The sequence below is a fragment of the Stutzerimonas sp. LR2 genome, assembly GCF_055755175.1.
The window spans coordinates 1,292,201-1,348,040 of sequence record NZ_JBVTRR010000001.1 but is presented as its reverse complement, the minus strand read 5'-3'; the positions used below and the strand labels follow the sequence as shown (position 1 = coordinate 1,348,040).

Sequence of the window (55,840 nt, the reverse complement as noted above, 5' to 3'; positions counted from 1 at the left end):
GAAGCGCGAACCGTCCTCGCTGAGCAACCTGGCCTGCCACTGGCCACCCTCACCGGTGGTCTGCACCGGCGTCCAGCAGCCCATGCCGATGACGCGCTTGAGCGCCGTTTCCGACTCGGGATGGATGATCAACCCCTCGCCTGGCACGGTGCGCACCAGATGATGGAACTGCCGCTCGATGGCGGCGAGATCCGGGAAGATATCCGCATGATCGAACTCCAGATTATTCAGGATCGCGGTGCGCGGGCGGTAGTGGACGAATTTGCTGCGCTTGTCGAAGAAGGCGCTGTCGTACTCGTCGGCCTCCACCACGAAGAACGGCGTACCGCCGAGCCGTGCGGAGATGCCGAAGTTCTGCGGCACGCCACCGATCAGAAAGCCCGGGCTCATGCCGGCATGTTCCAGCACCCAGGCCAGCATGCTGCTGGTGGTGGTCTTGCCATGGGTGCCGGCCGCCGCCAGTACCCAGCGACCCTGCAGCACGTGATCGGCCAGCCATTGCGGGCCGGAGACATAGGGCAGCCCCTTGTTCAGCACGTATTCCACTGCCGGGTTGCCACGCGACATGGCGTTGCCCACCACCACCAGATCGGGTGCCGGTTCCAGATGCGCCGGCTCGTAGCCCTGCATCAGCTCGATACCCTGAGCCTCGAGCTGCGTGCTCATCGGCGGATAGACGTTGGCATCGGAGCCGGTGACGCGATGGCCGAGTTCCTTGGCCAGCACCGCGAGCGAACCCATGAAGGTGCCGCAGATGCCGAGAATATGGATATGCATGGATGACCTCTGAAAGACGCCGCGCCAGACGGCATGGCCGCGCATTCGACGCTGGAAAACTGCGGCGCAGATTAGCACAGGGTCCGCTGCGGGGACGGTCGCACCGCACGTCGCCTCGCCTGCCGACGAACGGAGCCTGTTCTACGCTGAAAGACAGCAGTCATCACAATTACAAGACCGGAGACTCATCATGCGTTACGCCCATCCCGGCAGCGAAGGCGCTGTCGTTTCCTTCAAATCCCGCTACGGCAACTACATCAACGGCCAGTTCGTCGAGCCGGCCGGCGGTCAGTATTTCACCAACCTTTCCCCGGTCAACGGTCAGCCCATCGCCGAGTTTCCGCGCTCCGACGCCGCCGACATCGAGAAGGCCCTGGACGCCGCCCATGCCGCCGCCGATGCCTGGGGCAAGACCAGCGTGCAGGCGCGCTCGCTGATCCTGTTGCAGATCGCCGACCGCATCGAGCAGAACCTGGAGATGCTCGCCATCACCGAGACCTGGGACAATGGCAAGGCGGTGCGCGAGACGCTCAACGCCGATATCCCGCTGGCCGCCGACCACTTCCGCTACTTCGCCGGTTGCATCCGCGCCCAGGAAGGCACCAGCGCCGAGATCGACGAACACACCGCGGCCTACCATTTCCACGAGCCGCTGGGCGTGGTGGGGCAGATCATCCCGTGGAACTTCCCGATTCTGATGGCCGCCTGGAAGCTCGCCCCGGCGTTGGCCGCCGGCAACTGCGTGGTGCTCAAACCGGCCGAGCAGACCCCACTGGGCATCAACGTGCTGCTCGAATGCATCGGCGACCTGCTGCCGCCGGGGGTGCTCAACGTGGTGCACGGCTACGGCCGGGAAGCCGGCGAAGCACTGGCCTCGAGCAAGCGCATCGCCAAGATCGCCTTCACCGGCTCCACCCCGGTGGGCTCGCACATCATGAAGCGCGCCGCCGAGCACATCATCCCGAGCACCGTGGAGCTGGGCGGCAAGAGCCCGAACATCTACTTCGAGGACATCATGCAGGCCGAACCGGCCTTCATCGAGAAGGCCGCCGAAGGGCTGGTGCTGGGCTTCTTCAACCAGGGCGAGGTGTGCACCTGCCCGTCCCGCGCACTGGTGCAGGAGTCGATCTACGCGCCGTTCATGGAAGCGGTGATGAAGAAGGTCGCGCAGATCAAGCGCGGCGACCCGCTGGACACCGACACCATGGTTGGCGCCCAGGCCAGCCAGCAGCAGTTCGACAAGATCATGTCCTACCTGAAGATCGCCCAGGAAGAAGGCGCCGAAGTGCTCACCGGCGGGGCGGCTGAGAAACTCGAAGGCTCGCTCGCCACCGGCTATTACATCCAGCCGACCCTGCTCAAGGGCACCAACAAGATGCGCGTGTTCCAGGAGGAGATCTTCGGCCCGGTGATCGGCGTCACCACCTTCAAGGACGAGGCCGAGGCGCTGGCCATCGCCAACGACACCGAGTACGGCCTCGGCGCCGGCGTCTGGACCCGCGACATCAACCGCGCCTACCGCATGGGCCGGGCGATCAAGGCCGGCCGTGTCTGGACCAACTGCTACCACCTCTACCCGGCGCACGCGGCGTTCGGTGGTTACAAGAAGTCGGGCGTCGGTCGCGAGACGCACAAGATGATCCTCGACAGCTATCAGCAGACCAAGAACCTGCTGGTGAGCTACGACATCAATCCGCTGGGCTTCTTCTGATGGGCTGAGCGCGGTGGGCTTCGGCTCACCGCGCGTTCGAACAAGACGCCTGCCGGGCTCCGCCGTGGTGCTGTGGAGCCCGCAAAAGGTGCGTTCCTGCCGACATCCACCGACAAAACACCGGGAATCCCGTATTCCGGTGCCGGGGCATGACGCTTGCTAGGGAGAGAGGTGCCAACCCGTCCAAGAGGATTCCCCCATGGCTCTCGAACACAGCAGTTCAACGCCACCGCACCACGCAATCGATTTCGAAACCGTTGGCAGTAGCTATTTCCAGGAACGCGAACTGAAGAAAGGCGCCGCCGGCTGGGTGCTGCTGGTCGGCCTTGGCGTCGCCTACGTGATTTCCGGCGACTACGCCGGCTGGAACTTCGGCCTCGCCCAGGGCGGCTGGGGCGGGCTGTTCATCGCCACGCTGCTGATGGCGACCATGTACCTGTGCATGTGCTTCTCGCTGGCCGAGCTGTCGTCGATGGTCCCGACCGCGGGCGGCGGCTATGGTTTTGCCCGCACCGCCTTCGGCCCATTGGGCGGCTTTCTCACCGGCACGGCGATCCTCATCGAATACGCCATCGCGCCGGCGGCGATCGCCGTGTTCATCGGCGCCTATTGCGAGTCACTGTTCGGCATCGGCGGCTGGATGATCTATCTGGCCTTCTACATCGTCTTCATCGGCATCCATATCTTCGGCGTCGGCGAGGCGCTGAAGCTGATGTTCATCATCACCGCGGTCGCCGCCCTTGCCCTGGCGGTGTTCATCGTCGCCATGGTGCCGCACTTCTCGGTGGACAAGCTGCTCGATATCGCGCCGACCACCGCTGCCGGTGCCAGCAACTTCCTGCCCTACGGCTATGTCGGCATCTGGGCGGCGATTCCCTACGCGATCTGGTTCTTCCTCGCCGTCGAAGGCGTGCCGCTGGCTGCCGAGGAAACCAAGAACCCGCAGCGCGACATGCCCCGCGGGCTGATCGGCGCCATGCTGATCCTGGTCGCCTTCGCCGGCCTGATCTTGCTGGTCGGCCCTGGCGGCGCCGGTTCCAGCACCCTGGTGGCATCCGGCAACCCGCTGGTGGAAGCGCTGACCACGGCCTACGGTTCGTCCACCTGGATGAGCGGCTTCGTCAACCTGGTCGGCCTGGCCGGGCTGATCGCTAGCTTCTTCTCGATCATCTTCGCCTACTCGCGGCAGATCTTTGCCCTGTCGCGGGCCGGCTACCTGCCGCGCAACCTCTCGCTGACCAACAAGAACAAGGCGCCGGTGCTGGCCCTGGTGATCCCCGGTGTGATCGGCTTCCTGCTCTCGCTGACCGGCCAGGGCGACCTGCTGATCCTCGTCGCGGTGTTCGGCGCGACCATCTCCTACGTGTTGATGATGGCTTCGCACATCGTGCTGCGCCTGCGCCGGCCGGATCTGCATCGCCCGTACAGGACACCCGGCGGCATCGCCACCTCGGGCGTGGCGCTGGTACTGGCCTGCATCGCGGTCATCGCGGGCTTCCTGGTCGATCCGCGGGTGGTGATCGGCGCCGCGATCATCTACGGGATCTTCATCGCCTATTTCGCGATCTACAGTCGACACCATCTGGTGGCCGGCACGCCGGAAGAGGAATTCGCGGCGATAGAGCAGGCCGAGGCGACACTCAAGTAGGGAGAGCAGCCATGACGTACTCGCACAGCGTGGGCGGCACCACCTGGCGCTTCGACGATCTGCGCGAGGTGATGGCCAAGGCCAGCCCGGCGCGCTCCGGCGACCTGCTCGCCGGGGTCGCGGCGGGCAGCGACGCCGAGCGAGTGGCGGCGCAGATGTGCCTGGCCGATGTGCCGCTCAGGCGTTTTCTCGAAGAAGCACTGATCCCCTACGAACGCGATGAGGTCACCCGGCTGATCATCGACAGCCATGACGCCGCCGCCTTCGCGCCGATCAGCCACCTGACCGTTGGCGATTTCCGCAACTGGCTGCTCGGCGAGGAGGCGGACGAGTCGTCGCTGAAAGCCCTCGCACCGGGGCTGACGCCGGAGATGGTCGCCGCGGTGTCGAAGATCATGCGCGTGCAGGACCTGATCCTCGTCGCGCAGAAGGTCCGCGTCGTCACCCGCTTTCGCAACAGCATCGGCCTGGCCGGACGCATGTCCACCCGGCTGCAGCCGAACCATCCCACCGACGACGGCGCCGGCATCGCCGCGAGCATTCTCGACGGCCTGCTCTACGGCAACGGCGACGCGGTGATCGGCATCAACCCGGCCACCGACAGCACCGCCGGCATCTGCGAGCTGCTGAAGATGCTCGACGCGGTGATAAGCCGCTACGAGATCCCGACCCAGGGTTGCATCCTCACCCATGTCACCACCTCCATCGAGGCGATCAACCGCGGCGCGCCGCTGGACCTGGTGTTCCAGTCCATCGCCGGCACCGAGGCGGCCAACGCCAGCTTCGGCATCAACCTGGCAACGCTGCAGGAAGGCTACGAGGCCGGCCTGTCGCAGAAGCGCGGCACCCTGGGCGACAACCTCATGTATTTCGAGACCGGCCAGGGCAGCGCGCTGTCGGCCAACGCCCATCACGGCGTCGATCAGCAGACCTGCGAAGCCCGCGCCTACGCCGTCGCGCGCCGCTACAAGCCGCTGCTGGTGAACACCGTGGTCGGCTTCATCGGCCCGGAATACCTCTACAACGGCAAGCAGATCATCCGCGCCGGGCTGGAGGACCACTTCTGCGGCAAGCTGCTCGGCGTGCCCATGGGTTGCGACATCTGCTACACCAACCACGCCGAAGCCGACCAGGACGACATGGACATGCTGTTGACCCTGCTCGGCACGGCGGGCATCAACTTCATCATGGGCATCCCGGGCTCGGACGACGTGATGCTCAACTACCAGACCACCTCCTTCCACGACGCCCTCTACGTGCGTCAGGTGCTCGGCCTGCGGCCCGCCCCGGAATTCGAGGAATGGCTGGCGAAGATGCAGATCCTCCGGCAGGACGGCAATCGCCTGCAGCTCGGCCGTGACTTGCCCGAAGCCTTCCGCCGGGCGCTGGAGCAGCAGGCATGAGATGCCAGGGCAAATCCGGCAGCGGCCTCGACCGCACAGTGGCCGCGCACGGCTTCGCCGACGAGGCCGCCGCCATGAGCGTCCGACGCCTGGGCCTGCGTATCGACTATCGGGAGCCGCAATGAACCACATCCCCAATCCCTGGCAGCACCTGCGCCAGCTGACCCCGGCGCGCATCGCCCTCGGCCGTGCCGGCACCAGTCTGCCGACGGTGGCGCAACTGGATTTCCAATTCGCCCACGCGCAGGCCCGTGATGCCGTGCACCTGCCGCTGGACTGCGCCGCGCTGACCGCCGAACTGGACAAGCACGGCCTCGCCTGCCTGCCGCTACACAGCGCCGCCAGCGACCGCCAGACCTATCTGCAACGCCCTGACCTCGGCCGACGCCTCGACGAAACCAGCGCCGCCACGCTCGACGCCGAGGCCGGCGACGGCTGCGACCTGGCGCTGGTGATCGCCGATGGCCTCTCGGCCCTGGCCGTGCAGCGTCATGCGGCACCCATGGCACTGAAGATCGCCGAACAATGCCAGGCCGAAGGCTGGTCCCTCGGTCCCGTCGCGCTGGTGGAACAGGGCCGCGTGGCGGTGGCCGACGAGATCGGTCAGCGCCTCAAGGCGCGCATGGTGGTGATCCTGCTCGGGGAGCGACCGGGCCTCAGCTCGCCGGACAGCCTGGGCCTTTACTTCACCTGGGCACCGCAGGTCGGCCGGCACGATGCGCAGCGCAACTGCATCTCCAACATCCGCCCCGAGGGGCTGAGCTACAACCTGGCCGCGCACCGCCTGCTCTATCTGATGCGCGAAGCCAGCCGCCGACAGCTCTCCGGCGTCCAGCTCAAGGACGAAGCCGACGTGCCGGCGCTGGACGGTCAGCCGCGCGCCGGCAACTTCCTGCTCGGCTAGCCGGTATCAGGCCGGCTGCCAGGGCTCCAGCGCCTGGCTGTAGACCACCGCGCCGTCGATGTCGCGCAGGCTCACGCTCAGCGCACCGCTCTGCGCGTCGATCTCCACCTCACCGAAGAACTGGAAGCCTGCCCGCGGCGAGCTGTTCGCCGTCGGCGGCGCCTTCTGGAACACCACTTCCGGGCCGAAGGTGCCGTCCAGCGGATTAGGCCCGAAGCTGCCTGCGTTCAAAGGGCCTGCGACGAACTCCCAGAACGGCTCGAACTGCTGGAAAGCGGCGCGGTTGGGGTGGTAGTGGTGCGCGGCGCAATAGTGCACATCGGCGGTCAGCCAGACGGTGTTGCGCACCCGCGCACGCTGGATGAAGGCGAGAAGCTCGGCGATTTCCAGCTCGCGACCGAGCGCCTGACCGTCGTCACCGTTGGCGATCGCCTCCCAGCGACGCATGCCCTGGGCATCCACGCCGTCCGGCACATGCAGGCCGATGGGCATGTCGGCGGCGATCACTTTCCAGGTCGCCCGCGAGGCGCGCAGCTCGCGTTTGAGCCAGCGCAACTGCTCACGGCCGAGGAAAGCCGTCTGCGCGCCCTGCTCGCTCTGCAGATTATCGGTGTTCGGCCCGCGGTAGCTGCGCATGTCCAGCACGAATACATCCAGCAACGGCCCGTAGCTGACCTTGCGATAGATGCGCCCGAGCTTGTCGCCGCGGGCCACGCGCATCGGCGCGTATTCCAGGTAGGCCTGACGCGCACGGCGGACCAGGGTGTCGATGTCGCGAACCTGCCGGTAGCGGTCGTCGAGCTCCTTGCTCGGCGACCAGTTGTTGGTCACCTCGTGATCGTCCCACTGCCAGATCTGCGGTACCTCGGCATTGAAGGCCCGCAGGTTCTCGTCCAGCAGGTTGTAGCGGTAGTTGCCGCGAAACTCGTGCAGCGTCTCGGCAACCTTGCTCTTCTCTTCGGTGACCAGGTTGCGCCAGATGCTGCCGTCCTCGGCGGTCACTTCGGCGGGAATCGGCCCGTCGGCATAGATCACGTCGCCGCTGTGCAGGAAAAAGTCCGGCCGCCGCCGACGCATGCTTTCGTAGATGCGCATGCCGCCGAAGTCCGGGTTGATACCGTAGCCCTGGCCGCAGGTGTCGCCGCCCCAGACGAAGCGGATATCGCGCGGGCGCTTCGCGGCGCTGCGCAGGTGGCCGAACCAGGGCTCACTGAGCACGCCGCTGCGGGCATCCTCGAAACGTGCCCGGTAGAAGATCGACTGATCCGCCGGCAGCCCACGCAGGTCGACGCGGGCGGTGAAGTCCCGACCAGCATCGGTTACGGAGGACACCATGCGCCGCGGGTTGCCGAAGCGGCTGCGCGTATCCCACTCGACGATCAACCGGCCAGGGCGGTCGCAGCGGCTCCAGATCAGCGCGCGATCGTCCGTCACGTCGCCGGACTGCACGCCGTCAAGCATCTGCGGGCGCGCCCGCGGCGCGGCGATGATGGCGGGCGCGGCGCCCAGGACCGGCAGGGCGAGGCCGGCGCCGATACCCTGCAGCAGTTGGCGGCGCTTTTGATCCGGTGCGGTCATTTCGGAAGTCTCCTGGCGAGTGGGGGTCATTCCGATGTACCCGTCCCGCTTGACAGTCCCGTGACGCGCCGACCGACGGCACGCTCAGCCGGCCGCCAGCAACAGCACCGCGTCGATCTCGAACAGCATGCCGTCCAGTGCCAGACGCGGCACGGGAATCAGCGTACAGGCCGGCTTCGGACCCGGCCCCAGCGCCCGCGCGAGTTCGTCGCCGAACACCTGCAGCCGCGCTTCGCTGTGATCGACGATCAGTACACCGAGCCTGGCAATCTGCTGCGGTGTACCGCCCACGGCCTCGATGGCGATACACAGGTTGCGCAGCGCCTGGCGCACCTGCTGGCGGAAGTCCTCGGACAGCTGTCCGTCGGCGGTTTCACCGCCCTGCCCGGCGATAAAGGCCAGTCGCGCGCCGGGCGGCAACAGCGCCACATGGGAATAGCCGTTCGGGGCGGGGTCGTACAAGCCCGGCGGGTTGATCAGGGAAAGTCCCCCTGGGCGGTTCTGTTCACGCATGGCAGGCTCCTCGTCTACAGGGTTCGGCGGGCGAGGCCAGCAGTAGCGCTACTCGCCCGGAGTACTCACCGTAGCAGCCGCCCGGCGATCCCACCGGTGTTTCGCAGAGGCGGTCGCGGGCTTTCATGGCAGCCGAGGTCCGGCTTGCCGCTGGTGAGCGCCGCGCTTATGGTGAGCGCCCCGCCCCGCTGGAAACATCAGCCATGTGGTCCTTTCGCGCCTGGCAGCGCAAACGCATCCTCGCTCGCAACCCGGTCGATGCCGATCTGTGGCAGCGGGTGCTCGACAGCCTGCCGATTCTCGACGGTCTCGGCGACGACGAACTCGCCCGCCTGCGTGAGCGCGCCGTGCTGTTCCTGCACGACAAGCGCCTCACCGCGCTGCCCGGCGTCGAGCTGCAGGCCGAGGACCGTCTGCGCCTGGCGCTGCAGGCGCAACTGCCCCTGCTGCACCTGGCGGACCTCGGCTGGTACCACGGCTTCCACGAGATCGTGATCTACCCCGATGATTTCCTCAGCCCGCAGAAGCACCGCGATGCCGCCGGCGTCGAGCATGAATGGGACGCCGAACACAGCGGCGAAGCCTGGCTGCAGGGTCCGGTGATCCTGGCCTGGCCCGGGGTGCAGGAAAGCGGCGACTGGGAGCCCTACAACCTGGTGATCCACGAACTGGCGCACAAGCTGGACATGCTCAACGGCGATGCCAACGGCCTGCCGCCGCTGCATCGGCAGATGCGCATCGATGCCTGGGCCAGCGCCATGCAGGGCGCCTACGACCGACTCAACGCCGCGCTGGACGCCGACCCGGAAGCCGAGACGCCGATCGACCCCTATGCCGCGGAAAATCCGGCGGAATTCTTCGCCGTCACCAGCGAGTACTTCTTCAGCGCCCCGGACGTGCTGCAGCAGAGCTTTCCCGACGTCTACGCGCAGCTGGCGGCGTTCTACCGGCAGGACCCGCTCGCTCGACTGCAACGACTGCAGGCCGAACATCCCGCCTATCGGGAACCTGCGTAGGCCTGGCGCGTCGAAGCCGGCGTGCATTGCGCGCGACATTGCGCCTATAATCGCGCCCACTTTTTTCCGCCCCCAGGCCGCGCTGGCCGATCAGGAGCCCATCGTTCATGAGCTACAGCAAAGTCCCGGCTGGCAAAGACCTGCCGAACGACATCTACGTCGCCATCGAGATCCCGGCCAACCATGCGCCGATCAAGTACGAGATCGATCACGACACCGACTGCCTGTTCGTCGACCGCTTCATGGCCACCCCGATGTTCTACCCGGCCAACTACGGTTTCATCCCGCATACCCTGGCCGATGACGGCGACCCCCTCGACGTGCTGGTCGTGACCCCCTACCCGGTTGCCCCGGGCTCGGTCATCCGCTGCCGTCCGGTCGGCGTGCTGAACATGACCGACGAAGCCGGCGGTGACGCCAAGCTGATCGCCGTCCCGCACGACAAGCTGACCCAGCTGTACAAGGACGTGAAGGAATACACCGACCTGCCGCCGCTGCTGATCGAGCAGATCAAGCACTTCTTCGAGAACTACAAGGATCTCGAGAAGGGCAAGTGGGTCAAGGTCGAAGGCTGGGAAGGCGCCGACGCCGCCCGTGCCGCCATCATCAAAGCTGCCGAGGCTTACCAGAAGTAAGTCGAGGCACTGAAGAAAAGCCGGCCACAAGCCGGCTTTTTAATGCCCGCAAATCGGCCTTGTGCCACCAGCCCCGCTTCGACTATCACTAGCCCCGCACCTGGTTGCGCCCGCCACGCTTGGCTTCGTAGAGCGCCTGGTCCGCTCGCGCCATCAGCTGATCCACCTCACCCGGTAGGCCCTCCATCTGCGCCAGACCGATGCTGACCGTCACCATGATGTCACCGGCCGCCGTGGGCATCGGCGTCTGGGCCACGGCAGTGCGGATCTTCTCGGCCACGCAGCGTGCCCCTTCGGTATCGGTATGCGGCAACACGATGGCGAACTCCTCGCCGCCGAGCCGACCGAACAGGTCGTGAGCGCGCAGCATTCCGGCACAGGTCTCGCTGAACTGCTTGAGCACGGCATCGCCGATCGGATGGCCGTGCACGTCGTTGACGCGCTTGAAGTGATCAATATCGAGCATCAGCAGGCTCAGGTTCTCGTTGTGGCGGCGCGCCCGCGCGAGTTCAGCCTCCAGGCCCGCGAGAAAGGCCCGGCGACTGCTGACGCCGGTCAGTACATCGGTGTTGGCCAGCTGTGCCAGCTGGCCGTGGGCGAGGCGCAAGCGAGCGATGCTCTGGAAGTAGCGACTGCTCAGCAGAAAGATCAGCAGCGCCACCACCGACAATGCCAGGGAGATGACACCTGCCGAAACGGTCAGCAATGTCTTGCGCTCCTGGAATGCCGCCATGAAGTCCGTTGGCGACAACAGCACGACCACCACCACGCCCTGGTCAATCAGGCGCCGATAGGCGCCGAGGCGATACTCCCCGTCGATGACGCTGACGCCTTCGTAGAAGCCTCGCTGGGGGGCCTCCGGATCGAAGTAGGGCTTGTCCTCCGGCACCTTGAAGCGCCCGTAGCGCCCCGGAATCTGCGTTCCGGAGGCGATGGCTCGCACGCTGCGATCGGTGCCCAGCAAAACGATGCTGCCATTGGGGCCGACGTCGATCTGCTGGTAGTAGTCGGCGAAGAAGCTGGTGGGCACGGAAAGCACCAGCACCCCGGCAAACTCGCCGTTCTGGTGGATGGGGCGGGTGAACTGGATGGTCCACTGTTTCGAAACCCGACCAAGCACCGGCTTGCTGATGAACAGCCGATCCTCCTGCGGGTTGTCGCGATGCACGCGAAAGTGCTCGCGATCGCTCAGGTCCACATGCTTTCCGGACGGCCCGAGGTTGGAAAAGACCAGCCGGCCGTCCCGGTCGATCACCGCCAGCTGTGCAATGAAGCCGCCATAGGCCTTGAGCTCCTCGTCCACGTGGCGGCCGAAGTCCATGTGCTCCAGGACGTCTTCACGCATGTCCAGCAACACGATGTCCATCAGCCGGATGGTGCTGAGCACGTGGGCCTCGAAAGCGGTGGCGAGGTTCATCGCGTTGTTGCGCGCCGCCTGCACCGTCAGCGTACGTTCATGCTTGATCTCGTCCAGCACGAACGCCCACATCGGTCCCAGCGTCAGCACGAGCACCAGGGCTGCCAGAAGTCCTGCCTTGCGTTTCAAGCTTCACCCCGTCGCGTCCTACGCGAAGTTCTTGTTCTCGAAGCTAACAGACGAACGGTAGCGCCGGCCAGACACGTGACCGGACAACGCACCGGCATGACGCGCGCTCGCCCGCGCCTTGTACGCAAGGGCAACACAGCCATCAAGCTGGATCAGGCCATCGCCACTGGCTGGCGCACCGGAAGAAGTTCGTGGACGACCAGCACCTGCCGGGTCAGCGTACTCATCAGCAAGGCCGAGCTCTGGTACGCGCGCCGCTGACCATCACGGCCGTGCTCGTAGCTGAAGACAAACGGATCGCCAGTGCCGGCGAGCAGCGCCTCGATGCCGTCTGCCAGCCTGGCACCGGCATCGAACCCGTCGCCAGTGGCCGCACGGCAACGCGCCAGGTAATCCAGCGACTTGCATCCGGACAAGGCAGCCGGAGCGTTGCCGCCGGCCATCCAGACCTGATTAGCGGTGATCAGCCTGCCGTTGCCGTCGACCACCCCGATGGCCAGCGGCAAGGCATCGATGATCCCGCGGGTGAACGCCTCGGCGTCTTCCAGACGTGCCTCGCGCCGCTGCTGCTCGGTCACATCCTGCAGGCAGCCGACCAGCAAACCGGCTGGATGGGCCTTGGTCCGAATCACCGTGCCGGCAAAATGAAAGTGGCGCCAATCCTCGGCGTCGGTGTCGCTCAGGCGAACCCACGCATCGAACCCGGTCCGCCCCTCGGCCAGATCGAGCATGGCGGCAACGAACCCCAGCCGGTCCTGCGGGTGCAGACGCTCCAGCAACGCCTGGCCGGCAGCAGCGCCCGGCGGCATGCGCAGCAGTTGCAGGGCCTGGTCGGAGAGCTCCAGGCGTTGGTTCGCCAGGTCGAATTGCCAGTCGCCGAACAACCCGACCTGCTGGGTCAGGCGCAGGCGCGCCTGCACCGCCTGGGCGGTCTGGGCGCTCGCCACGTCGCGACTGATGTCGCTGAAGAACAGGTACAGGCCGTCGGCATGCGGATAGGCGTGAATGCGATACCAGCCCTGATACTGCGGCGAAAAGGTCTCGATCCGTCGAGCGATGCCCAGGTCCATCACCTCCTGCAACGCGACACCAAGCTCGGCGCCACGTGCCTGCGGCAGCAGGTCCCACATCACCGCGCCCAGCAATTCACTGCGCGGACGCTGCAGAAGGGCGACCGCCCGACCATTGAGGTCGACCAGCCGCCAGTCGCGATCGAGCCGGCAGAAGCCGTCATCCAGGTGCTCCAGCAAGGTGGTGAGTTCGTCGTTGGCGGCCTGCAGCTCGCAAGCCCGCCGTCGCACGTCGCTGACATCCCAGGACAGCACCAGCAAGGATGAGGCCCCTTCGATACCGGGCAACGGCATGATCAGCACGTCCCACCATTTCGCAACGCCGGCCAGCGTCGGACAGAACCCGGAGAAACGCGCAGGCTCGCCGGCACAGGCGCGCGCGAAGGCATCCCGCGCCGCGGCGGCGGCTTCGCCGGACCAGACGCCGAGCCAGTCCGAGCCGTGCAACGCATCGAAATCGCATACGTCCATCAGTTGCCGGCCCCGTTCGCTCATCGCCAACAGTCGCCCGTGGACATCGACCTCTTTCAGGCAGGCGCCATCGGACTGGGCCCATAGCGAACAGAGCTGGCGCAGCAAGGCGACCTCCCCGCGCGCCCGCATCAGCCGCTTCCGCTGCTTCAGCAAGCACGCGCAGAGGTAGACCGGCAAGGCGCCAGCCACGGCGATACCCGGCAGCACCAGCACGGGCCCGGCCGGCAGGCCGAGCACTTTCCACAGCAGGCCTGCCAGCAGGCTCAACGCAGCCGCGACCAGAGCCAGCAGCCATGGCGCCTGCCAGAGCGGGCGTTGCGCGATTGCGGTGGGGCCGGCGTGCCGTGCCAGATAGGCGTCGACGAACACGTCGGCGGAGTGGGGATGCATGGTGGATCTCGCTTGCCGGGGCCAGGCCACACTGTGGCGCCGGAGCGGCCGGCGCGCTATCAGGCAAACCCCTAGTCGTCGGGGCTGATCAGCCCCTGCCGCACCGCGTAGAGCACCAGCGACGGTACGTCGTGCAGGTTCAGCCGCGCCATGATCTGCGCGCGGTGGGTGTCCACGGTTTTCACGCTGAGCCCGAGACCACCGGCGATATCGCGGGTCGATACGCCACGTGCGATCAGGCGCAGGATCTCGATCTGTCGCGGCGTCAGCGCCGGGGTCACGCCTGTGTCGCGGCTGCGCCCCTCGACGATCGCCGAGCTGATCACCGTTTGCGCGATCCCCGGACTCAGGTAGGACTCGTTGCGCGACAGCGCCTGCAGGGCCATGTCCAGTTCCTGCGCGGCGGCGTCCTTGAGCAGATAGCCGCGGGCACCCAGGCGCAACGCTGCCAGCACGTAGTCGGCGGTGGCATGCATGGACAGGATCAACACCTGCACATGCGGATACTGGCCGTGCCATTGGCGCAGCGCATCCAGCCCGCCCATGTGCTTCATGCTGAGGTCCAGCAACAGAATGTCCGGACGCGCCTGGCGCAGGATCGCCTCCACGTCCTGGCCGTCGCCACCCTCGGCGACCACCTCGTAGCCGGGCTGATCCTCGACCAGCGCTCGCAGACCGGCCCGCACCAGGGCGTGATCGTCTACCAGGGCAACACGCTTGTTCAAAAGCTCATCCTCATCAGTCGTTCGGCGCCGGCAGAAGCGCGGTGATGCGCGTCCCCATACCCGGCAGGCTGGAAATACGCAGGTCGCCACCGAATGAGGCGACTCGCTCGTGCATACTGGTCAGCCCCAGGCTCTGGGCGCCCTGCAGCGCGTCTGGCACGTCGAAGCCACAGCCATCGTCGAGGATTTCCAGACGCAATTCGTGTTCGTCGCACACCATGAGGATGCGCACCGTGTGCGCCCGTGCATGCCGCGCGACGTTGTTCACCGCCTCCTGCACCAGCCGGAATGCCGCCACCGCCCGGCCGGGCGGGATTTCCGTGGTCGAGCCGCGGACCTCCAGCTCCCAGCTCGTGCCGCTGGCTTCGAGAAAATGCTGCAGGTGCCAGCGCACGGCTGCTTCCAGCCCGAGCGTTTCCAGCTGCAGCGGGTGCAGCGACAGCGACAGGCTGCGCACCTTGGCCAGCGCCGCATCCACGCCGGCCACCAGCGGCTGCGACAGGCGTTCGAACTCGCTGTCGCCAGCCTGACGGCGGATCAGCCGCTGCAGATGCAGTTTCAAGCCGGTCAGGTGCTGGCCGACGTCGTCGTGCAGGTCACGCGCCACCTCGCGCCGCTCGATTTCCTGCACCTCGATCAGCCGCTGCGAAAGATGCTGCAGCCGCTGATTGGCGTCCTCCAGATCGCGCCGCAGCTGCTCGGCCTGGCTGACATCGCGGATCAGCAGTTGCACCTCGGCGTCGCCGTCGGCGGGCAGCAGCGTTTCGGTCACCTCCGCCTCGAACGGCCGGCCGTCGCGGCATACCAGCAGCAAGCGCTGCGGCTGGCCGCCCGCAACCCCGCGCTGCAAGGCCTCCAGCCGGGCAGCTTCGCGGGCGCGCTGATGTTCGGCGACGAAGTCGAGGAACGGCTGGGCGTTCAGAGGCTGCAGCGGATCGCCGGCCAGCAGACGGCGCGCAGCCGCATTGGCGTAGTGGATGCGACCCTGGCGCAACATCAGCACGCCGTCGGGCAGGCCGTCGACCATGCGTTCGTAGCGGCGCTTCTCATCGGCCAGGTTGCTGTCTGCGGCCTTGAGTTCGGTGACGTCCATCAGCGCGCCAAACAGCACCCGCTGGCGGCCGCCGAGAAGCTGTATGCGCTCGAACATCCAGCGCTGCTCGCCATCGGCGCCCAGTACACGGAACTCATGAGCCAGACTGCCGTGCCGCTCGGCCCGCTCATGGGCATCGGCGACCGCTGAGCGATCATCCGGATGCAGGCGATCGAGAAAGGCCGTCCAGCTCAGCGCACGAGCGTTGGCGACGCCGAGCACGTCAGCCATCTCCGGCGCCCAGTCGATCTGCTCGCTACCCGGCAGCCGCTGCCAATGCCCCATCCGGGCGACCTGCCGCGCCAGCTCCAGTTTCCCCAGACGACCGGCCAGCTGCGTTTCGGTCTGGAAATGCGCGCTGACATCCTGCGCCATCAACAGCGCGAAGGGCGACTCGTCGACGTCCAGCGCGCTGCAGAGCACTTCGACATTCAGTTCCCGGCCGTCGCGCGCCACATGCTGGCGCAGCCCGGCCAACTGCTGCGGCGTCGCCGGCTGAGCAAGCGCCTCCAGCCGTTCACGCTCGTGGGCCGCATACAGATCGAGGATTTCCAGCTGAGCGAATTCCTCGGTGCTGTAGCCATAGGCCGTCACCGCCTGGCGATTGCCGCGGACGATGCTCAGGGTGCGCTTGTCGAACAGCCACATCGGCGCGGGATGCCGATCGAAGAGCATGCGGTAGCTGTTCTCGGCGCGGCCCACCAGCTTCTGCGAGCGCATCACCCCGTCGGCCAGCCGTCGTGTGTACCACCAGATTCCCAAGGCGGTGAACAGCACGAACAGTGCGATGCGCAGCGTATAGCTCGACTCGGGCAAGCCCAGCGCGGTGATGATCAGGTTCGTCACGAAGATCCATACCACAGCCACCAGGGCATAGGCCAGGACGATCTTCCACGGCGCCACCCTCAGCGCACGGCGTGAGGCATGAAGACTCGCAGCGACATCGGCAGCATTGGGGATCATTGCGATGCTGTCACTCCTCGAAGGCGCCCTCCGGCATGAGGCGGTGGGGACGCGCATTGCGCCAGTCTCACTGTAGACAACCCGCTGCGCCGCTTGATCGCCAACCGGCGTAGCCGAGCGCTCAGGGCCGATGCCCGGCAGATTCTCGGAAAACTTTAGCGCCCATGTGCCCTAGGCCACCCTAGGGGTTTGCCCGATACCCGCCCCGCTCCCGGCTGCCTATCGTTCGCCGCACATGAACCGGGAGGCAGGGTGAGATGATCGCCTACAGCGCACTTTGGATTGCAATCGCCGCAGGACTCGCAGGCCTGGGCCTTGGCTGGCCGTGGATGACCGTCGCCGGGCTGCTCGGCAGTGCCGGCGCCGCGCTGCTGCTGCGCCCGGCCGCACCGACGCCGCAGGCAAGCCCCGAGCCGGCAAGCACACCGGTGGCGCCGGCCAGCTCGGCAGTCGAAGCGCTGCTGCTGGCCGTGGTTCCCACCTGGCGCAGCAACGTGGATCAGGTGCGCCAGGTGCAGCAAGGCAGTATCGGCGAACTGTTCAGCCGCTTCTCCGGCATGACGCAACGCCTGCAGCAGACCCTGAACACCTCCGAAGCGGTGGTCGGCGGCAATGGCATGGCCAGCAGCCTGCGCCAGGCGCGCGATCAGCTGAACATGGTGACGGGTGCCTTTCATGCGGCCAGCGAGCGCAAGGCCGAACTGCTGGGCACCATCGGCGAGTTGAATCAGCACGCCAGCGAACTGCAGAACATGTCGCGGCTGGTTCAGGACATCGCCCGCCAGACCAACCTGCTGGCGCTCAATGCCGCCATCGAGGCCGCCCGTGCCGGCGACTACGGCCGCGGCTTCTCGGTGGTCGCCGATGAAGTGCGCAAGCTGTCCACGCTGTCGGCCGAAACCGGCCAGGACATGGACCAGAAGGTCGGCGAAATCAACCAGGCGATCAGCGCCACGGTCAGCGCCGCCGAAGAATTGAGCAATACCGAACAGAGCAACCTGCACTACCTCGATGAAGTGACCGGAGAGGTCATGCAGGGCCTGAGTGCCAGCCTGGAAGAGCTCTCCGACACCTCGCTGCTGCTGCAGCAGGACACCCGCCACACCCAGGCGGACATCGAAGAGATCGTCGTCAACCTGCAGTTCCAGGATCGCACCGACCAGATGCTCGACCACCTGCAGCAGGACATGCAGCGCCTGCACGAGGCCGTCGAGCATCAGGACAGCGCCGTGCTCGACCCGCAACGCTGGCTGCGCGAGCTGCGCCAGCGCTTCACCACCGACGAAGAGCGCCACGGCGTCAAACGCAGCAGCGCCTCGACCGACGACGTGACCTTTTTCTGACCCCGCCAAGGAGACATTTTCATGGGCAAGACCATTCTCATCGTCGACGACTCGCAGTCCATGCGCCAGCTGGTGAAGATGACCCTCACCGGCGCCGGCCATCAGGTGATCGAGGCGGTCGACGGCCGCGATGCACTGACCAAGCTCACCGGGCAGAAGATCAACCTGATCATCAGCGACGTGAACATGCCCAACCTCGACGGCATCGGCCTGGTCAAGGCGGTCAAGGCCAACCCGGCCTACCGTTTCACGCCGATCTGCATGCTCACCACCGAAAGCGAGCAAGGCAAGAAGGCCGAAGGCCAGGCCGCGGGAGCCAAGGCCTGGATCGTCAAACCGTTCCAGCCGCAGCAGCTGCTGTCGGCCGTCGAAAAACTGGCCGGCTGAAATGTTCACATTCGAGCAGCAGGCCAGCGAGGCCGGCACGTGCCTGGTCCTGAGCGGCAGCCTGACCATCTATGAAGTGCGCGACGCACGCGACGCGCTGCTGGGCGCGTTCGGCGCGCAGCCCAGCGGCCACTGGCAGCTGGACCTCAGCGCACTCGACGAACTGGATACCGCCGGCGCTCAGCTGCTGCTCGCCGCGCAGCGCCAGCTGCGTCTGAGCGACGCCACCCTGGAAGTCTGCAACCCAAGCGCCAGCGCGCTCGAACTGCTTCAGCTGCTGCATCTGCAGGCGCTGTTCTCCAGCCACGGGCCGGCAGCCAGCGGAGACCGCCATGCTCAATGACCAACAGTGGAGCCAACTGCTGCTGAGCTTCGTCGAAGAAGCCCATGACCTGGCCAAGCAGGCCGAGGAATACCTGCTGCAGCTCGAGCAGACGCCGACCGACGAGGACGCCATCAACGGCCTGTTCCGCGCCATGCACACCCTGAAGGGGTCGGCCGGCCTGTTCTCGCTGACGCCCCTGGTGAACTTCACTCATCACCTGGAAAGCCTGCTGATGAAGGTCCGCGAGGGCCAGCAGGCGCTCACGCCGGTGCTGCTCGACCTGCTGCTGCGCGGCCTCGACGAGATCAATGCGATGGTCGAGCTGATCGACGCCGAGAGCGGCGAGCTGACCGTGGACGAAGCGCGCCATGCCGGACTGATCGCGGCCCTGACCGGCCATGACGCCAGCCCGCTCATTCCGCTGACCGTGATCGAGCCCGACGCCTGCAAGGCTTTCGGGCGCCTCGACAAATGCGCCAGCTGCGACCAGGAGGCGGCCTGGCACATCTCCCTGCGCCTGCAGCCGGAGATCCTCGGCAATGGTTTCGACCCGGCCTCCTTTCTTCGCTACCTCGGCCGGCTGGGCGACATCCTGCAGCTCGAGGTGATCGACGACGCGCTGCCGGCGCTGGCCGATATGGACCCCGAAAGCTGCTACCTGGGCATGGAGATCGACCTGTGCACGACGGCCGGCAAGGCCGAGATCGAGGAAGTCTTCGAGTTCATCCGCGACTTCTGCACACTGCGCATCCTGCCGCCGAACGCCGCGCTGGAAGATTACCTGCAGCTGATCCACGACCTGCCGGAAACCGACCAGAAGATCGGCCGCATCCTCGTCGCCAGTGGTCTGCTCACCGAGCTGGAACTGGACCAGGCACTGCGCCTGCAGGCGGCCGAAGCGCAGCAGCCCCGTCCGCTGGGCAGCGTGCTGGTGGAGCAAGGCATGGTGCCGGCCCAGGGCGTCAACGCAGCGCTGGCCAAACAACAGACGGTGCGCGAGAAACGCAACCAGGAGAGCAGCCAGATCCGCGTCGCGGCGCACAAGCTCGACGAGCTGATCAACCTCGTCGGCGAACTGGTGATCAGCGCCGCCGGTGCCCAACTGCGGGCCCAGCTGAAGGGCGACGCCGCCTGCATCGAAAGCACGCAGACGGTCAATCTGCATGTCGAACAGATCCGCGAGGCGGCGCTGAAGCTGCGCATGATCGAGATCGGCGACACCTTCAACCGCTTCCACCGCGTGGTGCGCGACGTCAGCCAGCAGCTGGGCAAGGACATCCGCCTGGAAATCCAGGGCGCCGACACCGAACTGGACAAGGCGGTGATCGATCGACTGGCCGATCCGCTGACCCATCTGGTGCGTAACGCCATCGACCACGGCATCGAGCCGGCCGATCAGCGCCTCGCCGCCGGCAAACCGGCCGAAGGGCATCTGCGCCTGGACGCCTACCACGAGTCGGGGATGATCGTCATCGAAGTCGCCGACGACGGTCGCGGCCTGAACACCCAGCGCATCCGCGAGAAGGCCGTTGCCCGCGGCCTGATCGATGCCCAGGCAAACCTCAGCGATCACGATGTGCAGATGCTGATCTTCGCCGCCGGCTTCTCCACCGCCGACAACGTTTCCGACCTTTCCGGGCGTGGCGTGGGCATGGATGTGGTGCGCAGTGCCATCGATGCGCTGCGCGGCACCATCGAGATCGACTCGCGCCCCGGCGAAGGCTGCACCTTCCGCATCCGCCTGCCGCTGACCCTGGCCATCATCGATGGCTTCCTGATCAGCCTTGGCGACGACTACTTCGTCATTCCGCTGGACATGGTCACCGAATGCCTGGAGCTGGAAGCCGATCAGCTCGATGGCGCCGCCTACGGCTACCTCGACCTGCGCGGCCGACCGCTGCCGTGCCTGTCGCTGGCCGCGCATTTCAAACTGCGCGAGGCGCCCAGCAAGCGCCGCAACATCATTGTCGTCAGTCACGGCCGGCAACAGGCCGGGCTGATCGTCGATCACCTGCACGGTGAACTGCAAACCGTCATCAAGCCCCTCGGCCAGCTGTTCCAGCATCTGCAGGGTATTGGCGGCTCAACCATTCTCGGGAACGGGCAAGTTGCCCTGATCCTGGATATTCCCAGTCTGTTCCGTCATCTGCACACCCACGTCGAAGCGAGCCCTGCTGATCTGCGTACCAGCCAGCCCCGCCAGATCGCCGCAGGTCAGCAAGGAGAAAACCCATGCAACTCTTCCGCAACATGAAAATCGGCGCGCGCCTGACTCTGGGCTTCCTGGTCGTGGTGGCGCTCACCGTCACCGTGGGCCTGTTGGGCATTCGCAACCTTGCCCACGTCAACGACCTGTCAGACCAGATGTATTCGCGTGACATGATCGCGCTGAACAACATCCAGTCGGCCAACGTACAGCTCGTCTACGTCGGTCGCGGTCTGCGTTCGAGCCTTCTGGCAACGAGCCTGGAAGAGCGTGACGCGGCCATCAAGCAGACCCGTGAAGCGGTCAGGAAGATGTATGAGTACATCGAGCTGACCCGCTCCAGCTTCGTGACGCCGGAAGGCAAGGCGCAATTCGAGTCGCTTAGCGAACCGATGCAGGCGTATGTGCAGATGGTCGAGCAGGTGCTCAAGCTGCGTGAAGCGTCCAGCGAGGTGCGGCCGGCCGACGAACTGACCGTCATGCTTCCACGCCTGCGCGAAACCGGCGGCAAGGCAGACGACCTGCTTACCGCGCTGGTCGAGCGCAAGGTCGCCAATGCCAAGCAGGCCAACGAGGAGATCACCAGCATCTACCTCGGCTCGCGGACACAAATGATCGGCCTGGTGATCATCGCCGCCGTGCTCGGTTTCATCATCGGCATGCTGGTCACGCGCAGCATCACCCGCCCACTCAATCGCGCCGTCAGCGTCGCCGACAGCCTCGCCGCCGGTGATCTGGGCGTGCAGCTGGAGGTCAACAGCAAGGATGAAACCGGGCGCCTGCTCAGTTCGATGAACAACATGGCCGAACGCCTGCGCAACGTCATCAGCGACGTTCGCAGCGCCGCCGACTCGCTGTCGTCGGCCTCCGAGGAAGTCAGCGCCACCTCGCAGTCGCTGAGTCAGGCCGCCAGCGAGCAGGCCGCCAGCGTCGAGGAAACCACCGCCTCGGTGGAGCAGATGTCCGCCTCGATCGCACAGAACACCGAAAGCGCGAAGATCACCGACAACATTGCAGGCAAGGCCGCCAATGACGCCGTCGAAGGCGGCCGTGCGGTACGCGACATGGTCCAGGCGATGAAGCAGATCGCCGACAAGATCGGCATCATTGACGACATCGCCTACCAGACCAACCTGCTGGCCCTCAACGCCGCCATCGAGGCCGCGCGCGCGGGCGATCACGGCAAAGGCTTCGCGGTGGTCGCCGCCGAAGTGCGCAAGCTGGCCGAGCGCAGTCAGGTCGCTGCCCAGGAGATCGGCGGTGTCGCCAGCAACAGCGTGCAACTGGCCGAGCAGGCCGGGTCGCTGCTCGACGAGATCGTGCCGAACATCCAGAAGACATCCGACCTGGTGCAGGAGATCACCGCCGCCTCGCAGGAGCAGAGCAGCGGCGCCGAGCAGATCAACATCGCCATGGGCCAGATGAGCCAGATCACCCAGCAGAACGCCTCGGCTTCCGAGGAGCTGGCCGCCACCTCCGAGGAGATGAACGCCCAGGCCGGACAGCTGCTTGAGCTGATCAGTTTCTTCCGCTTCGACGCCACCAACACCGCCTCGCAGCCGCTGCGGCGCCCGGTGCCGTTCGCCAGCCCACGCCCGGCCGCCAAGAGCCCGCGTGGCGAGCAGCGGGCACTGGCGTCGGTGGACGACAGCCAGTTCGTCAGCTTCAGCTGAGGGTGCGCGCATGAACCAGATCGCCAACACCGAGCACAGCATCCAGCACCTCTCGTTCCGGGTTCGCCAGGCGCGCTATGCCCTGCCGATCGAGCTGGTCCGGGAAATCATCGAGTACGGCCAGATCACCAGCGTGCCGATGATGCCTGCGTGCATCCACGGGGTAATCAACCTGCGCGGCAACGTGGTGCCTGTGCTGGACCTGGCGGCGCGCTTCGGCATGGAGCGCACCGCCGCGGGCAAGCGCACCTGCATCGTGATCATCGAACTGGAGCTCAACGAGGTGCAGCAGCGCATTGGCCTGGTGGTCGATGCGGTGGATGCGGTGCTGGACATCGAAGGGCATGAAGTCGAGCCGGCGCCGCCCTTCGGCACCGGCATCCGCACCGACTTCATCGCCGGCATGGCGCGCAACGAACAGGGCTTCACCATCATTCTCGACGTGCGCCGGGTGCTCTCGCTGGACGACATCCTGCAACTCAATCGCGCCATGGCGCTGGCAGGCTGAAGTGACGACGTCCCACCTGCCGTCGCTGGGCGATCGGGAGTTCCGCTATCTGCAGAAGATGATGGCCGAGGCTTCCGGCATACGCATGAGCGAAGGCAAGCGCCCGCTGGTGGCCGGCCGGCTGATGCGCCGGCTCAGGGCGCTGGGCCTGCGCGACTATGCGCAGTATCTGGATCTGCTGCGCGCACCGGAGCAGCAGGTCGAGCGGCGGCTGGTGGTCGACCTGCTGACCACCAACGAAACCTACTTCTTCCGCGAGCCGCAGCACTTCCGCTTTCTCGCCCAGTGGCTGGCACGCCGCAGCGGGCCGCTGCGCTGCTGGAGCGCCGCCTGCTCCAGCGGCGAAGAGCCCTACAGCCTGGCCATGGTACTGGCCGAGCACGCCAGCTCCGACTGGTCGATCCTTGCCAGTGACCTGAGCCAGAGCGTTTTGCACAAGGCTCGCGAGGCGGTCTATCCGATGACCGATACCGACGCTTTCCCACCCGGCTGGCTCAAGCGCCACTGCCTGCGTGGCGTCGGCGCCCAGGATGGCAACTTTCGTATCAGCCAGGCGCTGCGCGAGCGGGTCAGCTTTCGCGAGATCAACCTCATGCGGCCGCTGCCGCAGGATCTCGAACCGATGGACCTGATCCTGCTGCGCAACGTGCTGATCTACTTCACCGCCGACGACAAGCGCGCCATCACGGCTCGTCTGTTGCAGCACCTGCGCCCGGGCGGTCTGCTGTTGATCGGCCACGCCGAAAGCGTGCACGGCTTCGGCTTGCCGCTGCGCGGTCTGGCGCCTTCGGTATTCGAGCGTCTATGAGCCGCTCAGCCCCCTCCGCGACGTTCCGACGCACCGGGCCGAACCGCGTCTTGCCGCCCAGGAGTCGCTCATGATCAAAGTCTTCATCGTTGACGACTCCGCGCTGGTGCGCCAGGTACTGACCGCCTGCCTGGATCGTCACCCCGGCATCCAGGTCATCGGCCAGGCTGCCGACCCACTGTTCGCTCTGGAGAAGATGCAGCGCGACTGGCCGGACGTGCTGGTGCTGGACGTGGAAATGCCGCGCATGGACGGCATCACCTTTCTGCGCAAGATCATGGCTGAACGACCGACACCGGCGATCATCTGCTCGACCCTCACCGAGGCCGGTGCGGCGATCACCCTGGAAGCGCTGGCAGCCGGAGCCGTCGGTGTGTTCACCAAGGCCAGGCTGGGCCTCAAGGAAAGCCTGCAGCAGCTCTCCAGCGAGCTGATCCGGCAGATCGAACAGGCAGCCCGCAGCCGGCCGCGCGCCGCCGTGCGTGCGCAACCGAAACCCAGCAGCCCGTCCCGAGAGCCATCGCCGGCGGCGGGGCTGACCACCACCGATCGTGTCATCGCGCTTGGCACGTCGACCGGCGGTACGCAGGCACTGGAACTGGTACTGCGCCAGTTGCCGGCGGACAGCCCGGGCATCGTCATCGTCCAGCACATGCCGGAGAAATTCACCGCAGCCTTCGCCCAGCGCCTGAACAACCTGTGCCAGATCGAAGTGCGCGAGGCGCGCCACCTCGATCGCGTGCGCGCCGGGCTGGCGCTGGTCGCGCCCGGCGGGCGGCACATGCAGCTCAAGCGCAGCGGCGCGCAGTATTTCGTCGAAGTGCTCGACGGGCCGCCGGTCAACCGCCACAAACCCTCGGTGGATGTGCTGTTTCGCTCGGTGGCGCGGCACGCCGGGCACAACGCGCTGGGCATCATCATGACCGGCATGGGCGACGACGGCGCACGCGGCCTGCTGAACATGCGCGAGGCCGGTGCCCGCACCGTGGCCCAGGACGAAGCCAGCTGCGTGGTTTTCGGCATGCCCAAGGAGGCCCTGCAGATCGGTGCCGCCCAGAGCACCGAGGCCCTGGAAAACCTGCCCAGGTTGATCACCGACTATGCCCGTGCCACTTGCCGGAGTTGAGCACGGTGCCGCTGCAGACGAGCGTCGCTGATGCGATTCAGCGCACCGCCGATACGTCGCGCCTATATCCCCTGCTTTCGAAGGGATTCCCGTGACCGTACGGTTTCGCTATGGTGGCTAACAGGTATCACGGAGTGATCGCATGGTTCGGGGCTCAATCCTCTTGCTGTTGTTTGTCGCCTTGCTCGGCTGCCAGCCCGAATCGGATTCGATCCGTATCGGCAGCAACCGCTGGCTTGGCTATGCGCCGATCTATCTGGCGGACGATCTGGGCTGGACTGCCCCCAGTGGCATCCGTCTGGTGGAATACCCGAACACCACAGGTGTGCTGCGCGGCTTTCGCAACGGCATGCTGGACGCCGCCATGCTCACCCTCGACGAAACGCTGCTGCTGCAGGACAGCGCGGCGGAGCTCGACCTGGAGATCATTCTGGTCACCAACGTCTCAGCTGGCGCCGATGCGCTGTTCGCCCGCGCGCCGCTGACCAATCTCAAGGACCTGGCCGGCCAGCGCATCGGCGTCGAAAACACTGCGCTGGGCGCCTACTTCCTGTCCCGCGTGCTGGATCAGGCCGGGCTGCGGATCGACGATCTGCAGGTGGTCAGCCTGCCGGTGCATGAGCAGGCCGCCGCCTTCGCCGCCGGCGAAGTCGACGCTGTCATCACCTTCGCTTCGGAGGGCCCGGCGCTGGAAAGCAAGGGCGCCCGGCGCATCTTCGACAGCCGCCAGCTGCCGGGCGAGATCGTCGACGTACTGGTGGTCGACCGGCAACGCGTCACCCGCGAGCAGCGTCGGCGCCTCCGGGCCCTCTGGTTCGATGCGCTGCGCACCTGGCAGGACAATCGCGGCGAAACCGATCCGCGCCTGCATGCGCGCCTGGGCCTGACGCCGATGGCACTGCAGGTCACCCTCGACGGCCTGTTGATGGGTGATCGCGCCGTCAACCGTGAGTGGTTCGACGAGGGCCAGTTGCAGCAGAGCATCGGCCAGCTCAGCCAGTATCTGCGCGAACGCCGGCTGCTCAACGGTTCGAACCCAGCCAATCTGATCGCTCGCTGCGAGGGCCCAATATGCTGACAAGGTTGTCGCTGCGTCGATCAATACCCCTGCTGCTGGGCATCTTCGGTCTGCTGTTCACGGTCATGCTGACCGCCTGGCACCTGCCGACCCGTATCGAGGAAACCCTCGCCGGCTGGCGCAATCACACCTCGCAGCATCTTGCCCTGCTGCAGAGCAGCCTGAGCGATCATCGCCGCCTCGGCCGCAACGCCGAGCTGGAAACCGAGCTGGCCGATCTGGCCAGCCTGGAAGGTGTGCGCTGGGCGATGGTGATCGACCGCAGCCTACAGGTGATCGCCACGACCCAGCTGGGTCTGTCCCCCGAGCGCCTGACGCTGATCGATGCCGGCGAACTCGCGAAACAGGTGAACGGCGGCCGCGCGGGCTGGTTCGGCGAAGGCTCCAGGCAGCTGGCGATCTACCCGCTGGACCGCGTCGCCCAGGACGGCACGCCGCTGCGCGAAGCGCTGCTGGTGGAGTACGACTTCGCGCCGATGCTGGCGCAGACCAAGCGCGAGGCCTGGTTCTACCTGGCGCAGACGCTGACCCTATTGCTGCTGCTCGGATTGATCCTCAACCGCCTCTATGGCCGCCTGCTGACGCGCCGCCTGGCCCGCATCGACCAGGCCGCACGCCAGTTCGCCATCGATCAGCAACCGCAGAACCTGTCGGTCGGCGGCCGCGACGAGATCGGCCGGCTGGCCAGAACCCTCAATCAGATGATGAACCAGCTGCACGAGCGCCAGCTGGCGCTCAGCGAAAGCGAGCAGCTGTTCCGCGACCTGGTGGACACCGCGCCGATCGGCATGCTGGTGGTCGACCGCGAGCTGCGCGTGCTGCAGGCCAACCCTGCGGCAGCAGCGCTGTTCGGCTGTACTCCGGCGGAGCTGTTGGGCAACCTGCCGAGTGATCGCCTGCTGGAAAGCGATGCCACCACCCGGCTGCTGAGCACCCCGGCGAACACGCCGCTGGAGCTGACCGGTCGCCGTCATGATCGGGAGGTGCCACTGGAGATCAGCTGCACGCCATTCCAGCGCTACGGCGTTCGCCATTTCCTCGTGCTGCTGCGCGACATCAGCGACCGCCTGCGCGCCGAACAGCGTCTGCGCTTTCTTGCCCACTTCGATCCGCTGACGCAGCTGGCCAATCGCAACTACCTGGTGCAGCGCCTCGAACAGCTGCTCGCGGCGCGCCTGCCGCTGACGCTGCTCTACCTCGACCTGGACCACTTCAAGCGCATCAATGACAGCCTCGGCCACGAGATCGGCGACAAGCTGCTGGTGCAGATCGGCGACCGCCTGGGCCGGCTGATGCCCGAGCATGCGCTGCTGTCGCGCAGCGGTGGCGACGAATTCATGCTGCTGCTCGACGGCAGCGACCACGTCCGCGCCGAGCAGCTGGCCCAGTGCATCATCGAAGGCTTCCAGCCGCCGGTGCGCATCGGCCAGTACGAGTGCTACGTCAGCCCGAGCATCGGCGTTGCCATCAGCGACGGCCGGCACAGTGCCAGCGACCTGCTCAAACAGGTGGACCTCGCCCTGTATGCGGCCAAGGATGCCGGCCGCAACTGCACGGTGTTCTACAACGAGGCGCTCAGCGATGCCGCCGCCGGCCGCCGCGCCCTCGAGCAGGCTCTGCGCCGGGCGCTGGACCGGGACGAGTTCGTGCTGCATTACCAGGCCCAGGTCAACGCCCAGGGCGAGCCCGAAGTCATGGAAGCGCTGCTGCGCTGGAATTCGCCGGAGCGCGGACTGGTACCGCCCGGAGAGTTCATCCCGGTGCTGGAAGAGAGCGGCATGATCATCGAGGCGACCCGCTGGGTGGTCCGAGAGGCCTGCCGCCAGGCCTGCCGCTGGCACGCCATAGGCCATCCGCTTCGCATCGCGATCAACCTGTCGCCGCTGGACTTCCGCCAGGCCGATCTGGCGGGCAGCCTGCTGGCGATCCTCGCCGAAGAGGGTGCGTCGCCCGACATGCTGGAGTTGGAGATCACCGAAAGCGCGCTGCTGGAGGCCGACGAGCATGTGCAACAGACCCTCAGCCGTCTCAAGGCCGCCGGTTTGCCACTGCTGCTCGATGACTTCGGCACCGGCTATGCCTCGCTGACGTACCTGCAGCGCTTCCGCTTCGACGGTATCAAGATCGACCGTGAATTCGTCAGCGGGCTGCCGGACAGCGAGCAATCGGTAGCCCTGGTGCGGGGCATCCTCACCATGGCCAGCCACCTTGGGCTGCATGTGGTGGCCGAAGGGGTGGAGAACGAGCGTCAGGCGGCCTTCCTGCGCCTCAACGGCTGCCCCAGCCTGCAAGGCTTCCACTATGCGCGACCGCAGCCAGCAGCGCAGTGCCGTCTGCAGCTGAATGGCCGGCCGGTCAACCTGCAGCTGCCGCTGGACGGCTGATCGGCATCGATAGCGGCAAAGCGCCTGCAATTGCGAAGCGTTCGCATCTGAGTTAGGTTCGTGCCCCCTCCCGGTGGCACGCACCCATGCGCGACAACAACAAGATTCCCGATGCCTGTCTGCAATGCTATGTCCATCACCGCCAACGGCTGGTAGCCCATCTGACTCGCCTCGGCGGCTGCCGAGCACTGGCCGAGGACCTGGCCCAGGATGCCTGGCTGAAACTGGCGCAGGTCATGCCCGAGCAGAGCCTCGCCAACCCCAAGGCCTATCTCTTTCGCATCGCCACCAATCTCTTGCGTGATGCCCTGCGCCATCGCGCGCTTGTCGGTGCCGGCGACGAGGCACCGCTGGAACTGATCGAGGCCGTGCAGGCCGACCCCTGCGGGCTGGTGGAACACCAGTGCGCGCTGCGATGCGTCCTGCGCCAGCTCGACGACTTGCCGCCACGCTGTCGCCAGGTGTTCGAACTGGCGCGGCTGGAAGGGCTCAGCCAGGCGGAGATCGCCGAGCGCCTGGGCATTTCGGTGAACACCGTGATCGCTCAGCTGGCCAAGGCGCGCCAGCGGCTGGAGCGGCCGTAATTTTTTTTCTGTCACCCGTAATGGTTTTTCCGCGCTGATTCGTCTTGCCTGTGCCCTTGCGCAATTGAGAGTAATTCTCGATTAAACGGCATCCTCGCAGATGCTTTCGTGCGGCCACGCCGCCAGACAAGAAACCACCGACGCCGCGAAAACGGCCCGCTCCGGGTCGCGGCCGCGCTCGGCCCGAGGAATGTGCATGACCCCGTCCAGTACCGTAGTGCCCTTCGCCCCCGGCCCCGCCAGCAACGGGCTGTTCACCCGCAGCAATCATGATGACTACCGCCGGCTCCTGCAGCAGGGTCTGAACCTGGTGCAGCAGTGCCTGCAGCGCCAGCAGCAGCCGTTCAGCGGCATCCTTCCGCAGGAGCTGGCAGCCGACTTCGAACGCGTCGATCTCGAGCGCCCGCTGGGCGACGCCGGCGCCGCGCTGCGCGAGCTGGATCAGCTCTATCTGCGCGACGCGGTGTATTTCCACCATCCGCGCTACGTCGCCCATCTCAACTGCCCGGTGGTGCTGCCGGCGCTGCTCGCCGAAGTGCTGGTGTCATCGCTCAATTCCTCGCTCGACACCTGGGACCAGAGCGCCGGCGGCACGCTGATCGAACAACGCCTGATCGACTGGACCTGCGCGCGCATCGGCCTCGGCAGTCAGGCCGACGGCGTCTTCACCAGCGGCGGCACCCAGTCCAATCTGATGGGGCTGCTGCTGGCCCGTGAGCACGTCTGCAACCGCTTGCCCGGCCACGGCGGCAACCTCCAGCACGGGCTACCGCCGGACGCGGGCCGACTGCGCATCTTCGCCTCCCGCGCCAGCCACTTCAGCGTGCAGAAATCCGCCGCGCTGCTGGGGTTGGGCTACGACGCCGTGCGCAGCATCGAAACCGACAGTGCCCAATGCATGAGCGTGCCGGCGCTGGCCCAGGCGTTGGCGGACTGTCAGCGCCTGGGCGAGCTGCCCATGGCCGTGGTCGCCACCGCCGGCACCACCGACTTCGGCAGCATCGACCCGCTGCCGGAGATCGCCGCGCTGTGCCAGCACTACGGCGTCTGGTTGCACGTCGATGCGGCCTATGGCGGCGGCCTGCTGGTCGCGCCGCGCTACCGCGGCTGGCTGACCGGCATCGAACACGCCGACTCGGTCACCGTGGACTACCACAAGTCGTTCTTCCAGCCGGTCAGCTGCAGCGGCTTCTTCGTTCGCCAGCGTCAGCAACTGAGCTACATCACCCACCACGCCGACTACCTCAACCCGCGCAGCCAGACCCGCGAGGGCACGCCGAACCTGGTCAACAAGAGCATCCAGACCACCCGCCGCTTCGACGCGCTGAAGCTCTGGCTGACCCTGCGCATCCTCGGTGCCGAGCATCTCGGCGCGATGTTCGAGGAAGTCATCGACCGCGCCGCCGACACCCATCGCCTGCTCGCCGACGACCCGGCCTTCGAGGTCTTCGCCCCGCGCCTGAGCACGCTGGTGTTCCGCTTCGTCGCCGCAGGCGTGGCGGACGAGCGCCTGGACGAGATCAACCGCGAGATCCGCAAGGCCATCTTCCGCTCCGGCGCGGCGGTCATTGCCGCCACCGTGGTCAAGGGTCGGCAGTACCTCAAGTTCACCCTGCTCAACCCGGAAACCACGCTGGACGACCTGCGCGCCATCGTCGAGCTGATTCGTGACCACGGCGCCCGCCTGCTCGACGACCGCCAACCAGTAGGAGATCGCTCATGAACAAGATCTACGACTTCATAGGCATCGGCATCGGCCCGTTCAACCTCGGCCTGGCCTGCCTGGCAGAGCCCATCGACGGACTCGACTGCCTGTTCCTCGACCGCGCCGAGGGCTTCAACTGGCATCCCGGCATGATGCTCGACAGCGCCACCCTGCAGACGCCGTTCATGGCCGATCTGGTGACCCTGGCCGACCCCACCAGCCGTTTCAGCTTTCTCAACTACGCCAAGCAGATCGGGCGGCTGTACGCCTTCTACATCAAGGAGGACTTCTTCCTGATGCGCCGCGAATACAACCAGTACTGCCAGTGGGTGGTGGAGCAGCTCGACAGCCTGCGCTTCGGGCATTTCGTCCAGCACGTCGACTACCTCGACGAGCGTCGCTGCTACCGCGTGCGCGGGGTACATGCGCGCAGCGGCGAGGGTTTCGAGTTCCTCACCCGCCGCCTGGTACTCGGCACCGGCACCACGCCCTATCTGCCGAGCTGCTGCGAAGGCCTGGCCGACCACGTCAGCCACAGCGGCAACTACCTGCAGGACAAGCCACGCCTGCAGGGCAAGCGCTCGATCACCGTGGTCGGCAGCGGCCAGAGCGCGGCGGAGATCTACTACGACCTGCTGCAGGAAATCGACCGCCACGACTATCAGCTGAACTGGATCACCCGCGCGCCGCGCTTCTTCCCGCTGGAATACACCAAGCTGACGCTGGAAATGACCAGCCCCGAGTACATCGATTACTTCCACAGCCTGCCGCGCAGCACCCGGGAAAAGCTCATCGACAGCCAGAAGGGCCTGTACAAGGGCATCAACGGTACGCTGATCAACGCCATCTACGACGAGCTGTACAACCAGAGCCTCAAGGGCGAGGTGCCGACCCAGCTGTTGACCAACGCCGAGCTGCGCCGCTGCCAGCGCCTGGCCGACGGCACGCTGGAGCTGGAGTTCTTCCAGCACGAACTGCAGCAGAGCTACCGGCACCGCTGCGAGGCGCTGGTGATGGCCAGCGGGTATCAGTACCGCCTGCCACGCTTCATCCAGCCGATCGCCGAACGCATCGTCTGGCAGGCGCCGGAGCGCTTCGCCGTGGCGCGCAACTACAGCATCGACCGCAACGGCGGCGAGGTCTTCGTGCAGAACGCCGGGCTTGCCGATCACGGCCTGGTGACGCCGGATCTCGGCATGGGCTGCTACCGCAACGCCTGCATCCTGCGCGAGATCTGCGGGCGCGAGCACTACGCGGTGGAGACGAAGATCGCCTTCCAGCAGTTCAGCCTGCCGCAGCCGCTCACGCCCCAGGGCGCGGTGGCGGCGCGATGACGCTGCGACGCGCACTGATCGGCATGACGCTGCTGGCCGTGCTCGGCGACAGCCTGCTGATGCCGTTCTACCCGCAATACTTCGCCGAGCGTTTCGGCGAGTTGCGCAGCGAGCAGGTCGGGCTGTACCTGGCCGCGGTGTGCCTGGTGGCGATGCTCGCACTGCCCGTGTGGGTGCGCCTGGCACGCCATGCCCACCCGCTGCGGCTGCTGATCCTCGGTCAGCTGGTAGCCGGCGTGCTGGCACTGGCCTGTGCGGCCATCGACCGGCAGTGGCTGTTCTGGCCGGTGTCGCTGGCGATGATCGCCTTCAAGGCCAGCTATCTGCTGATGTATCCCTACGTCATGGGCCTGGTAGGCACCGACCAGCAGGTACGCACCATCGGCCTGCTTTCGGTGGTGGTGCACCTGGGCGCAATCGCCGGCGCGACGCTGGGCGGCGGCGTGCTGCACTACCTCAGTCCGGCGCGGATGTTCGTGCTGATGGGGCTGATGGACTTCGTGCAGATGGCCGTCAGCCTGCTGCTGTTGCGCCATGCGCCGCAGCCGGCACGGGTCGATGCGAGCACGCCACCGAGGCCGCGGGAGGAGCATCTGGCCATTGCCCGACTGTGCCTGCTGATGCTGGCCTTCTATTTCTGCGTCTACCTGGCGCGGCCGTTCTTCACGCTGTACTGGGAACAGCTCGGCGGACCACAGGCCAGCTGGATCACTGGCTTGGTTTACGCCATTCCCGGCATGCTGGCACTGCTCGCCCTCGCCCTGCACTACCACGCCGGGCAGCACCTGACCGCCTGGCTGCTGCTCGGCGCCGCCGGGCTGGCGTTGCAGGGTGTCGAGCAGATGCCGCTGGTGCTGGCCGGGCGCGTGCTGTTCGGCTGGGCGCTGTACCAGCTCACCGTGGCGCTGGATGCGCGACTGTTCGCCCTCAGCCGGCCGGAGCACTACGGCCGCGACTACAGCCTGATCAACATCTTCCAGAACCTCGGCGTACTCACCGCCTCCTGGCTGGCCGGCGTGGTGGTACGTGATGCCGGCCTCGCCGCGCCGTTCCTGCTCTCGGCGCTGGGCCTCGTTCTCACCGCATGCACCCTGCGCTGGCTGCTGGTTTCGGCACCGGCCGGGGCGCCTCTCTGTGGAGCCAAACCATGAACACCGCTCTTTCCCGCGCGGACGGTCCGCGCTTCGTCCGCTACTGCGCCCTCGGCGCGATGCACTTCGAAACCCTGCAACCCGAGCACCTGCCGCTGCTGCAGGACTGGCTGCGCCGCGACTACGCGCGCTTCTGGGGCATGGGCCACATGAGCCTGACGCAGCTGGCCGACTACGTTGACGAGATCCAGCGCAGCAGTCACCGCGACATCGCCCTCGGCCTGTGGAACGGCGAGCCGGCCTTCCTGTTCGAGGGCTACCACCCTGCCCACGACCGGCTCGCCGACCACTATCAGGTGCGCCCCGGCGACCGCGGCATGCACCTGCTGCTCGCCCCCTGCGAGCGCCCGGTGCACGGCTTCAGCCTGGAGGTGATGCGCAGCATCCTCGCCTATCAGTTCGCCGACCCTTTCGCCCGCCGCATCGTCGTCGAGCCCGACGCGCGCAACGCCAAGGTACATGCGCTCAACCGCCGGGTCGGCTTCGTCTACCAGTGCCTGCTGCATCTGCCGGAGAAGGACGCCTGCCTGGCGTTCTGCACCCGTGCGCAGTTCCTCGCCACCCTTCAGGAGAACCCGCAATGAATCAGCTCGTACGCCTGCCGACCGCTACCAGCGACCTGGCCACCGACCATCTGCAAGCCGAACTCTGGGCCCGCGCCAATCGCCTGCTGCTGAAAAAGGCGCTGGCCGAGTTCAGCCACGAGAAGCTGCTCAGCCCCGAGCCGCTGGGTGACAGCCACTACCGCGTCGCCGTGCCGGACAGCTCGACCGAGTACCGTTTCAGGGCGCGGCGGCTGGCGCTGGATCACTGGTCGATCGCCACCGACTCCATCGAAAAGCTCAGCGACGGGGAACCACAGCCGCTGGATGCCCTTGTGTTCATCATCGAGTTCAGCGACGTCCTCGGCCTTTCCGAAGCCAACCTGCCGCTCTACCTGGACGAGATCAGCAGCACCCTGTTCGGCAGCGCCTACAAGCTCGCCAACAGCCCGCTGAGCGCCGCCCAGCTGGCCCTGTCGGACTTCCAGCAGATCGAGACCGGCATGCGCGAAGGGCATCCGGGGTTCGTCGCCAACAACGGGCGGATGGGGTTCGACGCCCAGGATTACCGCGCCTACGCGCCGGAAGCCGCCAGCCCGGTGCGTCTGGTCTGGCTCGCCGTGCACCGCAGCCGCGCCAGCTACAGCGCCATCGACGGGCTCGACCAGGCGACCCTGCTGCGCGAGGAACTGGGTGGCCAGCTCGGCGTGTTCCACAACCAGCTGCAGGCGCTGCAGCTAGACCCGGACGACTATCTGCTGATGCCGGCGCATCCCTGGCAGTGGCACAACATCCTGGCCATCGGTTTCGCCGCGGAGATCGCCAACCGGCAGATCGTCTATCTCGGCCTGAGCAACGATCGTTACCTGGCGCAGCAGTCGATCCGCACCTTCTTCAACCAGAGCGAGCCGCAGCGGCGCTACGTGAAGACCGCCCTGTCGATCCTCAACATGGGCTTCATGCGCGGGCTGTCGCCCTATTACATGCAGGCGACCCCGGCGATCAACGCCTACCTCGCCGGCCGCGTGGCGCGCGACCCGCTGCTGCGCGACTGCGGCTTCCAGCTGCTGCGCGAGGTGGCGGCGATCGGCTATCGCAACCCTTACTACGAGCAGGCGCTGCCGGCCAGCAGCCCCTACCGCAAGATGCTCTCGGCGCTCTGGCGCGAGAGCCCGCTGGGCCACATCGAACCCGGCCAGCGGCTGATGACCATGGCCGCGCTGCTGCACAGCGACGGCGACGAGCGCGCCCTGCTGCCGACGCTGATCAGCGCGTCGGGACTCACCGCCGACCGCTGGCTGCGGCAGTACCTCAATGCCTACCTGAAGCCGCTGCTGCACTGCTTCTATGCCCATGACCTGGTCTTCATGCCCCATGGCGAAAACCTGATCCTGGTGCTGGAAGACCATGTGCCGGTCCGCGTGCTGATGAAGGACATCGGTGAGGAAGCGGTGATCCTCGATGCCGAGGCGAAGATTCCCGAGGCGGTCGGCCGTCTAGCCGTCTCGGTGCCGGACGAGCTCAAGGTGCTGTCGATCTTCACCGACGTGTTCGACGGCTTCTTCCGCTACCTGGCGCAGATTCTCGACGAACAGGGCGGCCTGCCGGAGCAGCGCTTCTGGCAGCAGGTCGCCGACTGCATCGCCGACTACCAGGCCAGCCAGCCGCAGCTGCGCGACAAGTTCGCCCGTTACGACCTGTTCGCCGAGGAATTCGCCCGCTCCTGCCTGAACCGCCTGCAGCTGGGCAACAACCGGCAGATGCTCGACCTCGCCGATCCGGCCGGAGCGCTGAAATTCGCGGGCACCCTGAAGAACCCCGTGGCGCGCTATGCACCGGAGCGCTGAAGCGCGCTGGCCGCCCATGGATGCGCTGGGCAGCCTGCTGCTGCGCCTGCGTCGCGTGCTGCCGGGCCTCGATGGCCGGGTCGGCGCACCCCGCGCCGACGAGCTGACGCTGAAGCATCCGCAGTCTGTGGCCAGGCTGCTGGCGCACTGGCGGGAGGCCAGTCCGGAAGCGGGCCGCCACTACTGGGCGGCGCGCTGCTGGACGCTGCTGGTCTGGCAGCCCATCTACCTACAGGTGCTCGCGGTGCGCCTGGCCGGCCAGGCCCCGTGCCTGGACGGCCTGGCGCAGGGCGTCGAACAGGGCTTCGTCGCTGGGTTCTGCCTGCCCGATCACCAGCCACTGCAGGGCGAGCCCCAGCGCCTGCTGCGCCATGCCGGCGCCCAGATCCGTGGCTTCTGTGAACAGGCCCAGGCCGTCAGCGGGCCGCTGCTCGGGCTGCACCCCAAGCTGGCGCAGCGGCTGGCGGCCGACTGCGTAATGGCCGCACTGCTGCATAGCCAGCGCCTCGACGGTTGCGGCAACCTGCAACTGTGCCGGGCGGCTGACGTCTGGCTGGCGGCTTGCGCCATGTCCGGTGCCAGCGGCCTGCTCGCGGTACCGCTGGCCGAAGGCGGTACGCGCCTGGGCCTGCAGCGCAAGGCGTGCTGCCAGCACTTTCGCCGCGCCGATGGCGAACTCTGCGACAGCTGTCCGAAGCTGCCGCTCGCCGAACGGGAAAGGCGACTGCGCGAGCAGGACCACTGAGCGGCGGCGCGGGTTGACGGGCACCCCGCCGGGCTACGCAGGTTGATACACATCACGCGGGCAAACCTTGTGGCTGCCACCGGCGTTTCTTTGCTAATGTCGCGCCCGTTTCCGACTCGCCGCCGACGACAGGTTCCCGCCATGGCCCGCAAGAAAGCTGCACTCGATTTCGAACAATCCCTTGCCGAGCTGCAACAGCTGGTGGAGCGCCTGGAGAGCGGCGAGCTGTCGCTGGAAGACTCGCTGACCTGCTTCGAACAGGGCATCGGCCTGACCCGCGACTGCCAGGCGGCGCTGAGCCAGGCCGAGCAGAAGGTGCAGATCCTGCTGGAACGCGACGGCAGCCTGCAGGAAGCCCCCTTCGAGTCGGACCCCGAAGCATGATGATCGGCGACTACCAGAAAGGCTGTCAGCAGCGCGTCGACGGCTGCCTCGAAGCCCTCTTCGTCCCGCCGCTGCCGCAGCTCGAGCGGCTCTACCAGGCCATGCGCTACAGCGTGATGAACGGTGGCAAGCGCGTCCGCCCGCTGCTGGTCTACGCCGCCTGCGAAGCACTGAATGGTGACAAGGCAAGCGCCGACGGCGCCGCCTGCGCGGTCGAGCTGATCCATGCCTATTCGCTGGTGCATGACGATCTGCCGGCCATGGACGACGACGACCTGCGTCGCGGCCAGCCCACCACCCACAAGGCTTTCGACGAGGCCTGCGCCATCCTTGCCGGCGACGGCCTGCAGAGCCTGGCCTTCGAGGCCATGGCCCAGGAACGCCACAACCCGCAGGATGCCGCCCTGCGCCTGCGCATGTTCGCCGTGCTGGCGCGCGCCGCCGGGCCTGCGGGGATGGTCGGCGGCCAGGCCATCGACCTCGGCTCGGTGGGCCTCAAGCTCGATCGCGATGCCCTCGAGCTGATGCACCGGCACAAGACCGGGGCGCTGATCGAGGCCAGCGTGCAACTCGGCGCCCTCGCCAGTGGCCGTGCCGATGCCGACAACCTCGCCTCGCTGAGCCAGTATGCACGCGCCATCGGCCTGGCCTTCCAGGTCCAGGACGATATCCTCGACGTGGAAAGCGACACCGCCACGCTCGGCAAGCACCAGGGCGCCGACATCGCCCGGGACAAACCGACCTACCCGGCCCTGCTCGGCATGGACGCGGCCAAGGCCTACGCCCTGGAACTGCGCGACCAGGCACTGCACGCCCTGCGGCCTTTCGACTTCGCCGCCGAGCCGCTACGGGAACTGGCGCGCTACATCGTCGAACGGCGCAATTGACCTTTCGCCGAAATCGCAGTCAAACCCCTACCGGACCCGGGGCCGTTCTTATCGAGGGGCCCATCGGGTAAACTGCCGCTCTTTTTTCAACGACAACGATCCGCCTGATGCCCAAGACGTTCCATGAGATTCCTCGGGTGCGCCCCGCGACGCCCGTTCTTGACCGAGCGGCGACCCCCGAGCAGCTGCGCCGACTGGGCGAGGCGGAACTCGAAGAGCTTGCCAACGAACTGCGCCAGGAGCTGCTGTACAGCGTCGGCCGCACCGGCGGGCACTTCGGCGCCGGCCTCGGCGTGATCGAACTGACCATCGCCCTGCACTACGTCTACGACACACCGGACGACCGGCTGGTCTGGGACGTGGGCCACCAGGCCTATCCGCACAAGATCCTCACCGGCCGCCGCGAGCGCATGGGCACCCTGCGCCAGAAGGACGGCCTGGCCGCTTTTCCGCGCCGGGTCGAGAGCGAGTACGACACCTTCGGCGTCGGTCATTCCAGCACCTCGATCAGCGCCGCCCTGGGCATGGCGGTCGCCGCGCGTCTGAAAGGCGAACAGCGCAAGTCCATCGCGGTGATCGGCGACGGTGCGCTGACCGCCGGCATGGCCTTCGAGGCGCTCAACCACGCCCCGGAAGTCGGCGCCAACATGCTGGTGGTGCTCAACGACAACGACATGTCGATCTCGCGCAACGTCGGCGGCCTGTCCAACTACCTGGCCAAGATCCTCTCCAGCCGCACCTATTCGAGCATGCGCGAAGGCAGCAAGAAGATCCTCTCGCGCCTGCCAGGCGCCTGGGAAATCGCCCGCCGCACCGAGGAATACGCCAAGGGCATGCTGGTGCCCGGCACCCTGTTCGAGGAACTGGGCTGGAACTACATCGGCCCCATCGACGGCCACGACCTGCCGACCCTGATCGCCACCCTGCGCAACATGCGCGACCTCGACGGCCCGCAGTTCCTCCATGTGGTGACGAAGAAGGGCAAGGGCTTCGCCCCGGCCGAGGCCGACCCCATCACCTGGCATGCAATCAGCAAACTGGAGCCAGTCGGCGCGCCGCCAGCGCCGAAGAAGCCCACGGGGCCGAAATACTCCAACGTCTTCGGCCAGTGGCTATGCGACATGGCCGCCGCCGACCCGCGCCTGACCGGCATCACCCCGGCGATGAAGGAAGGCTCCGACCTGGTGGCGTTCAGCGAACGCTATCCGGACCGCTACTTCGACGTCGCCATCGCCGAGCAGCACGCGGTCACCCTGGCTGCCGGCATGGCCTGCGAAGGCCTGAAGCCGGTGGTGGCGATCTACTCCACCTTCCTCCAGCGCGCCTACGATCAGCTGATCCATGACGTCGCGGTGCAGAACCTCGATGTGCTGTTTGCCATCGACCGCGCCGGCCTGGTCGGCGAAGACGGTCCGACCCATGCCGGCAGCTTCGACCTGTCCTACCTGCGCTGCATCCCCGGCATGCTGGTGATGACCCCAAGCGACGAGAACGAGATGCGCCGCATGCTCACCACCGGCTACCACTTCGAAGGCCCGGCCGCGGTGCGCTACCCGCGCGGCAGCGGCCCCAACGCCAGCATCGAGCCGGCCCTGGAACCGCTGGAAATCGGCAAGGCAGTGGTGCGCCGTCAGGGCAGCAAGGTGGCGCTGCTGGTGTTCGGCGTACAGCTGCCCGAGGCGCTGCAGGTCGGCGAGGCGCTGGACGCCACGGTGGTCGACATGCGTTTCGTCAAACCGCTGGACGAAGCCCTGCTGCGCGAACTGGCGGGCAGCCACGAGCTGCTGGTGACGGTCGAGGAGAACAGCATCATGGGCGGTGCCGGCAGTGCGGTGGCCGAGTTCCTCGCTGCCGAAGGCGTGCTGCGACCGATCCTGCACCTGGGCCTGCCGGACTACTACGTCGAGCACGCCAAGCCCAGCGAAATGCTCGCCGAATGCGGCCTGGATGCAGCCGGCATCGAAGCGGCGGTGCGCAAGCGCCTGGCGGCACTCGGCAAAGCCTGACGTCGTTTCGCTGGTTGGGTGGAGCGTCACCACCCTGCGATCACAGCGCCGCTGAGTGGGAGGCGTAGGGTGGAAAACTGCGCAGCATTTTCCACGAGCGTGGCTCCGCTGCGGTGGATGGGTGGAGCGTCATCCACCCTACACTGGCAACTCCGAGTCGCCCCGTTGGCAGACAATCCCGTTTCTCAAAGCGGCGGATCTCAGCCACGCAACAGCAAATCACCTTCGATCGGCACGTAACGCGTCGCCGCACGGATCAATGACTGCGCGGTGAGCCCCGGCACGCCGTAGGCTGTGGCTTCGGCGCCACCGGCACGCACCCGTTCGAGCAGCAGGTCGAAATCACCGTCACCGGATGCCAGCACCACCTCGTCGACCCGCGCCGCTGCATCCAGCACATCGATGGTGATACCCACGTCCCAGTCGCCCTTGGCCGAGCCGTCGCTGCGCTGGATATAGGGTTTGAGCTTCACCGTGAAGCCCAGTTTGCGCAGGATCTGCTGAAACTGCTGCTGCCGCGCATCGCCGCGCTCGATGGCGTAGGCATAGGCTTCGACGATAGTGCCGCGCCGGCTGACGTCGGCCCACAGCGCCGAGTAGTTGAAGTGGCAGCCATGGGCCTGACGCACGGTGTAGTAGAGGTTCTGCACATCGGCGAACAGGGCGATCTTCTTCACGCGGCGGCCTGAAATCTGAATGGACCGCCAGTATGGACGGCGAAATCGCGCATGTCCCGCCTCGCCCGCATCCGTTACAGTGGCGCCCCCGAAACGCTCCCTGACTGCGGACTGCAATGAACGTTCTTGCCATCCTGCGCGACGCCTGGTTTTTCTACTCCCGCCACTTCCTGACCATCGTCCGGCTCTGCCTGCCGCTGATCCTGCTGGAAAGTCTGACCCGTCTGGGGATCGATCACTGGCTCGGCGATAACGCACCGCCCGCCCTGGACCTGCTGGTGGGCCTGATCTTCTACCCGCTGTACGTCGGCGCGCTGATCCTCTTTCTGGACGCGCGCAGCCGTGGCCATGATCCGGCTCTAGGCGCGGTCTATGCCCGGGCGCTGCCATTGTGGCCAGCATTGGCCGTGCTTTCGGGGCTGGGCACGCTGTTGATCCTGCTCGGTGCCTCGCTGTTCGTGCTGCCGGGCATCTGGGTAATGGTCAAGATCGCCTTCGCCGAGTACCTGCTGGTGCTGCGCGGGCTGACGCCGCTGGCAGCGCTGAAGCAGAGCTTCCAGCTCACCCACGGGCATTTCCTGTTGGTCCTGGGCTGTGTGATGACCGTGCTGCTGCCGGTCTGGATGCTCGAGGTCTGGATCGCCGCTCAGCTGTTCGCTGACGAGACCCCGCCGCTATTGCCGGCGATGCTGCTGGATGGCGTGGTCGGCCTGCTGCAACTGCTGCCGACCATCATGCTGTTCCGCTGCTTCATGCTCTGCAGCGAACCGCCGGCAAGGCAGTCGGAGCCCGGCTGAGACGCCGTTCGGCTGGACCCGCGGTCAGGCGTCGACGGCCTGCTAGGCTTGCTTGGCCATTCAAGGAGAACGCACCATGGCCGAACAGAACCCCAGCATCCTTTCCCACATTTCCCTGGGCAGCAATCGCTTCGACGAGGCGGTTGCCTTCTATGACCAGGTCCTCGCCACCCTCGGCTGCAAACGCATCCTCGAACACCCGGGTGCGGTCGCCTGGGGCCGCGAATATCCCGAGTTCTGGGTCCAGCGCCCCTTCGACGGCGGCACCGCCTCCGTCGGCAACGGCACCCATGTGGGCTTCTTCGCCGCCGATCAGGCTGCCGTGGATGCCTTCCACCGAGCCGCCATCGCCGCCGGCGCGGTCGATGAAGGCGCCCCCGGACCACGGCCGGAGTATGGCGAGCCCTATTACGGTTGCTTCGTCCGTGATCTGGACGGTCATAAGATCGAGGCGGCCTACTGGGACGCCGCGCTGATGGAGCAACTCTACGGCAGCGGCGAGTGACCGCGGAGCATCAGGTTCGACTGCCGAGCAGCCGTGGCAGCAGCAGGTGCTGGTACAGCCGCGGGCACCAGCGCGCCAGCAGCCGCGCCTTCCAGTCGAGATTGGAATGAACCAGCAACGCGCGCCGGCGCAGCGCGCCCTGGTAAATCGCCTCGGCGACATCCTGCGGCGAGGCGACCCGACCGATGTCCAGCACCGGCGACGGCGCGGTGGAGCCGTCGCCGACCAGCACGTTCTTGCGCAGGTCGGTGGCGGTGTAACCGGGGCAGACCAGCATCACATGCACCCCGGTATCGCTCAGCTCGCCGCGCAGCGTCTCGAACAGCCCGTGCAGCGCGTGTTTGCTGGCGTTGTAGGCGGCGCGGTTGGGCACAGGGGCATACTGCGAAAGCGAGCTGAGCACGATGATCTGCCCGTCCCGGGCGATCAGGCTGGGCAGTGCCGCCTGGGTGCAATGCAGCGCGCCGTAGAAATTCACCGCCATCACCCGCTGGAACACCGCCAGGCTGGTGTTGGCCACCGGGCTGCGATGGGTGATGCCGGCATTGTTGACCAGCACGTCGATGCCGCCGTAACGCTCGATCACCAGCGTCACCGCACGCTGCACCGCCTCGGCATCGCTGACGTCGCAACACAGCCCCAGCGCCTCGGCGTTGTGGTGATCGGCCAGGTGCTGCACCAGGCCATCCAGCGCATCCTGATGCAGATCGAAGATCACCAGCCGCGCGCCAGCCTGGGCCATGCGTACCGCCAGGGCGCGGCCGATTCCTGCGCAGCCGCCGGTGATCAGCACCAGCTTGCGGTTGAACACCTTGCGATCGAACACCTTGCGCTGCATACCTGTACTCCTCGCCCGCGACATTGCGCCTTGCCTTGAGCATAGGTCGAGATAAGCGGACATACCTCACGTCACGGCAAGATGCCTCATGGACAACAGCGCAACGCCTGCGCATGCTTGCCGGACCAGCGCAAGCCAGTGATTGATCTCTTGAAAGCATTCTTCCAACTGGCCGTGGCCCTGCTCTGCAGTCTGTCTGCCGGGGCCATGGCTTCGCAGCGAATTCTCAACGTCGGCTATTACGAATTCGCTCCCGCCATCTATACCGACGCCCACGGCACGGCGCGAGGCGAGCTTGCGGAGCTGACTCGGCGTGTCGCCCGCCAGGCCGGCTACGGCGTGCACTTTCGCGCGCTGCCCGGCGCACGGCTCTATGCGGCGCTGGAGAATGGCAGCATCGACCTCTGGCCAGGCGCCCAGGGCAAGCCCGAGCTGGCCGCCCATACGCTGGAGGGTCGGCATACCCTCAGCCAGATCAACCTCAACCTCTATCACCGCGCCGGTACGCCGGTGCCGCGTATTCCCGACGATCTGGCCGGCAAGGCGCTGATTCTGATCGGCGGCTACAGCTACTGGCCGAACATCAACGCGATCCTCGAAAACCCGGCGCTCGACCTGCGCCTGCTGCGCACCAGCAATCACCTGTCGGCCCTGGAAATGCTGCGGCGCAAGCGCGGCGACTACCTGCTCGACTACCAGATCCCGGTGGAGCAGGCCCGGCAGCGCCTGAACATGGAAGAGCTGCCCTACCTGCGCCTGACCCAGGTGCCGATCCACTTCATCGTTTCACGCCATGCGCAAGACGCCGAAGCCATCGTCGAGGCACTGGATCAGGCCTACGAAACGCTGCGCCAGGCCGGCGAAGACCTCAGCCTGCCCTCCGACTGAGCCTCACTGCCCGCGGGGCTTGGCCCTGGCGGTGGGCTCGGCGATCAGCGGATCGTCCGGCCAGTAGTGCTTGGGATAGCGCCCCTTCAGATCCTTCTTCACCTCGGCATAGGTATTGGCCCAGAAGCTCGCCAGGTCCTGGGTGACCTGTACCGGCCGGCGCGCCGGCGACAGCAGATGCAGCTTGACGACCTGCCGGCCAGCGGCGATACGCGGCGTGTCGGCCAGGCCGAACAGCTCCTGCAGGCGCACCGCCAGCACCGGCGGCTGCTCGCTGTAGTCCAGCCGAATGCGCGAGCCAGAGGGCACCGTGACGGCCACCGGTGCCTGCTCCTCCAGGCGCTGCGGCAGCGGCCAGGGCAGCAGGGTGGCGAGCATCGCGGCGAGATCGAGCTGGGCGAAGTGCGCCAGCCGCGTGACCTTGCCCAGATAAGGCAGCAGCCAGTCCTCCAGGCGTGCCAGCAGTGCGGCGTCGCTGACATCCGGCCAGTCTCTGATGCCGCCCGCATCCAGCTCGAGCTGGCGCAGCAGGCCAATGCGCGCCTGCCACTGGCGCAGCTCCGGCGTCCAGGCCAGCAGTTCCAGCCCCTTGCGCCGCACCAGAGCGAGCAGCGCCTTGCCACGTGCCTCTTCGTCCAGCGTCGGCAGCGGTTCGCGACTGAGCACCAGCTCGCCGACCCGCCGCTGCCGCTCGGCACGCAGCACGCCCTCGCGCTCGTCCCATTCCAGCTCGTCGCGCACGGCGACCTGCTCGGCCAGCGCGCTCTCGAACAAGGCCGGGTCCAGCGCCACGGCGCGATAGATGCGCTCCTCGCGCTGGCCCTGGTGACTGCCCAGCTCGGCGATCACCAACCAGGATTCCTTCATCAGCGGGTCCGGCTCGCCGAACTGCGCCGCGCGCCCGTTGGCCAGCCGATAGCCACCGCCGCCCTCGCGGCGCTGGCGGGCCACCCGGTCCGGATAGGCGAAGGCCAGCAGCGCGGCCAGCGCGTGTTGCTCATCGAGTTCAGCAGCCGGCGCCGCCGCGGCAGCGCGCAGCAAGCTGCGAAACTGCCGGGCCAGTTGCCGGACGCGCTGTACCCCAGCACCACGACCATCCTGCAACTGATGCAGGCGCAGAGCGAGATCGGCTCCGCCGCCGCGCTGCCCGCCGGGTTGAATGTCACGCTCGACCAGCAGCGCCGCCACGTCGGCAGCCAAGGCAGCCACACCCAACGCCTGCCCGCGCAGCAGCATGTGCGCCAGGCGCGGATGCACCGGCAGCTCGGCCATCGCCTGGCCGTGACGGGTCAGCTGCCAGCCGCCGTGCTCGCTGCGCTGCAGCGCACCGAGGCGCTCCAGCAGGGCCTGCGCCTGACCGTAGGCGGCGGCCGGCGGACGATCGAGCCAGGCCAGCTCGTCCGGCTCGACGCCCCAGCGCGCCAGCTGCAGCGCGACGCCGGCAAGGTCCGCCTGGAGAATTTCCGCCTCACCGTAGGCCGCCAGCTGCCCGTGCTGCTCCTCCGACCACAGCCGGTAGCAGGCGCCCGGCTCCAGCCGCCCGGCCCGCCCCGCCCGTTGCGTGGCCGAGGCACGGGAGATGCGCCGGGTTTCCAGGCGGGTCATGCCACTGCCGGGATCGAAGCGCGGCACCCGCGCCAGCCCGGCGTCCACCACCACCCGCACACCTTCGATGGTCAGACTGGTCTCGGCGATATTGGTCGCCAGCACGACCTTGCGCAGGCCTGCCGGTGCAGGCTCGATGGCCGCACGCTGCTGGGCCAGCTCCAGTTCGCCATGCAGCGGGCAGAGCAGGATGTCGCCGCGCCCCTCCAGCTGTTCGGCCAGCGCCTCGTTCACCCGACGGATCTCCGCCTGCCCGGGGAGGAACACCAGCACGCTGCCGCGCTCGTCCTGCAGCGCCTGCAGCACCGTCTGCACCACCCGCGGCTCGATGCGCTCGCCCGGCGCCAGCGGGCGGCCCCAGCGCTGCTCCACCGGGTGCATGCGCCCCTCGCTGCGCACCACCGGTGCCTCGTCGAGCAACGCCGACAGGCGCTGGCCCTCCAGCGTCGCCGACATCAGCAGGAGCTTGAGCGGCTCGTCGCGGAGCAGCTGACGCGCATTGAGCGTCAGCGCCAGGGCCAGATCGGCATCCAGGCTGCGCTCGTGGAATTCGTCGAAGATCACCAGCCCGACGCCTTCCAGTGCCGGGTCGTCCTGCAGGCGGCGCGCAAGGATGCCCTCGGTGACCACCTCGATGCGGGTGTTCGGCCCGACCTTGCTGTCCAGGCGGATGCGGTAGCCCACCGTCTCGCCGACCCGCTCGCCCAGCTCGCTGGCCAGGCGTTCGGCGGCGGCGCGGGCGGCCAGCCGGCGCGGTTCGAGCATGATGATGGTCTGCCCGGCCAGCCAGGCTTCGCCGAGCAGCGCCAGCGGCACGCGGGTGGTCTTGCCGGCGCCGGGCGGCGCCTCGAGCACAGCTTCGTCGCGCTGCTGCAGGGCCTGGCGCAACGCCGGCAGAACTTCGTCGATCGGTAGGGAATTCATGAGCACTCGCTTCGGGCAGACGATTCAACAACCGAAGCGCCCGCCCGAAGCTGGGCGCATCAGTTGACGCTGTAGCCGCGTCCGGTCAGGCAGGCACCGAGGGCGCGCTTGTAGGTGTCGGCAACGCTGGCCGCCGGGGCCGTCCGGGCGCTGGCCGGGTCGAAACCGCTCTGGCTGACCGCCCAGCTATGACACTCGTAGCGGTCGCGGCTCTGCTGCTCGGCACTCTGGCCCTTGGCCGGATAGGCGATCACATCATATCGCGTGGCCTCGCTGGCCGGCAGCGGCGGCTGGCTGACGGGTTCGTAGACGTTGCGCTCGGCATTCCACAGGTAATAGGTTCCGGCGGCGACGAAGTAGAGCATGCTGCCGATCCACACTTCCCGCGCGCCGGCTGGCAGTCCGTGCCCATGACGCGGCCCTGGCGCAGGGTAGGGCCCCGGGCCGCCCGGCCCACGCTGCATTCCCGGCCCCGACCCCGGTCCCGGCCCGGGCGGTGCGGCAAGGGCGGTCGCTGCAACGCAGAAGGAAAGGACCGCGCCGAGCGCGGCGCGGGGCAATGATCCGAACATGGTGGTGCACTCCGAGTGAGAGGAATCGCCACGCGATTATCCGCCTGAGCCGCGCCGGGCTCCGTCAATGCTCGGTAAGGACTGGGTAAAGCTGCCGGGCGCCGAACACCCGTGCGTGCGGCATGGTCTGATGTCGAGAAAACATCATCCAGCCCTTGTATAGTTGCGCCACTTTTCCAGGAGGTCTTTATGCGTACCCGTAACCGAATCATCGGCGGCGTGTTGGCCGTTTCCCTGTTCACCCAGCTGACCGCGTGCGGCACGCTGTTCTACCCGGATCGCCGCGGGCAGATCGAAGGCCGCATCGACCCAGCTGTCGCCGTGCTCAACGCCGTCGGCCTGCTGTTCTATGTCATTCCGGGGCTGATCGCCTTCGGCATCGACTTCGCCACCGGCGCGATCTACCTGCCGGACAACCAGTACTCCATGGCGCCGGAGAAATTGCAGGAAGCGATCGGCGCAGATGGGCAGATCGACCAGGCCCGCCTGAAAGCCATCATCGAGGCGGAAACCGGCCGCAGCCTGCCGCTGGACGACCCGCGACTGATCCAGCACAACGGCAGCGTCGAGCAGCTGGCCGCCTTCGGCCTGCGCCCGGCCGCCTGATGCCCACGAGGGACAGCCGCCGCCGATGAGCATCAATCGCGACCACGCCCGGCTCATGCGTCGGGCCACCGCCGCGGCATTGGCGACGGCCATCCTGCTGGCGCTGAGCAAGGCCGTCGCCTGGTGGCTGAGCGGCTCGGTGAGCCTGCTGGCCGGCCTCACCGACTCGCTGCTGGACGGCGCCGCCTCGCTGCTCAACCTGCTGGCGGTGCACTACTCGCTGCGCCCGGCGGACGACGATCACCGCTACGGCCATGGCAAGGCCGAGGCACTGGCCGGGCTGGGGCAGGCGGCATTCATCTGCGTCAGCGCGATCCTCGTCGGCGTGCAAGGCGTCGACCGCCTGCTGCATCCGCAACCGTTGGGCGCGCAGGGTGTAGGCATCGCGGTGATGATCTTCTCGCTGGTGATGACCGCCGTGCTGCTGACCTACCAGCATCACGTGGTGAAAATCACCGGTTCCACCGCCGTTCGCGCCGATTCGCTGCACTACCGCTCCGACCTGCTGCTCAACAGCAGCATCCTGCTCGCGCTGGTCCTCGCCAGCTTTGGCTGGGAGCGTACCGACGCGTTGTTCGGCATCGCCATCGCCTTCTACATCTTCTGGAGCGCGATCAGCATCGTCCGCGAGGCCGGGGCCGTGCTGATGGATACCGAGCTGTCGCCGGAGATCAGCGAACAGATGCAGCAACTGGTCTGCGAAGTGCCCGGGGTACATGGTTGCCATGACTTCCGCACGCGGGTTTCCGGCACGCGCTGGTTCGTCCAGTTGCACCTGGAACTGCCTGGTGAACTGCCGCTGTCGCAGGCACATGATCTGTGTGTGGCGGTGGAGAATGCGATTCATGACCGCTATCCGAACGCGGAGGTGCTGGTGCATGCCGACCCGCTTGAGGTAGCGCCGCCGAGGCGGTGAGCCTTCGACCAGTGTCAGGCGTCGGGGCGATAGAGCCCCTGTCTGTATCGCTTGCAGGTTTGCAGACCTTCATCGCCGATCACATCCAAACCCCCACGACGCCCACAACGAAAAAGACCACGCCTGGGCGTGGTCTCTTCGATTCGTCTGGCCGATGGTAACGGCTGCTTCGCACGGTGCCTCGTGAGCGCCGGAGGCCCGGACCGTCGGTCTCGGTAAGACTTTCGGTGACCGCGGCGGGGATCGCGTGCCGTGGTCGTTCTGCCGGGGGCTGAAGTTGAGATAAAGCTTACGCCGCCCCGACCGGCACCGGATTGCGAAGATTGCTGATCAAGGCACCTCTTGCGCAATCTCTAGCCTGCGATTCATCATCACGCGCAATCCGATCCCAAAGGAATCCCTCCATGAGCAAACTCGACCGCTACGACCTGCGCATTCTCGCCGAATTGCAGCACGACGCCCGCATCTCGAACCAGGAGTTGGCCGAACGCATCGGACTGTCGCCCTCGCCCTGCTCCCGCCGCGTCAAGCAACTGGAAGACGACGGCTATATCGCTCGCCAGGTAGCCCTGCTCGACCGCAAGAAGCTCGGCCTGACGCTGACCGCCTATGTGCTGATCGGCATGGACCGGCACACCCCGGAGCGCTTCGAGCACTTCGAGGGCGTGATCGGACGCTGCCCGGAAGTGCTGGAATGCAGCCTGGTCACCGGCATGGATGCCGACTACCAGCTCAAGGTGGTGGTGCCGGACATGGACCACTACCAGCAGTTCCTGCTCGGTACCCTGACGCGTATCGAAGGCGTCTCCAGCGTGCGTTCCAGCTTCGTCCTGCGTCAGGTGGCATCGAGCACCGAGCTGCCACTGGAGCATTTGCGCAGCTGAGACGCAGCGCACAGGCTGTACCCTACTTTCCGAAGGGTTACTGCCTATAATCCGCGCCCTTGTATCCGGTGTCGCCAGGCGCGCCGGACAGCCGAATGCGACGCCCCGTGCAGGCGCCGCTCCCGAACCTTCGTGCCAGGGATGCCCCATGAACGACACCAACCGCGTCATGCAGAGCTATGGCCGCTGCTGCGCGAGCCCCCGCTTCTTCGATGACTTCTACGCCACCTTTCTCGCCAGCTCGCCAGCGATACGGGAGAAGTTCGCCCGTACCGACATGACCGCGCAGAAACAGCTGCTGCGCGCCGGCATCCTCAACCTGGTGCTGTTCGCCCGCGGCATGCCGGACACCAAGCTCCGTGCGCTGGGCCAGAGCCATTCGAGGGCACAGCTGGATATCCATCCGGAGCTCTATGACCTGTGGATCGATGCCCTGCTCAAGACCATCGGGCAACACGACGAGGACCTGCAGCAGGCGGACCTGCAGGCCTGGCGCGCAGTGCTGAACAAGGGCATCGATGTGATCAAGGCGGCCTACTGAATTCGGGCGAGACATTTCGCCGCACCGGCGCCCGGTCGGCGCGGTCCGAACGCTTTGCGAGCACGACCGTCCAACCAGCGGTGGCACACGCGCCGCTTTGCGCAGGCGTATACTGCCCCGCTTTCGCGCCCGGCCTGCCACGGGCGCCGTCGTCGAAGTCAGTCAGGAGAACCCTGTGGATCCCGAAGTTTTCGAAAAGTGGATGATGATCGTGCTGGTCGGCGGGCTGATGGCCTTCATGGCCTTCATCATCTGGGACCTGGCTAAGAAGTCGAAGGCCGGGCGCCTTGGCACCGCCATCCTCTTCCTCGGCCTCGGCCTGTGCCTGTTCGCCTTTCTCGCCAAGCCGGTCATCGGATACATCATCGAAGTGACTCAGGGCATCCCGCACTGAGTTGAGGCACCAGCCGGCGCGCTACAGCTGCGCCGGCACTTCCCGCCACTCGCCCGGCTGCAGGCCGTCCAGCGCCCAGGGGCCGATGCGCACCCGTACCAGGCGCAAGGTCGGCAAGCCAACCGCCGCCGTCATGCGCCTCACCTGGCGATTGCGCCCTTCGCGAATCACCAGCTCCAGCCAGCTGGTCGGTACGCTCTTGCGAAAGCGCACCGGCGGATTGCGCGGCCACAGCTCGGGCTCATCGAGCTGCCGCGCTTCGGCCGGCAGGGTCATGCCGTCGTTCAGCTCGACGCCCTGGCGCAGCCGCTCCAGCTGTGTCTCGTCCACCTCGCCTTCCACCTGCACCCAGTAGGTCTTGGGCAGCTTGTGCTTCGGCTCGGCGATACGCGCCTGCAACCGACCGTCGTTGGTCAGCAGCAACAGACCCTCGCTGTCGCGATCCAGGCGCCCGGCGGGGTAGACGCCCGGCACCGAGACGAAGTCCTTCAAGGTCGCACGACCATCGGCATCGGCGAACTGCGTAAGCACGTCGAACGGCTTGTTCAGCAGCAACAGCCGCGGCTCGGCCGGCGGCGCCTTGGCGACGCGCCGCGGCGCAGGCGCTCTGGCAGGCGATCGCGAGGATGGAGAACGCGGTGGACGAGGCATGGCGACGGGTCTCGGAGCGGGCCGGCCATGCTAGAAGCCAGGCCTGCAACGGGCAAGTGGCGGGCGGGCACCGAAATCGGGCAAAGCGGGCCCTGGCAGTGCACCACGCGCCCTGCGATGCACCAGCATGGCTCACCACGAAAGCTGCCGGATCAACCCAGGATCGGCGCAAAGCGGCGTCGTAGAAGGCTTTGCGCCATTTGGCACGGATGCTGCCATTGCTCCAGGCGTTCCGATGTACCCAGCCCACAGTTGCGCACGGACAGCCAAGGAGCCCCAAATGAAACGCCGTCCTCTGATCAAGACCACCCTCGCCGCCAGTGCCCTGATGCTCAGCGGTCTGTTCCCCTTCACCCTGCAGGCCGCCGAAACCATCAAGGTCGGCATCCTGCATTCGCTGTCCGGCACCATGGCCATCTCCGAGACCTCGCTCAAGGACATGGCGCTGATGACGATCGACGAGATCAACGCCAAGGGCGGCGTGCTCGGCAAGCAGCTCGAGCCGGTGGTGGTCGATCCGGCTTCCAACTGGCCGCTGTTCGCCGAGAAAGGCCGTCAGCTGCTGACCCAAGACAAGGTCGCGGTGACCTTTGGTTGCTGGACTTCGGTTTCGCGCAAATCCGTGCTGCCGGTCTATGAAGAACTCAACGGTCTGCTGTTCTACCCGGTGCAGTACGAAGGCGAGGAACTGTCGCCGAACGTCTTCTACACCGGCGCCGCACCGAACCAGCAGGCCATCCCCGCCGTCGAGTACCTGATGAGCGAAGACGGCGGCAGCGCCGAGCGCTTCTTCCTGCTCGGTACCGACTACGTCTACCCGCGCACCACCAACAAGATCCTGCGCGCCTTCCTGATCAGCAAGGGCGTGCCGGAATCCAGCATCGAAGAGGTCTACACCCCCTTCGGTCACAGCGATTACCAGACCATCGTTGCCAACATCAAGAAGTTCGCCGCCGGCGGCAAGACGGCCGTGGTGTCGACCATCAACGGCGACTCCAACGTGCCCTTCTACAAGGAGCTGGCCAACCAGGGCCTGGACGCCACCGACGTTCCGGTCGTCGCCTTCTCGGTCGGTGAAGAAGAGCTGCGTGGCATCGACACCAAGCCGCTGGTCGGCCACTTGGCCGCCTGGAACTACTTCCAGTCGGTGGAACACCCGGTCAACGAAGCCTTCGTCAGCAAGTGGAAGGCCTACGCCAAGGCCAAGAACCTGCCGGGCGCCGACAAGGCCGTGACCAACGACCCGATGGAGGCCACCTACGTAGGCATCCACATGTGGGCGCAGGCGGTCGAGAAGGCCGGCAGCACCGAGGTGGACAAGGTACGCGATGCACTCGCCGGGCAGACCTTCAAGGCACCGAGCGGCTACACCCTGACCATGGACGAGAAGAACCACCACCTGCACAAGCCGGTGATGATCGGCGAGGTCCAGGAGGACGGTCAGTTCTCGGTGGTCTGGGAAACCGAAAGCCCAGTCCGCGCCCAGCCGTGGAGCCCCTACATCCCGGGCAACGACAAGAAGCCGGATTACGCGGTGAAGTCGAACTAACCGCTGCGGTCGTCATGGTGGATGGGTGACGCACCGATTTCGCGTCCCGATCCACCCCACGATCGCTCGGCTTTCGTTGGGCGGATCGGAACGCGTAGTCGAGACGTTCTCATCCGCCCGCCCATCGCCGCCACCTCCATCAAGAGAGCCCGCGGCGCCCCCTGGGGAATTCACGCATGAACACTGCCCTGCACCGATTATTGCTGCTGCTCCTGCTGGTTCTGCCCTGGGCAGCCCAGGCCGGAGACGCGGCCGACTACGCCAAGGCCAGCCCGGCCAAACAGGCCAGGCTGCTGGAAAGCTGGGCCGCCGCGCCCGCGCCTGAGCGGCTGCCGCTGATCGAAGCGCTGCGCGCCAATCGCGTGGCCATCGACCAGAACAAGACGCCCTTCATTGAGGAAAACGGGGCCTACCGTGCCCTCGAAGGTGATGCCGAGCCGGTCGGCACGCCGAAGAAGCTGCGCCTGAACAACCGCCTGCGCGGCCTGCTCAACACCGCCCTGGCGAGCCACCAGCTGTTCGCCGAAGACCCCGCGCAGCGCCTCGCCGCGGCCAAGCGCCTGCAGCACAGCGGCCAACCGGAACAGCTCGAGCTGCTTCAGCAGCGCCTGGACGCCGAGGACGATGCCGCCGTCAGCGAAGCGCTGACCCTGGCGCTGGCCAACCTGCAGCTGACCGCAAGCGACCCCGCAGTACGCCTCGCCGCGGTGCGCCTGCTCGGCGAAACCGGCGCGCCCATGGCCCGGGTACGCCTGGAGAACCTGCTGGCCGACGAGGCGGAAACCGACGCCAATGTGCGCAAGGCCGCCGAGACCAGCCTGGCCCAGGTCAAGCGCAAGCTCCTGATCGGCGAGCTGCTCGGCCAGGCTTTCAGCGGCCTGTCGCTGGGCTCGATCCTGCTGCTCGCCGCCCTCGGCCTGGCGATCACCTTCGGCCTGCTCGGGGTGATCAACATGGCCCACGGCGAGATGCTCATGCTCGGGGCCTACACCACCTACATGGTGCAGGTGCTGATGGCGCAGCTCGCCCCGGAAGCCCTCGCCTTCTACCCGCTGGTGGCGTTGCCGGTGGCCTTCTTCGTCACCGCCGCAATCGGCATGGCACTGGAACGCACAGTGATCCGCCACCTCTACGGCCGCCCGCTGGAAACCCTGCTGGCGACCTGGGGCATCAGCCTGATCCTGATCCAGCTGGTGCGGGTGCTGTTCGGCGCGCAGAACGTCGAGGTCGCCAATCCGGCCTGGCTGTCCGGTGGCCTGCAGGTGCTGCCGAACCTGGTGCTGCCGTACAACCGCATGGTGATCATCGGCTTCGCGCTGTTCGTGGTGCTCCTGACCTGGCTCTTGCTGAACAAGACGCGCCTGGGCCTGAACGTGCGCGCGGTAACGCAGAACCGCAACATGGCCGCCTGCTGCGGGGTGCCCACCGGGCGCATCGACATGATGGCGTTCGGGCTGGGTTCCGGCATCGCCGGGCTCGGCGGCGTGGCCCTGAGCCAGATCGGCAACGTCGGCCCGGACCTCGGCCAGAGCTACATCATCGATTCCTTCCTGGTGGTGGTGCTCGGCGGAGTCGGCCAGCTGGCCGGCAGCATCTTCGCCGCCTTCGGCCTCGGCATCGCCAACAAGATCCTCGAACCGCAGATCGGCGCCGTGCTGGGCAAGATTCTCATCCTCGCGCTGATCATCCTCTTCATCCAGAAACGTCCGCAGGGGCTCTTCGCTCTCAAGGGGAGGGTCATCGATTGAACCAGCCACTTACCCTCACCGCCGCGCAGAAAGCCGGGCCGAAAGCCACGGTCATCGCCCTCGGCCTGGCGCTGGCCGTCCTCGTCGCCATGCCGCTGCTGCACCTGCTGCCGGCCGAGCATGCCCTGCACGTTTCGGCCTACACCCTGACCCTGGTGGGCAAGATCCTCTGCTACGCCATCGTCGCCCTGGCGCTGGATCTGGTCTGGGGTTACGCGGGGCTCTTGTCACTCGGCCACGGCCTGTTCTTCGCCCTCGGTGGCTACGCCATGGGCATGTACCTGATGCGCCAGAGCGCCGGTGACGGCCTGCCGGCATTCATGAGCTTCCTCGCCTGGAACGAGCTGCCCTGGTACTGGTATTGCACGTCGAGCTTCCTCTGGGCCATGTGCCTGGTGGTGCTGGTACCCGGCGTGCTGGCCTTCGTCTTCGGCTTCTTCGCCTTCCGCTCGCGGATCAAGGGCGTGTACTTCTCGATCATGACCCAGGCGCTGACCTTCGCCGGCATGCTCCTGTTCTTCCGCAACGAGACCGGCTTCGGCGGCAACAACGGCTTCACCGATTTCAAGACCATCCTCGGTTTCTCGATCTCGGCGCCGGCGACCCGCGCCACGCTGTTTCTCGCCACCGTGGCGCTCCTGGCCGGCAGCCTGTACCTGGGCTTTCGCCTGGCGCGCAGCAAGTTCGGCCGGGTGCTCACCGCCCTGCGCGATGCCGAGAACCGGCTGATGTTCTGCGGCTACGATCCGCGCGGCTACAAGCTGTTCATCTGGACGCTGTCAGCGGTGCTCTGCGGCCTGGCCGGAGCGCTCTACGTGCCGCAGGTGGGGATCATCAACCCCAGCGAGATGGCACCGACGCAATCCATCGAGGCCGCCGTCTGGGTCGCCCTCGGCGGACGCGGCACGCTGATCGGCCCGCTGCTCGGCGCCGGCCTCGTCAACGGCATGAAGAGCTGGTTCACCGTGGCCTTCCCCGAATACTGGCTGTTCGCCCTCGGTGCGCTATTCATCGTCGTCACCCTGTACCTGCCCAAGGGCGTCATCGGCCTCATCAAGCGGAGGGGCGAAGAATGAAAACCGTACCCTGCAGCGCCGTCATCGACGGCTTCGACCCCACCGGCGGTGGCCTGACCCGCGATGCCATCGGCCTCGGCCGGGTAGCCGAGAAGGGCCTGGACGTACGCCACGGCACCATCCTCAGCCTGGAAGACATCAACGTCAGCTTCGACGGCTTCAAGGCGCTGACGGATCTCAGCCTGTACATCGGCGTCGGCGAGCTGCGCTGCATCATCGGCCCCAACGGTGCCGGCAAGACCACCATGATGGACGTCATCACCGGCAAGACGCGCCCCACCAGCGGCAGCGCCTGGTTCGGCGAAACCCTGGACCTGACCCGCATGAGCGAGGTGGACATCGCCCAGGCCGGCATCGGCCGCAAGTTCCAGAAGCCCACGGTGTTCGAGGCGCTTTCGGTGTTCGAGAACCTGGAGCTGGCGCAGAAGACCGACAAGTCGGTGTGGGCGAGCCTCAGGGCCAGGCTTTCCGGCGAGCAGAAGGACCGCATCGACGAAGTGCTGGAGACCATCCGCCTTGGCCAGTCGCGTCATCGCCCGGCCGGGCTGCTGTCCCACGGGCAGAAGCAGTTCCTCGAGATCGGCATGCTGCTGATGCAGTCGCCGCAGCTCTTGCTGCTCGACGAGCCGGTGGCCGGCATGACCGATGCCGAGACCGAATTCACCGCCGAGCTGTTCAAGTCCTTGGCGCGCAAGCATTCGCTGATGGTGGTCGAGCACGACATGGGCTTCGTCGAGACCATTGCCGACCACGTCACCGTGCTGCACCAGGGCCAGGTGCTGGCCGAGGGTTCGCTGCAACAGGTGCAGGCGGATGAGCGGGTGATCGAGGTGTATCTGGGGCGTTGAGCAAAAAGGTGGATGGCTTCGGCCATCCACCCTACGCCCGCCAAACGCCCATGCCCGCATCAACGCAAACCTAATCGTAGGGTGGATAACGCCAGAGGCTTACCCACCAAGTGAAGGAGTCGCACATGCTGCAAGTCCAGCAACTGCACCAGTACTACGGCGGCAGCCATATCCTGCGCGGCCTCTCGTTCGAGGCGAAGGTCGGCGAAGTCACCTGCCTGCTCGGACGCAACGGCGTCGGCAAGACCACCCTGCTCAAGTGCCTGATGGGCCTGATCCCGGCCAAGGAAGGCGCGGTGAACTGGGAGGGCAAGCCGATCACCGGCTTCAAGCCGCACCAGCGCGTGCACGC

At 66.7% G+C, this 55,840-nt stretch carries 52 protein-coding genes (2 of these 52 cut by a window edge); 40 read left to right on the top strand and 12 right to left on the bottom strand.

Translation table 11 applies throughout. The features are described 5' to 3' along the window. Positions 1-777, bottom strand: the 5' portion of a protein-coding gene (gene mpl / locus ACVRRC_RS06190; protein WP_019405355.1) for a UDP-N-acetylmuramate:L-alanyl-gamma-D-glutamyl-meso-diaminopimelate ligase. The gene continues 573 nt to the left of window position 1, outside the view; 777 of the gene's 1,350 nt are visible here — the first part of the coding sequence; the start codon lies at positions 775-777; the stop codon falls past the left edge of the window. Positions 778-967: 190 nt separating this feature from the next. Here mpl and exaC point away from each other — a divergent pair, with 190 nt between their 5' ends. The 5 genes from exaC to eutC all read left to right on the top strand — a co-directional run bounded on the left by exaC (position 968) and on the right by eutC (position 6,443). Further along, complete coding sequence (gene exaC / locus ACVRRC_RS06185; protein WP_011914694.1) at positions 968-2,488, top strand: acetaldehyde dehydrogenase ExaC; 1,521 nt, start codon at positions 968-970, stop codon at positions 2,486-2,488. 199 nt (positions 2,489-2,687) lie between these two features. Then, positions 2,688-4,136, top strand: coding sequence for an ethanolamine permease (gene eat / locus ACVRRC_RS06180; protein ID WP_472996750.1), 1,449 nt, complete (start codon positions 2,688-2,690; stop codon positions 4,134-4,136). 11 nt (positions 4,137-4,147) lie between these two features. Then, positions 4,148-5,539: an ethanolamine ammonia-lyase subunit EutB gene (locus tag ACVRRC_RS06175; protein ID WP_192475412.1), complete on the top strand. Its 1,392-nt coding sequence runs from the start codon at positions 4,148-4,150 to the stop codon at positions 5,537-5,539. Then, positions 5,536-5,664 (top strand): hypothetical protein, encoded by a 129-nt coding sequence (locus ACVRRC_RS06170; RefSeq protein ID WP_019405358.1) that lies wholly within the window; start codon positions 5,536-5,538, stop codon positions 5,662-5,664. The genes ACVRRC_RS06175 and ACVRRC_RS06170 overlap by 4 nt, the downstream gene beginning before the upstream one ends. After that, complete coding sequence (gene eutC / locus ACVRRC_RS06165) at positions 5,661-6,443, top strand: ethanolamine ammonia-lyase subunit EutC (protein WP_017246063.1); 783 nt, start codon at positions 5,661-5,663, stop codon at positions 6,441-6,443. The genes ACVRRC_RS06170 and eutC overlap by 4 nt, the downstream gene beginning before the upstream one ends. Positions 6,444-6,449: 6 nt before the next feature. Here eutC and ACVRRC_RS06160 read toward each other — a convergent pair whose 3' ends face one another. Beyond that, positions 6,450-8,021 (bottom strand): alkaline phosphatase D family protein, encoded by a 1,572-nt coding sequence (locus tag ACVRRC_RS06160; protein WP_472996749.1) that lies wholly within the window; start codon positions 8,019-8,021, stop codon positions 6,450-6,452. 84 nt (positions 8,022-8,105) lie between these two features. After that, positions 8,106-8,534, bottom strand: a complete 429-nt coding sequence (locus tag ACVRRC_RS06155) for a RidA family protein (protein ID WP_017246061.1) — start codon at positions 8,532-8,534, stop codon at positions 8,106-8,108. Between the two features lie 203 nt (positions 8,535-8,737). On the opposite strand from ACVRRC_RS06155, the gene ACVRRC_RS06150 reads away from it, so the two are divergent. Together ACVRRC_RS06150 and ppa are read left to right on the top strand one after the other, a co-directional pair. After that, positions 8,738-9,550 (top strand): M90 family metallopeptidase, encoded by an 813-nt coding sequence (locus ACVRRC_RS06150; protein ID WP_472996748.1) that lies wholly within the window; start codon positions 8,738-8,740, stop codon positions 9,548-9,550. A 107-nt stretch (positions 9,551-9,657) separates the two neighbouring features. Next, a complete protein-coding gene (gene ppa, locus ACVRRC_RS06145; protein ID WP_003290517.1) occupies positions 9,658-10,185 on the top strand; it encodes an inorganic diphosphatase in 528 nt (175 codons plus the stop codon). 88 nt (positions 10,186-10,273) lie between these two features. On the opposite strand, the gene ACVRRC_RS06140 is transcribed toward ppa, so the two are convergent. The 4 genes from ACVRRC_RS06140 to ACVRRC_RS06125 form a co-directional block, all read right to left on the bottom strand. After that, complete coding sequence (locus ACVRRC_RS06140; RefSeq protein WP_472996747.1) at positions 10,274-11,731, bottom strand: sensor domain-containing diguanylate cyclase; 1,458 nt, start codon at positions 11,729-11,731, stop codon at positions 10,274-10,276. Between the two features lie 152 nt (positions 11,732-11,883). After that, positions 11,884-13,665, bottom strand: a complete 1,782-nt coding sequence (locus ACVRRC_RS06135) for a PAS domain-containing protein (RefSeq protein WP_472996746.1) — start codon at positions 13,663-13,665, stop codon at positions 11,884-11,886. Between the two features lie 71 nt (positions 13,666-13,736). Next, on the bottom strand, positions 13,737-14,390 hold the full coding sequence (locus ACVRRC_RS06130) for a response regulator (protein ID WP_019405363.1): 654 nt from the start codon (positions 14,388-14,390) through the stop codon (positions 13,737-13,739). 13 nt (positions 14,391-14,403) lie between these two features. Then, the gene (locus ACVRRC_RS06125) at positions 14,404-16,446 is read right to left on the bottom strand and encodes a PAS domain-containing sensor histidine kinase (RefSeq protein WP_472996745.1); all 2,043 of its coding nucleotides are present in this window, start codon (positions 16,444-16,446) and stop codon (positions 14,404-14,406) included. 257 nt (positions 16,447-16,703) lie between these two features. Here ACVRRC_RS06125 and ACVRRC_RS06120 point away from each other — a divergent pair, with 257 nt between their 5' ends. From ACVRRC_RS06120 to dxs, 20 genes are all read left to right on the top strand, one after another. Further along, positions 16,704-17,789, top strand: coding sequence for a methyl-accepting chemotaxis protein (locus ACVRRC_RS06120; RefSeq protein ID WP_048329959.1), 1,086 nt, complete (start codon positions 16,704-16,706; stop codon positions 17,787-17,789). 21 nt (positions 17,790-17,810) lie between these two features. Beyond that, positions 17,811-18,176 (top strand): response regulator, encoded by a 366-nt coding sequence (locus tag ACVRRC_RS06115; protein WP_015275608.1) that lies wholly within the window; start codon positions 17,811-17,813, stop codon positions 18,174-18,176. A gap of 1 nt (position 18,177) precedes the next feature. Then, complete coding sequence (locus ACVRRC_RS06110) at positions 18,178-18,519, top strand: STAS domain-containing protein (RefSeq protein WP_017246054.1); 342 nt, start codon at positions 18,178-18,180, stop codon at positions 18,517-18,519. Beyond that, positions 18,509-20,755, top strand: coding sequence for a chemotaxis protein CheA (locus ACVRRC_RS06105; protein ID WP_019405366.1), 2,247 nt, complete (start codon positions 18,509-18,511; stop codon positions 20,753-20,755). The genes ACVRRC_RS06110 and ACVRRC_RS06105 overlap by 11 nt, the downstream gene beginning before the upstream one ends. Then, a complete protein-coding gene (locus tag ACVRRC_RS06100) occupies positions 20,734-22,380 on the top strand; it encodes a methyl-accepting chemotaxis protein (RefSeq protein ID WP_472996744.1) in 1,647 nt (548 codons plus the stop codon). The genes ACVRRC_RS06105 and ACVRRC_RS06100 overlap by 22 nt, the downstream gene beginning before the upstream one ends. A gap of 10 nt (positions 22,381-22,390) precedes the next feature. Continuing rightward, on the top strand, positions 22,391-22,888 hold the full coding sequence (locus ACVRRC_RS06095; protein ID WP_017246051.1) for a chemotaxis protein CheW: 498 nt from the start codon (positions 22,391-22,393) through the stop codon (positions 22,886-22,888). Position 22,889: 1 nt separating this feature from the next. After that, positions 22,890-23,696, top strand: coding sequence for a CheR family methyltransferase (locus ACVRRC_RS06090; protein ID WP_061372972.1), 807 nt, complete (start codon positions 22,890-22,892; stop codon positions 23,694-23,696). Positions 23,697-23,766: 70 nt separating this feature from the next. Next, complete coding sequence (locus ACVRRC_RS06085) at positions 23,767-24,822, top strand: protein-glutamate methylesterase/protein-glutamine glutaminase (protein WP_019405369.1); 1,056 nt, start codon at positions 23,767-23,769, stop codon at positions 24,820-24,822. A 142-nt stretch (positions 24,823-24,964) separates the two neighbouring features. Then, positions 24,965-25,900 (top strand): ABC transporter substrate-binding protein, encoded by a 936-nt coding sequence (locus ACVRRC_RS06080; protein WP_019405370.1) that lies wholly within the window; start codon positions 24,965-24,967, stop codon positions 25,898-25,900. After that, entirely contained in the window at positions 25,894-28,284 is a 2,391-nt protein-coding gene (locus ACVRRC_RS06075) for an EAL domain-containing protein (protein WP_408102999.1), read from the top strand. Before ACVRRC_RS06080 ends, ACVRRC_RS06075 begins: the two co-directional genes overlap by 7 nt. A gap of 86 nt (positions 28,285-28,370) precedes the next feature. Then, positions 28,371-28,868 (top strand): RNA polymerase sigma factor, encoded by a 498-nt coding sequence (locus tag ACVRRC_RS06070; RefSeq protein ID WP_017246489.1) that lies wholly within the window; start codon positions 28,371-28,373, stop codon positions 28,866-28,868. A gap of 196 nt (positions 28,869-29,064) precedes the next feature. Further along, the gene (locus ACVRRC_RS06065; RefSeq protein WP_472996743.1) at positions 29,065-30,591 is read left to right on the top strand and encodes a pyridoxal phosphate-dependent decarboxylase family protein; all 1,527 of its coding nucleotides are present in this window, start codon (positions 29,065-29,067) and stop codon (positions 30,589-30,591) included. After that, positions 30,588-31,907 carry a lysine N(6)-hydroxylase/L-ornithine N(5)-oxygenase family protein gene (locus ACVRRC_RS06060; RefSeq protein ID WP_019405373.1) on the top strand — a complete coding sequence of 440 codons (1,320 nt, stop codon included), beginning with the start codon at positions 30,588-30,590 and terminating at the stop codon, positions 31,905-31,907. The genes ACVRRC_RS06065 and ACVRRC_RS06060 overlap by 4 nt, the downstream gene beginning before the upstream one ends. After that, a complete protein-coding gene (locus ACVRRC_RS06055; RefSeq protein ID WP_110775839.1) occupies positions 31,904-33,058 on the top strand; it encodes an MFS transporter in 1,155 nt (384 codons plus the stop codon). Before ACVRRC_RS06060 ends, ACVRRC_RS06055 begins: the two co-directional genes overlap by 4 nt. Continuing rightward, positions 33,055-33,642 (top strand): GNAT family N-acetyltransferase, encoded by a 588-nt coding sequence (locus ACVRRC_RS06050; RefSeq protein WP_017246493.1) that lies wholly within the window; start codon positions 33,055-33,057, stop codon positions 33,640-33,642. The genes ACVRRC_RS06055 and ACVRRC_RS06050 overlap by 4 nt, the downstream gene beginning before the upstream one ends. Next, positions 33,639-35,447, top strand: a complete 1,809-nt coding sequence (locus ACVRRC_RS06045; protein WP_472996742.1) for an IucA/IucC family protein — start codon at positions 33,639-33,641, stop codon at positions 35,445-35,447. Before ACVRRC_RS06050 ends, ACVRRC_RS06045 begins: the two co-directional genes overlap by 4 nt. Next, positions 35,431-36,192 (top strand): siderophore ferric iron reductase, encoded by a 762-nt coding sequence (locus tag ACVRRC_RS06040; protein ID WP_472996741.1) that lies wholly within the window; start codon positions 35,431-35,433, stop codon positions 36,190-36,192. The genes ACVRRC_RS06045 and ACVRRC_RS06040 overlap by 17 nt, the downstream gene beginning before the upstream one ends. Before the next feature lie 141 nt (positions 36,193-36,333). Then, on the top strand, positions 36,334-36,576 hold the full coding sequence (locus ACVRRC_RS06035; protein WP_003283056.1) for an exodeoxyribonuclease VII small subunit: 243 nt from the start codon (positions 36,334-36,336) through the stop codon (positions 36,574-36,576). Continuing rightward, positions 36,576-37,463: a polyprenyl synthetase family protein gene (locus ACVRRC_RS06030; RefSeq protein ID WP_011914720.1), complete on the top strand. Its 888-nt coding sequence runs from the start codon at positions 36,576-36,578 to the stop codon at positions 37,461-37,463. Before ACVRRC_RS06035 ends, ACVRRC_RS06030 begins: the two co-directional genes overlap by 1 nt. A gap of 107 nt (positions 37,464-37,570) precedes the next feature. Next, on the top strand, positions 37,571-39,469 hold the full coding sequence (gene dxs, locus ACVRRC_RS06025) for a 1-deoxy-D-xylulose-5-phosphate synthase (RefSeq protein WP_019405379.1): 1,899 nt from the start codon (positions 37,571-37,573) through the stop codon (positions 39,467-39,469). A gap of 200 nt (positions 39,470-39,669) precedes the next feature. Here dxs and ACVRRC_RS06020 read toward each other — a convergent pair whose 3' ends face one another. Then, the gene (locus ACVRRC_RS06020; RefSeq protein ID WP_084900020.1) at positions 39,670-40,146 is read right to left on the bottom strand and encodes a LabA-like NYN domain-containing protein; all 477 of its coding nucleotides are present in this window, start codon (positions 40,144-40,146) and stop codon (positions 39,670-39,672) included. A gap of 116 nt (positions 40,147-40,262) precedes the next feature. On the opposite strand from ACVRRC_RS06020, the gene ACVRRC_RS06015 reads away from it, so the two are divergent. Continuing rightward, complete coding sequence (locus ACVRRC_RS06015; protein WP_019405380.1) at positions 40,263-40,943, top strand: YciC family protein; 681 nt, start codon at positions 40,263-40,265, stop codon at positions 40,941-40,943. Between the two features lie 76 nt (positions 40,944-41,019). After that, positions 41,020-41,448 carry a VOC family protein gene (locus tag ACVRRC_RS06010; RefSeq protein ID WP_011914724.1) on the top strand — a complete coding sequence of 143 codons (429 nt, stop codon included), beginning with the start codon at positions 41,020-41,022 and terminating at the stop codon, positions 41,446-41,448. A 10-nt stretch (positions 41,449-41,458) separates the two neighbouring features. On the opposite strand, the gene ACVRRC_RS06005 is transcribed toward ACVRRC_RS06010, so the two are convergent. Then, on the bottom strand, positions 41,459-42,286 hold the full coding sequence (locus ACVRRC_RS06005) for an SDR family oxidoreductase (RefSeq protein ID WP_014597790.1): 828 nt from the start codon (positions 42,284-42,286) through the stop codon (positions 41,459-41,461). An 81-nt stretch (positions 42,287-42,367) separates the two neighbouring features. Here ACVRRC_RS06005 and ACVRRC_RS06000 point away from each other — a divergent pair, with 81 nt between their 5' ends. Beyond that, positions 42,368-43,174, top strand: coding sequence for a substrate-binding periplasmic protein (locus ACVRRC_RS06000; protein ID WP_043942268.1), 807 nt, complete (start codon positions 42,368-42,370; stop codon positions 43,172-43,174). Positions 43,175-43,177: 3 nt separating this feature from the next. On the opposite strand, the gene hrpB is transcribed toward ACVRRC_RS06000, so the two are convergent. Beyond that, positions 43,178-45,703 carry an ATP-dependent helicase HrpB gene (gene hrpB / locus ACVRRC_RS05995; protein ID WP_472996740.1) on the bottom strand — a complete coding sequence of 842 codons (2,526 nt, stop codon included), beginning with the start codon at positions 45,701-45,703 and terminating at the stop codon, positions 43,178-43,180. A gap of 59 nt (positions 45,704-45,762) precedes the next feature. Continuing rightward, positions 45,763-46,275 (bottom strand): hypothetical protein, encoded by a 513-nt coding sequence (locus ACVRRC_RS05990; protein ID WP_472996739.1) that lies wholly within the window; start codon positions 46,273-46,275, stop codon positions 45,763-45,765. A gap of 189 nt (positions 46,276-46,464) precedes the next feature. Between ACVRRC_RS05990 and ACVRRC_RS05985 the strand changes: the two genes are divergently transcribed. From ACVRRC_RS05985 to ACVRRC_RS05965, 5 genes are all read left to right on the top strand, one after another. Next, the gene (locus ACVRRC_RS05985) at positions 46,465-46,881 is read left to right on the top strand and encodes a polyribonucleotide nucleotidyltransferase (RefSeq protein WP_239330524.1); all 417 of its coding nucleotides are present in this window, start codon (positions 46,465-46,467) and stop codon (positions 46,879-46,881) included. Positions 46,882-46,906: 25 nt separating this feature from the next. Beyond that, entirely contained in the window at positions 46,907-47,797 is an 891-nt protein-coding gene (locus ACVRRC_RS05980; protein WP_011914730.1) for a cation diffusion facilitator family transporter, read from the top strand. A 404-nt stretch (positions 47,798-48,201) separates the two neighbouring features. Then, positions 48,202-48,681 carry an Lrp/AsnC family transcriptional regulator gene (locus tag ACVRRC_RS05975; RefSeq protein WP_017246503.1) on the top strand — a complete coding sequence of 160 codons (480 nt, stop codon included), beginning with the start codon at positions 48,202-48,204 and terminating at the stop codon, positions 48,679-48,681. 148 nt (positions 48,682-48,829) lie between these two features. Next, a complete protein-coding gene (locus ACVRRC_RS05970) occupies positions 48,830-49,222 on the top strand; it encodes a globin (protein ID WP_014597796.1) in 393 nt (130 codons plus the stop codon). A 175-nt stretch (positions 49,223-49,397) separates the two neighbouring features. Beyond that, positions 49,398-49,616 (top strand): DUF2788 domain-containing protein, encoded by a 219-nt coding sequence (locus tag ACVRRC_RS05965; protein WP_013984129.1) that lies wholly within the window; start codon positions 49,398-49,400, stop codon positions 49,614-49,616. Between the two features lie 21 nt (positions 49,617-49,637). Here ACVRRC_RS05965 and ACVRRC_RS05960 read toward each other — a convergent pair whose 3' ends face one another. After that, complete coding sequence (locus ACVRRC_RS05960) at positions 49,638-50,267, bottom strand: pseudouridine synthase (RefSeq protein WP_472996738.1); 630 nt, start codon at positions 50,265-50,267, stop codon at positions 49,638-49,640. A 280-nt stretch (positions 50,268-50,547) separates the two neighbouring features. Between ACVRRC_RS05960 and urtA the strand changes: the two genes are divergently transcribed. The 5 genes from urtA to urtE all read left to right on the top strand — a co-directional run. Continuing rightward, positions 50,548-51,816 carry an urea ABC transporter substrate-binding protein gene (gene urtA / locus ACVRRC_RS05955; RefSeq protein WP_472996737.1) on the top strand — a complete coding sequence of 423 codons (1,269 nt, stop codon included), beginning with the start codon at positions 50,548-50,550 and terminating at the stop codon, positions 51,814-51,816. 176 nt (positions 51,817-51,992) lie between these two features. After that, positions 51,993-53,564: an urea ABC transporter permease subunit UrtB gene (urtB, locus tag ACVRRC_RS05950; protein WP_181090150.1), complete on the top strand. Its 1,572-nt coding sequence runs from the start codon at positions 51,993-51,995 to the stop codon at positions 53,562-53,564. Continuing rightward, on the top strand, positions 53,561-54,640 hold the full coding sequence (gene urtC / locus ACVRRC_RS05945; protein WP_472996736.1) for an urea ABC transporter permease subunit UrtC: 1,080 nt from the start codon (positions 53,561-53,563) through the stop codon (positions 54,638-54,640). Before urtB ends, urtC begins: the two co-directional genes overlap by 4 nt. Then, positions 54,637-55,488 (top strand): urea ABC transporter ATP-binding protein UrtD, encoded by an 852-nt coding sequence (gene urtD, locus ACVRRC_RS05940; RefSeq protein WP_003283036.1) that lies wholly within the window; start codon positions 54,637-54,639, stop codon positions 55,486-55,488. Before urtC ends, urtD begins: the two co-directional genes overlap by 4 nt. Positions 55,489-55,613: 125 nt before the next feature. After that, a protein-coding gene (gene urtE / locus ACVRRC_RS05935) for an urea ABC transporter ATP-binding subunit UrtE (RefSeq protein ID WP_017246506.1) crosses the window boundary here: on the top strand, positions 55,614-55,840 show its start. It continues 472 nt past the right edge of the window; the window shows 227 of its 699 coding nt (coding positions 1-227); the start codon lies at positions 55,614-55,616; the stop codon falls past the right edge of the window.

What these genes read in the sequence shown, in the direction of transcription:
- exaC (WP_011914694.1), top strand. Translation starts at nt 968, where the DNA reads ATGCGTTACGCCCATCCCGGCAGCGAAGGCGCTGTCGTTTCCTTCAAA.
- eat (WP_472996750.1), top strand. Translation starts at nt 2,688, where the DNA reads ATGGCTCTCGAACACAGCAGTTCAACGCCACCGCACCACGCAATCGAT.
- ACVRRC_RS06175 (WP_192475412.1), top strand. Translation starts at nt 4,148, where the DNA reads ATGACGTACTCGCACAGCGTGGGCGGCACCACCTGGCGCTTCGACGAT.
- ACVRRC_RS06170 (WP_019405358.1), top strand. Translation starts at nt 5,536, where the DNA reads ATGAGATGCCAGGGCAAATCCGGCAGCGGCCTCGACCGCACAGTGGCC.
- eutC (WP_017246063.1), top strand. Translation starts at nt 5,661, where the DNA reads ATGAACCACATCCCCAATCCCTGGCAGCACCTGCGCCAGCTGACCCCG.
- ACVRRC_RS06160 (WP_472996749.1), bottom strand. Translation starts at nt 8,021, where the DNA reads ATGACCGCACCGGATCAAAAGCGCCGCCAACTGCTGCAGGGTATCGGC.
- ACVRRC_RS06155 (WP_017246061.1), bottom strand. Translation starts at nt 8,534, where the DNA reads ATGCGTGAACAGAACCGCCCAGGGGGACTTTCCCTGATCAACCCGCCG.
- ACVRRC_RS06150 (WP_472996748.1), top strand. Translation starts at nt 8,738, where the DNA reads ATGTGGTCCTTTCGCGCCTGGCAGCGCAAACGCATCCTCGCTCGCAAC.
- ppa (WP_003290517.1), top strand. Translation starts at nt 9,658, where the DNA reads ATGAGCTACAGCAAAGTCCCGGCTGGCAAAGACCTGCCGAACGACATC.
- ACVRRC_RS06135 (WP_472996746.1), bottom strand. Translation starts at nt 13,665, where the DNA reads ATGCATCCCCACTCCGCCGACGTGTTCGTCGACGCCTATCTGGCACGG.
- ACVRRC_RS06125 (WP_472996745.1), bottom strand. Translation starts at nt 16,446, where the DNA reads ATGATCCCCAATGCTGCCGATGTCGCTGCGAGTCTTCATGCCTCACGC.
- ACVRRC_RS06120 (WP_048329959.1), top strand. Translation starts at nt 16,704, where the DNA reads ATGATCGCCTACAGCGCACTTTGGATTGCAATCGCCGCAGGACTCGCA.
- ACVRRC_RS06115 (WP_015275608.1), top strand. Translation starts at nt 17,811, where the DNA reads ATGGGCAAGACCATTCTCATCGTCGACGACTCGCAGTCCATGCGCCAG.
- ACVRRC_RS06110 (WP_017246054.1), top strand. Translation starts at nt 18,178, where the DNA reads ATGTTCACATTCGAGCAGCAGGCCAGCGAGGCCGGCACGTGCCTGGTC.
- ACVRRC_RS06105 (WP_019405366.1), top strand. Translation starts at nt 18,509, where the DNA reads ATGCTCAATGACCAACAGTGGAGCCAACTGCTGCTGAGCTTCGTCGAA.
- ACVRRC_RS06100 (WP_472996744.1), top strand. Translation starts at nt 20,734, where the DNA reads ATGCAACTCTTCCGCAACATGAAAATCGGCGCGCGCCTGACTCTGGGC.
- ACVRRC_RS06095 (WP_017246051.1), top strand. Translation starts at nt 22,391, where the DNA reads ATGAACCAGATCGCCAACACCGAGCACAGCATCCAGCACCTCTCGTTC.
- ACVRRC_RS06085 (WP_019405369.1), top strand. Translation starts at nt 23,767, where the DNA reads ATGATCAAAGTCTTCATCGTTGACGACTCCGCGCTGGTGCGCCAGGTA.
- ACVRRC_RS06080 (WP_019405370.1), top strand. Translation starts at nt 24,965, where the DNA reads ATGGTTCGGGGCTCAATCCTCTTGCTGTTGTTTGTCGCCTTGCTCGGC.
- ACVRRC_RS06075 (WP_408102999.1), top strand. Translation starts at nt 25,894, where the DNA reads ATGCTGACAAGGTTGTCGCTGCGTCGATCAATACCCCTGCTGCTGGGC.
- ACVRRC_RS06070 (WP_017246489.1), top strand. Translation starts at nt 28,371, where the DNA reads ATGCGCGACAACAACAAGATTCCCGATGCCTGTCTGCAATGCTATGTC.
- ACVRRC_RS06065 (WP_472996743.1), top strand. Translation starts at nt 29,065, where the DNA reads ATGACCCCGTCCAGTACCGTAGTGCCCTTCGCCCCCGGCCCCGCCAGC.
- ACVRRC_RS06060 (WP_019405373.1), top strand. Translation starts at nt 30,588, where the DNA reads ATGAACAAGATCTACGACTTCATAGGCATCGGCATCGGCCCGTTCAAC.
- ACVRRC_RS06055 (WP_110775839.1), top strand. Translation starts at nt 31,904, where the DNA reads ATGACGCTGCGACGCGCACTGATCGGCATGACGCTGCTGGCCGTGCTC.
- ACVRRC_RS06050 (WP_017246493.1), top strand. Translation starts at nt 33,055, where the DNA reads ATGAACACCGCTCTTTCCCGCGCGGACGGTCCGCGCTTCGTCCGCTAC.
- ACVRRC_RS06045 (WP_472996742.1), top strand. Translation starts at nt 33,639, where the DNA reads ATGAATCAGCTCGTACGCCTGCCGACCGCTACCAGCGACCTGGCCACC.
- ACVRRC_RS06040 (WP_472996741.1), top strand. Translation starts at nt 35,431, where the DNA reads ATGCACCGGAGCGCTGAAGCGCGCTGGCCGCCCATGGATGCGCTGGGC.
- ACVRRC_RS06035 (WP_003283056.1), top strand. Translation starts at nt 36,334, where the DNA reads ATGGCCCGCAAGAAAGCTGCACTCGATTTCGAACAATCCCTTGCCGAG.
- ACVRRC_RS06030 (WP_011914720.1), top strand. Translation starts at nt 36,576, where the DNA reads ATGATCGGCGACTACCAGAAAGGCTGTCAGCAGCGCGTCGACGGCTGC.
- dxs (WP_019405379.1), top strand. Translation starts at nt 37,571, where the DNA reads ATGCCCAAGACGTTCCATGAGATTCCTCGGGTGCGCCCCGCGACGCCC.
- ACVRRC_RS06015 (WP_019405380.1), top strand. Translation starts at nt 40,263, where the DNA reads ATGAACGTTCTTGCCATCCTGCGCGACGCCTGGTTTTTCTACTCCCGC.
- ACVRRC_RS06010 (WP_011914724.1), top strand. Translation starts at nt 41,020, where the DNA reads ATGGCCGAACAGAACCCCAGCATCCTTTCCCACATTTCCCTGGGCAGC.
- ACVRRC_RS06005 (WP_014597790.1), bottom strand. Translation starts at nt 42,286, where the DNA reads ATGCAGCGCAAGGTGTTCGATCGCAAGGTGTTCAACCGCAAGCTGGTG.
- ACVRRC_RS06000 (WP_043942268.1), top strand. Translation starts at nt 42,368, where the DNA reads ATGCCTCATGGACAACAGCGCAACGCCTGCGCATGCTTGCCGGACCAG.
- hrpB (WP_472996740.1), bottom strand. Translation starts at nt 45,703, where the DNA reads ATGAATTCCCTACCGATCGACGAAGTTCTGCCGGCGTTGCGCCAGGCC.
- ACVRRC_RS05990 (WP_472996739.1), bottom strand. Translation starts at nt 46,275, where the DNA reads ATGTTCGGATCATTGCCCCGCGCCGCGCTCGGCGCGGTCCTTTCCTTC.
- ACVRRC_RS05985 (WP_239330524.1), top strand. Translation starts at nt 46,465, where the DNA reads ATGCGTACCCGTAACCGAATCATCGGCGGCGTGTTGGCCGTTTCCCTG.
- ACVRRC_RS05980 (WP_011914730.1), top strand. Translation starts at nt 46,907, where the DNA reads ATGAGCATCAATCGCGACCACGCCCGGCTCATGCGTCGGGCCACCGCC.
- ACVRRC_RS05975 (WP_017246503.1), top strand. Translation starts at nt 48,202, where the DNA reads ATGAGCAAACTCGACCGCTACGACCTGCGCATTCTCGCCGAATTGCAG.
- ACVRRC_RS05970 (WP_014597796.1), top strand. Translation starts at nt 48,830, where the DNA reads ATGAACGACACCAACCGCGTCATGCAGAGCTATGGCCGCTGCTGCGCG.
- ACVRRC_RS05960 (WP_472996738.1), bottom strand. Translation starts at nt 50,267, where the DNA reads ATGCCTCGTCCACCGCGTTCTCCATCCTCGCGATCGCCTGCCAGAGCG.
- urtA (WP_472996737.1), top strand. Translation starts at nt 50,548, where the DNA reads ATGAAACGCCGTCCTCTGATCAAGACCACCCTCGCCGCCAGTGCCCTG.
- urtB (WP_181090150.1), top strand. Translation starts at nt 51,993, where the DNA reads ATGAACACTGCCCTGCACCGATTATTGCTGCTGCTCCTGCTGGTTCTG.
- urtD (WP_003283036.1), top strand. Translation starts at nt 54,637, where the DNA reads ATGAAAACCGTACCCTGCAGCGCCGTCATCGACGGCTTCGACCCCACC.